The organism is Rhodococcus sp. DN22, from assembly GCF_036669995.1.
In the GTDB taxonomy this organism is placed as follows: domain Bacteria; phylum Actinomycetota; class Actinomycetes; order Mycobacteriales; family Mycobacteriaceae; genus Rhodococcus_F; species Rhodococcus_F erythropolis.
Genome location: NZ_CP133326.1, coordinates 1,411,849 through 1,469,519, shown reverse-complemented (window position 1 = coordinate 1,469,519; position 57,671 = coordinate 1,411,849). Strand labels below are relative to the sequence as shown.

Below are 57,671 nucleotides of genomic sequence, written 5' to 3'. Positions count from 1 at the left end.
GGTGATCCCCATCAGTTCTTCGAGCGGGAGGGGCACCCGGATGGGCGCCGCACCCGGATCGGCGAGAATCAATTCGGCGACCGCGGTCTCCGCGTACTGCACGACCGTCGCCACGGCAGTGGTCTCGTCGTCACCGACCGAACACACGTCGATGCCGAGCAGAGAATTGACGAACTGGCTCTTGCCCTGTTTGAGGGGACCGACCACCACGATACGAATACGTGGATCATTGACTCTGACCTGAGCATTCTCGAGTCGGCTCACCAGATCCGTGCGCCCGAAATCCTTCGCCACGACGGCTGTTCGTTCGAGCAACGACGCCGTCGACGACGCGACGCGCGCCTTCCGACTGCTTACCTGACTCGCTGAATCACTCATGAGCTACGTTGACCCGCAATTCTTCCCGACTCGAATATCCGGCCCTGCGAACGCATAGCGCACGCAGGGCCGGATTTGTTACATCAGGTCATTTTGACCGATTTCAGTTCCTGCGTCAGCAGATCAGGGATGCAGGTGATCGACAACCGCAACCGGGTCGATGTGATCGACCGGTGCTGCAACCGAATCCTCGGCGAAGAGCGAGTGTCCGGTATCGGCGCTCAGTCCCGAATCGGAGCCCGCACCGAAAGCGTCGGTCGCATCGATCGACGACCACGGGTTCAGCGCACCGGTCAAGGAACTCGTCAGGTCGGACACGCCGCTGACTGCTCCACCGAGGGATCCACCCAGGTCAGCGACTCCGCCGCCGCCAACGGTACCGCCACCGTCGACGGTGCCACCGGCAGCCGCGGCTGCGTCGGCACCGATCGAACCTGTCACGTCGGTGACTGCTCCGACAGCCCCGCCGAGCGATCCACCGAGATCGGTGACGCCGTTCAGTGCTCCGCCGAGCGACCCACCCAAACCGGCCGCAGCGTTCGTGGCGGCGTCGAGACCTGCTGTTGCGTCGAGACCTGCTGTTGCGTCCAGAGCACCGCCCACCGTTGCTCCGAGGTCGCCGGTCACACCGCCGAGGTTCAGGCCGTCTGCCGCGATGCTTCCGAGGTCGACGGAAGGCAGTTCAGCGGAGATCGGGCCAAGGTTCACTGCGCCGAGGTCGACGGAGGGCAGGTCGGCACCGATCGAACCGGTGTCGATTCCGCCGAGGTTCAGTGCCGTGTCCAGCGCTCCACCGAGTGCGCCTTCGGCACCGAGAACGCTGTCGAGAGAGCCCCCCAGCCCGAGGCCGGCGCCCAGCGCACCGTCCAGCGCGCCGGTGAGGTCCGTGCCCACGGAACCGACAGCACCCAAGCCGCCTGCACCTGCGAGAGCGGTGTCGAGAGCCGCAGCCACACCGGCTGCCAAGCCTGCTTCGCCGCCCAGGCCGAGTGCACCACCGAGGTCGATTCCGGTAAGTCCGCCTGCGCCCAGCGCTGCGTCGAGTGCGCCGCCGAGACCGCCCGCCAGCCCGGCATCGATGCCGAGTGCCGAACCGAGGACACCTTCGAGAGCCGTCGACAGATTCGCACCGCCGCCCAGAGCCGCTGCGAGGTCTGCGCCGAGACCGCCTTCGAGGTCGAGTGCTCCCCCGAGCAGTCCACCGAGTGCGCCGCCCAGGTCGGCTCCGACCGTTCCGCCGGCACCGAGGGCGCCGGAGAGTGCCGCGCTGAGCTGCGCGCCCAGGTCTGCACCCCCGCCGAGTACGGCGTCGAGGTCGAGTCCTCCGCCGAGGCCCAATGCTGCGTCGAGTGCGCCGCCGAGTGCAGTTTCCAAACCGCCGCCGACGCCGAGTGCGCCGCCGAGTGCGCCGCTCAGGGCTGCACCGAGATCGAGGCCGCCCGCGATATCGGTGAGAACGCTGACATCCGTGATCGCTCCGAGGACGCCGCCGAGTGATGCACCCAGATCGGCGCCGATCGTGCCGCCGGCTCCCAGGACACCGGAGAGCGCGCCGGACAACGCCGTGCTGAGGTCGCCCGTCAGAGCGCCGGCCAGATCGAGGCCGCCGCCCAGTGCAAGGGCGGATTCCAGTGCGCCGGTCAGGCTCGCGCCCAGTTCGCCGCCGATGTCGAGGAGTCCGCTGAGGTCTGCTGCGCCGCCGAGGAGTCCACCGAGAGCCAGTCCGAGGTCGGCTCCGAGGTCGCCACCGATGGCAAAGACCGGTGCGAGGGCTCCGCTGAGCCCCGCCGTCAGGTCGAGTCCGCCGACCACACCGATGGCGGCGTCGAGGGCTGCGCCCAGTTCCGCGGTCAGACCGCCGGTCACTCCGAGGGCCCCGCCCAGAGCCGCGCTGAGCTGTGCGCCCAGATCGAGAGCTCCTTCGAGATCGAGTGCACCGCCGAGGCCCAGGCCGGCTTCGATGACGGCGCCGAAGGCTGCGCCGAGGTCGGCACTGATCTCGCCGCCGATGGCAAGCGCAGCGCTGAGGGCTGCTGCGAAGTCGCCGACCAGGTCGAACTGGCCGCCGAGGGCGCCTCCGACTCCGAGACCTGCACCGGCGCCGAGACCCAGGCTGCCGCCGAGGCCGCCACCCAGTCCACCGGTGAGACCACCACCGATTCCGAGACCGCCGCCGATGGCACCCGCAGCGGACGCGCCGGCGTTGACGATCGCGGACAGGTCGGCGCCGCCACCGGCAAACAGTCCGGACTCGGCAACCAGCGGAGCGACGGCGACGATGTCGGCGGGGCTGACGTCGCACAGACCGGCAGCGTTGAGTGCCGCGGTCGGGTTGGCGCAGTAGTTGGCAGCTGCCTCGTCGTCACGAAGTAGCCCGAGGATGAATTCGAGTACGGCGTTCGTTGCCATGGCGGGTTCTCCTGAAGTTCGTTGACCGGGTTGTTGCCGGTGGGTTGTTGCCGGTGATCCGGAAACTGGTGCGCTGCCAGAGGTAGCGAGTGGAATCAACGCTAAGAACTTTTGCGACTGGGGCCAACGGGGAGCACCCCCCTCTTCTGCGTGGACAGACGGGGAAGCCCCCTACGGGGTACGCCCGCTCGGAATAGGGGGATTTGCTCCGATTAGGGGATCGGTCCCCTACTTCGCCGCGACGCCTCCGATCCGGTAACGATCCAGGTCCTGAAACCGACATCGCAGACAACCGCGACAGTCCTTCTGTCGCCCACGACCAGGGGAGTTCGTTCATGGCGGCAGGGCTCGGCATCAGCATCGGTTCGGCCACTCTCGTAGCTGTCACCGACGGCTCGACCGGTGAAACGCAACAGGTCCGCTTACCCAGTGCGCTGCAATTGGACGACGGATCCGTCATCACCGGATTTGTCGAGCGCGTCGGAGACCCGATCCCGATACTTGCCGCCGACGGTACCGAGTACCGCGGCGAGGCTCTCACAGCGACAGCGGTAGGCGCGCTCGTCGGCCAGGCTGGCGGCGAAGAAGGTCCAGCTGTTGTCCTGGCTCACCCGGTGGGGTGGAATCGTCACACAGCACGAACCATGGAGTCCGCGCTGGACGACGCCGGGGTTCACGGGGCTACTCTCGTCGCCGAACCCGCGGCCGTCATGGCGTGGCTCGCCGCTTCCGGAAACGCTGCCAACGACGGTCTGACCGTCGTCTACGACCTCGGCGCTCGCTCGCTCGACGTCACGATGATGTCCACGACCGGCGGACGAAGCGAGATCTTCGGAAAGCCACTGCGCAGCGAGGACATCGGCGGCGACGAATTCGATCACCTCGTCACCGTGCACCTGCTCGATGCGGTTTCCGACCACTTCGCAGCCCTTGATCCCTTTGCTCCCGAGACGATTGCAGCGCTGGAAACTCTGCGCGAGCAAGCCCGCGCAGCCAAGGAGGAACTTTCCACCGAGACGGAAACCGTTGCTCGCGTGACGCTTCCCGGCGCCGTCAGCGACATTCGACTGGTTCGTTCCGAGCTCGAGGATCTGATCAGGCCCGCCCTCACCGAATCGGTGGTCTTGGTGCGTGAAAGCCTGCGTTCTGCCGGCGTCGAGTCCAGTGATGTCAATCAGGTTGTTCTGGCCGGCGGAAGCTCGTCCATTCCCCTTGTCGCCGAACTACTGTCCGCGGAGCTTCGTGTTCCGGTGATCGCCGACGCCGATCCCGCGTCGTGCGCGGCGTCCGGCGCCGCGGCACTCGCCCTCGACGCCCGAGACTCGCACGTGCCGGCCGCCGCCACTGCAGTGATTCCCGCCGAGCCGTCGCGCAAGCCCGCACCGGTTCCTGCCTTCTCCACTCCGTTGCTTGCCGAGCCGACAGAGGAAGAGAACACGGCGACTCGACGCTCGTCGAGGGTGGGCGTCGTTGCTGCGGTGGTAGGAGCGTTCATCGTGCTCGCCGCAGGCGGACTCGGAATCGGAACGGCCATGGACAAGATCAACGTTCCGTCCAGTTCGGCGGACACCACCAGTGAGTCCACCTCGTCCACCGCTTCGACCACGCCGGGCTCTACCCCCGGCAGCACCACGGCAGCCGAAGCAGCAGGCAACGGATCCACGACTGCGAACAACGTTACTCAGAACAATCAGCCCGGCTCTCCTGCTGCCGCAGGCGGTTCGACGACGGTACCAGGGGCAGTTCCGGTTGCCGGCGCACCAGCTGGATCTGCTCCCGCACCAGGTGAGACCGCCCAGTCGGCGCCTGCACCTGCCGCACCCGGCGCCCCGGCGCCCGCACCGGCTCCCGCCCCGGCACCGGCACCAGCGCCCGGAGCAGGCGTCGGAACCGGTATCGGTGATGCTGCGACCGGCATCGGCAACGGTGTCGGCGGTTTGGTCAACGGCGTCGGGGACGGTGTCGGCGGCGTGGTCGGAGGTCTCGGTAACGTCGTCGGTGGTGTCGGAAACGTGGTCGGTGGTGTCGTCGGCGGCGTCACCGCGCCGATCCGCTGACCGGCGGGCTTTCGATGAACCGTGACAGCGGCACCGAATCGTCTTACATTGCAGGACTTTTGCGCGGCATCGACCTGACTGCATCGCCACTGCGCCTGTTCGTCACCGGGACCGACGCCAGCGCTCGGCCCCAAGTGACGAGGGCGGTGCGCAAGAGGATCGAATCTGGTGACAGACCCGTGGTCACCGTCGTCACGCATGACGCCCCAGCCGATGCGATTGTGGTGATCGCGGACGCGCAGGCTCTGACCCCCGACGAAATCCGTGCTCTGAACGAACTGGTTCAACGTGACGACCTCGGAGTAGTCATCGCCTCCGATCGGATCGATCCTCCACTCGCACCGATCTACTCGAACATCTCGAGTTTCGGCACCGTCCTACATCTGAACCCGTTGAACCGGTCAGATATTCGGAAGATCGCCGCGGAGCGAAGAGTTCCGCTCGACGATCGTGCCGTGCTGACGCTCGAGCATCTGGCCGGTGGTTCCTTCGGGGCCGTCGAAGCGTATTTCGCCGCCGCCTCGGCGGGCCGCCCGGAAATGGCGACAGCCGTACGCACACACATCCTCCATCAGGTCACCGCTCTGCATCCGATCGAGCGTGAGATCCTCGAGGTTTCATTCGCCGTCCCGGACATCGACGCTTTCGAGCTCGATCTGGGGCAGGAGAAGTTCAGTCTCACAGCGGCATTCGACCGAGCACTGGCTACCGGACTGTTCGGTTCGCGATCACCTCTCGTCGCGAGCGTTGTGGCAGAGTCGACCAGCACAGGACGTATCCGCAGCGAGCTGATCAGAATCGTCGAATCACGCGCGAACGCGAGAACCCTCGATATCGGTACAGCACGAAGACTTTTCGACTCCGGCATCCGCCACCGCGATCTCACGGCTGTACTACGAGACGCAGTCGACGCGAGCACGCCGGCGGTCGCGGCAGATCTTTTTCGTCGTGTGAATTCGATCGAGCCTCTCGGCGTGGCGGACACGCTGCTGTACGCCCAGGTTTCGGCTCGGAGTGGTGACCTCGACACTGCCTGCCGCCTGGCCGATTCCGTCATCGCCGAACCCGATCTCGACAACGCGAGACTGGCTGCGGCGGTGCGAATCCGCGCAGCTTCGTCCGCAGCATGCGGCCAACTCCGCGCCGCCGCAGATCTCTACACCTGGCTCGGGCCAGGGCGCACCGAAACCGAATCCCCCTTCGCCGCAATCACCTTCCTCGGCATCGGCAACGTCGACGACGCGAACGCGGCGCTCGCCGGGCATACTGGATCACCGTCGAGCTCCACGGTCGGCGCTGCCACACTGGCCAATGGACTGATGCAATCAGTCACGGGGAGTGCACCGAGTGCGCTCAACACGATGTCGCGCGCACTTTCGCTCCCCGGCGGCTCCGGCACATCTGAATTCCAGCCTGATTCCGCCCCGGCGCTGGTAGCTCTTGCACTCCTGCACAACGGCGCCCATGAACGGGCCGCCGCTGTCGTCGCGGCCGCGATCGCCGCCGACGACGCAAGCAGTCACACGTGGGCGCGGCTTCACCTTCTCGACGCGTGGATCGCGATGACCCGTGGGCACGACACTGCTGTCGAAGATCTACCGGAGGAGGTAGTCCGCGGCCCCCTCCGTGAGCGTGACGCACTGTTTCTGCATGCCATGATCGTGGGTCTCGCTCGACGCTCCGGCGATCTCGCCCAGCTGCGGCGCGCCTGGTCGGGCGCAGCCGGCACCCTCTCGTCCTGCAGCGTGGATCTCTTCAATTTGCTTCCCATCGGCGAACTGTGGCTTGCGGCAGTACGACTCGACGAGGCCGAGCAGGTCGAGCATCTGGTCGACGACGCACGCACGCTCCTCCGAGCACTCGGCGAGCCTCCGCTGTGGTCTTCGCCGCTGCATTGGTACGGCGTCCAGGCGTCGATCCTCTCGCAGTCACCGGCCGATCTCCTTCCACACGCCCATACACTCGCGGAATCAGCCAAAACCCACACTTACGCAGCCGGTTTGGCGACCGCCGGACGCCAATGGCTCCTACTCATGCAGGGCAGCGTCGACGCAGACGACGTGGAAGCTGCAGCGCGAACACTCAACCGCATCGGGCTGCCCTGGGACGCGGCCCGCTTGGCGGGCGAAGCAGCATTGCGCACACCGGACACCAAATCGGCCACCGCATTGCTCCACGTTGCGCGCTCGCTACGCACAACGTCGACGGCCGAGACGAATGCAACCGATTCGACCGACAGCGCGGCACCACCGTCGGTACTGACCGAGCGCGAACAAGAAGTTGCCGAACTCGTCGTCGTCGGCCTGACCTATCGGGAAATCGGCGAACGCCTCTACATCTCCGCAAAAACCGTCGAGCACCATGTCGCACGCATCAAGCGGCGCGTCGGGGCGCAGTCTCGTTCGGAACTGCTCACCATCCTTCGCAGCATGACACCGCCGAACAAATAGTTAGCTGCATATTGTCCGGAGGGTTGCATATATCCGTTTAAGTGATAGTTTTCACAGGAATCAGGACATGCATGCCGAGCAAAGTTCGGTAACTGTGAAACGGGGATCGCTATGAAGTGGGGAGTCGAACTCGCCGTCGGCAATAAACGAAGCATTGCTGCGATCGCGAAACCCGACTCGGAACCAGTGATCCTCGAACGCGAATCGGTGCTGCACCACGCTCCTGACGGCACCGTGCAGCTAGGTGAAACCGCGTTGGGGTCAACCGGCTTGCGCGGGTTCCTCGACAGGGTCGGAACTGACGATACCGACAACTTCTCCGAGCACATGACGCGAGGAGAGGAACTCGTAGCGACAGCAATGTATTGCCTGGTCAAGGAGGTCCGAACACTCACTGATCAGAACCTGAACATCTCTGCGGTGATCCCGGCAGGTTGGTCGAGCGATTCCGTCGACGCACTGCGCGGCGCACTCGACAGCATGGATCTCGACGGCGTCGAACTGATTCCGGAAGAGAAAGCCTCTGCGGCCTGGCTCGCGGATCCGGATGCCGACGACAGTGCAGCCCGCGGAGCCGCAGAGTTGGCCGCGCCTTACTCGATCACCTCTACCTGTTCCGAACCCGAACCAACCGATCTTGCCGAGCCAGAGGACACCCTCGAGGAGTTTCCGCCGTTCGTCCTGATCGAACCGGAGCCGGAATCCGGCGTGGAAGTACCGGGCACGAAAGCACCGAGCGTCGACGGTTGGCTGAATCGTCAGTGGCGATCGGAGCGCCGACCGATCATCGCCGCAGCAGCCGCCGCAGTCTTTCTGACGGTGTCGGGTTGCGCGGCCGCGGTCATCATCGGACACACTCCGACCATTTCAGCGCCCGGGATTCTCGACGCACAATCTCCCCTGCCCACCGGCACCACGCCCGCCACTGCGGCGAGTCAGCCCGGCACGGTTTCGCACTCAGCGACCTCGCTCCCGTCGGAAGTACCCGCTCTCGGCGCGCAGCCGACGGCGCAGTCGTGGTCATCCGACGCGGAATCGACCTCATCCGAATCCCAGCCCATCCCGGCGAGTCCGGGCACCGGTACCGAGAAATCCACTACGGCGAACGTCCCCGCGCAACAGGGACCGCCGATCACCATCCAGCTCGACCCCCTTCGGATCGAGAACCTGCCGCCGGTCGTCGGACCGCTGAATCCGGTCGATCCGGCTACCCCGGACACTCCCGCCGTGACCGACCCCACTGATACACAGACAACGCCGACGCAGCCCTCCAACCCGACCGACACAACCGATCCGGTGGTGCCGAATCCCGACATGCCCGTCATGCCATTGGCCCCGAGACCCGGAATGCCAAGTTAGACAGAAAGATTGAACAGCCAGAGAGGAGGCGCATATTCCTCGTCGAAACTTTTCCCCTATGGTGGGTGCGGTACCTACCGGCTCGGTGCCGGGGACTTGAAGGGATTTCATGCGTAACTCGTTGGCGATCCGCACCGCTGTGGTCGGCGCCTCGGCACTACTGCTCGCAGCTCCATTCACCACGACGGCATCGGCAGAGCCCGCCTCCGACACGCATGTCGAACAGCTCGAAGCCGACCAGCTTCCGGCTGAGCTGGTCGAGGCGATCACACGCGATCTGAAGATCTCCCCACAGGAGTATCTCGACCGCGCTGCCAAAGCTCAGGAACTCGGCGCGTACGCCCAGGAATTCAAGTCCGAGCGCCCCGGCGACTACGCCGGATCGTGGATGGGACTCGACGGTCAACCCGTCGTAGCCGTCACCACCACCGAAGCTGCTCGAATCGCGGCCGACGACGGATACCGCACCCACGTCGCCCCCGTCTCCGCCGACACCCTCGAGAAGACGCTGGCCGACGTCAACGGATGGATCGCCGGGCTGCCCAAGGAAATATCACGCGCAGTCAATTCGGCGACTATCGACGTCTTGAACAATCAGGTCGTCATCGACGTTGCGAACAGCCCCGTCGGGCAGGCACTCAATCTTCCGACCCTGCTCGAGAACACCAAGATCGTTCTCAGCCCGGACGGTGGCGGATCGGTTGATCCCGGAGCGCTCGGCGGCGACACCTACATCACGTCGACGGGACCCATTCGCGAGACGCCGACCGAGAACATCTCGGTCTGCTCGTTCGGGTTCAACGCCGTCGACGATCAGAACAATGCACTCAATGTCAGTGCCGGACACTGCAATCCGGCCGAGGGCTCGAAGTCGCCGGTCTACCTGCCGAATCACGCGAACGTCGACGACAGTCAGTTGATCGGCGCCTTCTCACAGTCTTCCGTCGGCAACAACGCCGGTGATCTCGATTACTCGGTCATCAAGTTCGACCAGTCGGGCATCGACGCGGGCCTCGACCGCGCTGCCGTCCGCGGTGCCAACGGGACCACCCTCGCGATCACCGGAACAGCACGTCCCGTGATCGGCGCTCCCATCTGCAAGTCGGGTCAGACGTCGTCCTTCACCTGTGGCGTCGTGGCAGCCGATCGCGTCGAAACACAACTGGTCATGGCTGACGGCGATTCACGAACCGTTCGCGGATTCGCCGGTACCGCGTGCACCCTCGCCGGGGACAGTGGCGGCGCCATCGTCTCCGGAACCCTGGCGCTGGGCATCACCAGCGGTTCCAACAGCAGCGGCGCACCCAGTTGCAACGAAGCGAACCTGGTACTCGCGACCTCCGGTGGAACCTCGAATCTGGGTATCCCGGTCGGAGACATCCTCGACGCCGCAGATCGCGCATCCGGCGGCGGTGTCGGTTCCGGAATCCGCGTTCGCACTGCGGGTTGACCAACCACTGATTCACGCACTGTGCCCGCCGATCTGTTCTGATCGGCGGGCACAGTGCTGTTGTCGGTCGGGGTCAGCGCTGTTTGCTCATGTAACGGGTGGGAATAGCGCGTTCGAACCCATATAGTCATGGTCGACTGTGATCGGCTCACCACAAGTCCGTGAGCCGTATCCGTGTGCTCCCAGGGGGGTGGTACGCGGTCAACGAAGTGGAAAGGCCCACATGCGAAGCTCCATCGCACGTCGCGCCGCAGTGTTCGGTTCGGCCGCGCTGCTGCTCCTCGGACCGATTACCGCGGTCGCGAACGCAGAACCGAATGAATCCGGGGTATCCGATCAGGCAGCCCATCTGCCGGTCGAACTCGCCGAAGCCCTACAGCACGACTTGGCGCTGACGCCCGACCAGTTCGTCTCGCGTTCCGAACTCGCGCAGAAGCTCGCAGAGTTCGCCGCCATCGCGCGCGTCCAGTTTCCCGACTCTTTTGCCGGCGTGTGGCTCGACGACCTCGGCAAGGGCATCGTCGCTCTCGCTGACGGTCGCGACAAGGATGCTGCCCGCGAGGCCGCCGAGAAGGCCGGCTTCGAGGTCAAGGACGTCGCGCAGAGCGAGCAGGCTCTGCAAGGTCAACTCTCGGCACTCAACACCTGGCTCGATTCGCAGCCTGCCGAGGTCGCAGACCTCGTGCGTGGCATCGCCGTCGACGTGGTCGGCAACGGAGTCGCCCTCACCGCCGATCCTGCCGCCGGCATCGAATTGCCTGAGTTCCTGAAGCGGACCGTCGTCCACACCGCTGCTCCGCTACTGGTTCCCCCGATCGTCGCGGACCTCATTCCCGCAACCGGATCCGCAACCGGCGACGCTGCACTGGGCGGAGACGCCTTCGGCGCAACCTCCGGTAACACCGGACTGCGTTGTTCATTCGGCTTCAACGGCACCGACGGTTCAGGACGCACGGTCAACATCAGCGCCGGCCACTGCGATCCCAACCGTGCCGCTGCCGGCACCTCGAACTCGAGCCAGGTCTTCCCGATGGTGAACAACCAGACCGGGCCCCGCGTCGGATACTTCGCCAAGAGCAGCTTCGACGGGCGTGACTACTCGATCATCAACATCGACGACAACGCGAAGTACCGCTTCGAGAACAACAGCGTGCGGGTCCCGTTCAACCGTTCGGTCAACATCACCGGTACCGCCGATCCCATTGTGGGCGCCCCGGTCTGCAAGGCGGGATCGACCACCGGCTTCAGCTGCGGCGTCGTCACCGGCGTCAACCGCGTCGCCAAGGTCTTGGATCACACCCTCGACAACGGCTTCACCACCAACATCTGCGTCCTGCAGGGTGACAGCGGTGGCCCCATCGTCTCCGGAACGTTGGCAGTGGGCATCACGAGTGCGTCCAACGTCGCCACCTCTCCCCTGTGCGAGATCGCTCAGGCCGAGACGTTGTTCGGACAAGAAGCACCGACGCAGTACGCGACGCCGATCAACGACATCCTCGCCGCCAATCCAGGCCTGAAGGTTCGCGACTACTGATCGCACGCATTCCCCGAGACAGCAAAACGGGCGCTACACCTTTCGAAGGTGTGGCGCCCGTTTCGGCGTTCGTGACGTCTAACCGGTAGAGCTGCTTACTGGAAGAGAGTTGTTCCGGCCGGAGCGTTCAGGACCTTGATCAGGTCCATGCCCGCGACGATTGCGGTTCCGCCGCCGGCGAGGATGGTACCGGCGACTCCACCGATACCGGCACCGGTGACCATGCCGGGGAGGCAGCCGATAACCAGGCCGGGCAGACCCACGATGCAACCGATGACTGCACCGACGATCGTGCCGGTGAGGCTACCGATCTGCGTGGCAAGCCCGAGTTGTGACTGGAACTTCTCGATTGCCTTCTGATCCTCGTCAGGCGAAGCAACCGGGGTGAACTCGGCAGCGACCGGCTTCGGCTTGGAGCTGGCCGGGTCCAAGTTCGGCTTGAGGGTGAGGGTCTTGCCGTCCTCACTGACGGTCTCGTCGAACGGGAACTGAACGTCCCCGAGGTTGAACGCGAGCGGCAGGCTCACGAGAGTTGCGCCCTGGCTGTTCTGCAAGTCGACGTGTGTGCCGTCACCCGATACCCGGAATGCCCCGGCATCGATGGTGGTGACAACAGCCTGGTCGACGACCTCGGCGGTGTACGAAACGTCGGGTGACGTCTCCGGAGCTGCGTAAGAAGTACCTGCAGCGATGCCCGTAGCGGCAATGGTCATCGCTGCGATGGCCGCAGCTTTACGAATGAACATTTTTGATCCTCCCCGGGAGCGAGCGGGCGCAAGTCGATGACTCACACCACCCGTTTCCCCTGTGCGTGACGGGCGTAACGATAACAGCCGGTCGGTTGTCCTCACCTGCCCGGAAACCGAGTTAGGGCTGCCTGACAGAAAGGAGCTCGACGGCCACCGCCTAACGTGACGACCAGACATGTCTGCGTTTGACCAAGCCCGTCCGACGCAGAAGATTGATCTCTCCAGGCCACGAGCGGTTACCAGTCGGTATCTACAGGCTGGTAATGCTAGTTACTGGCGGGTAACATAACGCAGGTTAGTATCAGTGGGCTGTCCCGAGGTGGCCGACGCGTCGCCCTGAAACGAAAGGCCGCGACATGAATGCCCTGACGATTACGTTGGGCACGATTGGTGCTCTGCTGAGCTTGGTGTGTTGGTACATCTTCCTCTCAGGCGCGCTGAGGATGTTCAACACCGTGCGCATCGGCCAGTCGGCACCCGATCGATGGCGCCCGTTCTTCCCTCGCTTCAAGCAGATGATCATCGAGTTCATCGCGCACACGCGCATGAACAAGTTCCGCAGCGTCGGCTGGGCCCACTGGCTCGTCATGGTCGGCTTCCTCGGCGGATTCCTGCTCTGGTTCGAGGCTTACGGCCAGACGTTCAACCCCGAGTTCCACTGGCCCATCTTCGGTAACACGTGGGCGTGGCACCTGTGGGACGAGATCCTGGGCCTCGGCACCGTCATCGGTATCACCACGCTGATCGTGATCCGTCAGCTCAACCACCCGCGTCTGCCTGCACGCCTGTCCCGGTTCGGCGGCTCCAACTTCAAGGCCGCCTACGTCATCGAGGGCATCGTCCTGCTCGAGGGCCTGGGCATGATCATGGTCAAGGCCGGCAAGATCGCGACCTACGGTCACGCCAACCCGTGGACCGACTTCTTCACCATGCAGGTCGCCAAACTGCTTCCCGCCAGCCCCGTCATGATCTCGGTGTTCGCGTTCGTCAAGCTGATGACCGGCATGATCTGGCTCGCGATCGTGGGCCGCAACATCACCTGGGGCGTCGCCTGGCACCGCTTCTCCGCGTTCTTCAACATCTACTTCAAGCGTGAAGACGACGGCACCGTCGCGCTCGGCGCGGCAAAACCCATGATGTCCAAGGGCAAAGTCCTGACGATGGAGAACGTCGACCCCGACACAGACACTCTCGGCGCCGGAAACATCGAAGACTTCTCCTGGAAGGGCTGGCTCGACTTCACCACCTGCACCGAGTGCGGGCGTTGCCAGTCCCAGTGCCCTGCTTGGAACACCGGAAAGCCGCTCTCCCCCAAGCTGCTCATCATGTCGCTGCGTGACCACGGCTACGCCAAGGCCCCGTACCTGCTCGCTGGTGGACGCAAGGACATGGGCGGCGACGAGATCGGACTCGTCGACAGCGAAGGCAACGTCAAGGAAGCCGCACTCGCAGCCATCCCCGAGGCCGCACGCCTCGAGGCCGACCGCAAGCTCGTCGGTGAAACCGTCGAAGGTGAGATGGCCCCGGTCATCGACGCCGAAACCTTGTGGAGCTGCACCAACTGCGGTGCCTGCGTCGAACAGTGCCCCGTCGACATCGAACACGTCGACCACATCATCGACATGCGTCGCTACCAGGTCCTGATCGAATCGGAGTTCCCCTCCGAGCTCGCCGGCCTGTTCAAGAACCTCGAGAACAAGGGCAACCCCTGGGGCCAGAACTCCAAGGACCGTCTCAACTGGATCAACGAGATGGACTTCGAGATCCCCGTCTTCGGCAAGGACGCCGACAGCTTCGAGGACTACGAGTACCTCTTCTGGGTCGGCTGCGCCGGCGCCTACGAAGACCGTGCCAAGAAGACCACCAAGGCCGTCGCCGAACTCCTTGCCACCGCGGGAGTGAAGTTCATGGTCCTCGGCGCCGACGAAACCTGCACCGGCGACTCCGCACGTCGTGCCGGCAACGAGTTCTTGTTCCAGCAGCTCGCAATGCAGAACATCGAGATGCTCAACTCGGTCTTCGACGGTATCGAGCAGAAGAAGCGCAAGATCGTCGTCACCTGTGCGCACTGCTTCAACGCCCTCGGCAACGAGTACCCGGAGGTGGGCGGCGACTACGAGGTCGTGCACCACACCCAGCTGCTCAACCGTCTGGTGCGCCAGAAGAAGCTGATCCCGGTTGCGTCCGTGAGCGAAGACGTCACCTACCACGACCCGTGCTTCCTCGGACGCCACAACAAGGTTTACGACGCTCCCCGTGAACTCATGGAAGCCTCAGGCTCCAAGCTGGTCGAAATGCCGCGTCACGGCGAACGCTCCATGTGCTGTGGTGCCGGTGGTGCTCGCATGTGGATGGAAGAGAACATCGGTAAGCGCATCAACGTCGACCGCGTCGACGAAGCGCTCTCCACCAACCCCAAGAAGATCGCCACGGGTTGCCCGTTCTGCCGCGTCATGCTCACCGACGGCGTCACTGCCCGCCAGGAGCAAGGCCAGGGCGAAGGCGTCGAGGTCGTCGACGTCGCGCAGTTGATGCTGAACTCCGTCACCCGCCTCGATCCCGCCCAGCTCGGCGAGAACATCAAGGTGATCCCGCGCGAGAAGGCCCCGGTCGCTGCTGAGGCAAAGGCTGAGACCGTCGAGCAGGATCGGGTCGCCGAAGTCGAGGAAGCCGCCGCGACTCCGGAAGCCAAGGCTGCACCGGCAGGCAAGGGTCTGGCCATGAAGGGCCTCGCCAAAGCACCAGGTGCAAAAGCTCCCGGCGCCAAGGCACCAGGCAAGGGCCTCGGAATGGCCGGCGGGGCAAAGGCTCCCGGCGCCAAGAAGGCAGCTCCCGCCGCAAGCGCGGAAGCTCCCGCCGCCAAAGCTGCTGCACCGGCCACACCTGTGGCAAAGCCCAAGGGGCTCGGTCTTGCGGGCGGAGCCAAGGCTCCCGGCGGCAAGGGACTGCAGATGAAGGGCGCCGCCAAGGCACCCGGAGCAAAGGCCGCTGCCGCACCGGTAGCGGAAGCACCGGCAGCTGAGGCTGCTGCACCCGAAGCTGCTGCACCCGTCGCCAAGCCGAAGGGTCTGGGCCTGGCGTCCGGCGCCAAGGCTCCCGGCGGCAAGGGACTGCAGATGAAGGGCGGGGCCAAGGCTCCTGGTGCGAAGGCTGCACCTGCTGCTGAAGCACCTGCCGCTGCTCCGGCTGCACCCGCCGCTGCACCGGCATCTGCACCGTCAGAGGCTCCGGCCGCCGAGGCGGAAGCCCCGAAGGCTCCACCGGTCGCCAAGGCCGGCGGACTCGGATTCAAGTCGGGCGCAAAGGCTCCCGGCGCTCGGAAGGCAGCTCCTGCTGCAGCCCCGGCGCCAGCTGCGGCACCGGCTCCCGAGGCCGAACCCGTGAAGGCAGAACCCGCCGCCGAACCCGTGAAGGCAGAACCCGCCGCCGAACCTGTGAAGGCAGAACCCGCCGCCGAAGCACCTGCTGAAGCGTCCGCACCCGCGGAAGCTCCGGCTCCTGCTGCCGCGCCGCCCGCCCCCAAGGCAGGTGGGCTCGGATTCAAGGCCGGCGCAAAGGCTCCCGGCCGCAAGAAGTAACCGCTCCACACGCGAATGCCCTCACCGTCACGGTGAGGGCATTCGCGTTTGTGTGGGGAGCCACTCCCGACCGAGCACCCGTTCCCTCGACCAAACACACCTTGCTCTACGCGGAAAGCGGTGCTCGCCGTGGACAAGTGGTGCTCACTCCCCCGCTGCCAAATCGAGGTCGCCCTGTCAATCTGCGACAAGCATCACCGCACCGCGCGCACGCCCGACGCCCCTTTCCTGCTGCCGTCCGATGACGTATCGCCCCGGAGCGATTCCGGTCGCGCCGTGCTCCGGATGGATCAGGTACGCGGTCACTCGGGTGTCGAGCATGCCGAGCGCAAGGCCCCGAGCATCTTTCACCGGCGTCGACCACGTGCACTCCCCTTCGTCTGCAACCAGACTGTGGGGGTTACCGCCCGCCGCGCTTCGCAGCAGCTCCACTCCCGAGAGCGGCACTCTCACAGAGCGTGTCCACGGCAGAGGCGCCACGATATTTGCGAGCAGCGAAAACGGGATCACGATGAGATCGCCCTGCGCCTGAAGTCCGTCGATCACAGGAATGGACACTTCCTGGTCCAGGTAGTCGAAGACATCGAGGCCGGTGAGGGTGGTGAGAGCGGACAAGGTCATGTTCGAGTTCATAAGTATCACCGAGGGTTTGAGGATTGAGGGTTTGAGGATTGGGGCTTGAGGGGTCGAGATTCAGGTTCGACGAACGAGACGGGAGTAATCGGCGCCGGTGATGCCGTAAGTCCAACCGGCGGCATCCAACGCGGAGGTAAACCATCCGGGTACGTGAAGGCCGTATCGACGCCGATGCCCGTCGCGTTCGAAAGAACCGTTGACCGCGAGGAGAATGCGTCCACTTCGGCCCCAGCCCTCCGGTGACGCGTAGAGCTGCAGCAGGCAACCGACATTACCGGGATCGTCGGCTTGGTCGACCAGTGTCAGGCCGGCCAGCTCGATGTAGGAATCCCACCCGATCCGCTCGATTGCACATCGACGGATCTCTACATTGCGCTCGTGTGCGATGCGTTCGGCGGTCGGGTCGAGCACTACCCAGTCGGGAACGATCGCTCCGTGCAGAACGAACGCCTTTGTTCCGTCTGCGAATTCGAGTGCCGGGGAATCAGAGTGGTGGAGTCGGCGTTCTCCCCGCGCACTGCCCGGTATCCGCTCCGAGTGCAAGACCCTGGGTCGTTCCGCCATGATGCACACGTCGTCGAACGCCTACCACCACCCGGTCGAGTCAGCCAGTGCGGTCTGCACATCGAGAAGTTCACGGTCTTCCGAGCGGAAGGTCGCAAGACCGTATCGATGGCATGTGTCGTAGTACGCGATTCGATGGGCGTCCTGCTGCCCGTACCAGGTCACTCCACCCGCCACCGGGGTCGACATCGTTCGTATCGCAGCTGCGACGCCGTCGAACAGTGTGGTGTGCAACGATTCCCAGATTGCGGATCTGATGATCCGCGCTGGATTGACGCGGCGCTGAGTCGACCCCCGCTGAGTCGACCCCCGCTGATCCGACCCCTCGGACACGCTGGCACCAACGCCCCCGAACGCGCGACGTTCCATCTTCCAGCGTTCTATCTGCCAGTCAATGCTCCGACGTTCGATACGCGCGTTCATACGTCGGCGCGACGCCGAAAACATGCTCGCGATGTGCCCGCAAGCGCAGTCGAGTCCAGTGCCGTCGAAGGACATCTTGTTCGACAGACCTTCGGCGGCGATCAGATCCGATCCAGCAGAGGGCGACTGAACCCAGACGAACTCCGGTTTCGGGAGCCCGGATCGTCGGTATAGTTGCGCGACAGCAGATTCTGCCGTGGATCGATCGGCCGGACGTGTACACAGACCGCGTTCGAGCCATACGTCGCGGACTGTTTCCAATGCCTGATTGTCTTCATCGAAGATATCGATGTTCTCGGTCGATGTCGCTCGACGTGACGTCGACGAGCGAAACGGTGCGGCGCTCACGCGACGGTGGCGGTGTCCGCCTTTCCTGTAGTCATAGTTCAACAGCCTGGCACGCAAACGCTCCGGACGCAAGGGTTGCCTAGAGTGCGACACCGAGAACCTGCCACCGTTTCCCCACACCCAACACCCTCTCCAGCGACGCGAAACCGGTTCGAACTGTGGACAAGTGGTGTTCACTCACGGCTGTCCACAGCCCCGGGTTCACGGCTTCCTTTCCAGCGCCGGGCGCAGCAAGATCGATCGGTATGGGGGATCAAATACACATCATCCGTCGGCCAGAGCAACTGTCGAAAGGTCGTACCGATTCCGAGATCCGGCAGGCCTGCGCGAGTGGAAACTGGTCCAGAATCCATCGCGGTGCCTACGTACCCAGCGACCACCTGTCTCGCCTCGACGCCTACGGGCTACATCGATTGCGCGTCGAGGCTGTGGCCGGTACCGCTTCGGCACATGCAGCGGTCAGCCACATCTCGGCAGCGGTGGTGCACGGCTTCGAACTCTGGAACACTCCGCTCGAAGTTGTGCGCCTCTCTCGGGACCGACGAGGCGGCGGCCGTAAATCCGCTCGACGACACGTGCACTCGGTATCGTTCACCGACGACGAGGTCACCCACGTCGACGGCCTGCGCGTCACGACTCCGGCACGAACTGTTGCGGATCTCGCGAGGACCCTCCCTTTCGAACCGGCTCTCGTGGTGGGCAATTCAGCGTTGCACCGTTCAGCGTTGACCAAAGATGCAGTTGCGGCCTCGCTTGCACTCAGCCCGAACCATCCGCGCCATCGACATGCGCTCCACGCGCTCACCGCGATGGACTCGCGCATCGAAAGCGTCGGTGAATCACGGAGCCTCGCATTGTTCCTGCAGGAGCACTTACCACTCCCCGAACCCCAGGTCGAAATCCACGACGCCCGAGGGTTGGCCGGCCGCGTCGACTTCCTGTGGCGTGAGCAGCGCACCATCGGAGAGTTCGACGGCCGCATCAAATACGGCCGACTGGTGCCCGCCGGGCGCAGCGCCGAGGACGTGCTCTGGAACGAGAAGCTCCGCGAAGACCGACTCCGTGACGCGGGGTGGGAAGTCGCGAGGTGGACGTGGGCCGACCTGTCGACCCCGTCACTGGTGGCAGGTCGGATCCTCGCGGCCTTCGCGCGCAACCGCGGGGCCGTCAGCTACTGATCGCAGGCTTCCACAGCTCGAGCGTCGGAATGCCGGGTGGAGTGAATCCGAGCACCTGCCCGTAGAAGGACAGCTCGGCGTTGCGTGAGCTGATGATGGTCGACTGCTTGCGGAATCCGTGAGATTCACCCTCGTAGGCCAGGTAGGCATGCGGAATACCCTTGGTCACCAGAGCATCCCGGAATCGCTCCGCCTGCGAAGGTGGCACGATCGGATCGTCGAGACCCTGGAGCAGCAACACCGGGCAGTTCAACCCGTCGACGTTGTTGAGCGGAGCACGTTCCGCGTACAGGTCGGCAGATTCCGGCAGCGGGCCGATCAAACCGTCGACATAGCGCGATTCGAAATCGTGAGTTTCCTGCACGAACAGGTCCAGTTCGGCCACGCCGAAATAGGAAGCACCACAAGCGAACACGTCGGACGTCGTCAGTGCGGCCAGAACGGTCCATCCACCGGCAGATCCGCCTTCGACGGCAAGGCGGGCCGGATCGGCAAGCCCTTGCTCAGCCAACCCGGTGACGGCGGTGACGACGTCCTGCACGTCGACGACACCCCACTGTCCGCGCAGCCGGTTGCGGTACTCACGTCCGTAACCGGTCGACCCGCCGTAATTCACATCGACGACGCCGATTCCGCGACTGGTGAAGAAGGCGTAGACGAGGTTGAGGGCCGGGGCGACGTGCGCCGTCGGCCCACCGTGAACAAACGCAACGTATGGCGGCAGTTCGCCGTCGAGTCCTTTGTATCGCGGACTGCGCGGCGGATACGCAACGGCGTGAACTTCTCGCCCGTGTCCGTGAGCCACGACAGCTCGCGCTTCCGGAAGGTATGCAGACTCGGGCAATTCTTCGACCGACGAACGGATTTCGGTGAGTTCGCCGGTACCGAGGTCGAACTCGCGTAGTGCGCCCGCCAGTTTCGCGCCTCCCGAGGTGAGCAGCAACCGATCGCCGCGAACCTGCATGAGGCCGATGCTGGTGACACCCGGGATCGCGATGTCGCGCAGTTCCCCCGACGCCGGATCGAGTACCGCCAGCGTGTCGGTTCCCACCGTGCGTGCGGTGAGAAGGTGCCCGTTGTCGAGTTCGACGAACCAGCGCGCACCGAAGCGCCACTGTGGGCCACCGAAATCCGCATCCACCGGGCAGATCGGGGTGATCTTGCCGCCGACTCGATAGATGTTCCACCAGCCGCTGCGATCACTGATTGCGTAGAGTTCGTCGTCGGTGATCCACTCCGGCTGCAGGACGGACTCTTCAAGTCCGCCGATCAGCACGGAGTACTTCTGAGCGACGCCGTCGACGAGTGGAGCTACCCGCAGTTCGGTACCGTCCCAGGGCATTTGCGGATGGTTCCACGCGATCCAGGCTATTTTGGTTCCACTCGGCGAAAGCCTCGGTGACGAGAGGAAGTCCGATCCGCCGACGATCGAGCGAATCTTGCCGGAACCGTCCAGCGGAATCGCGCAGATATCGCGAGTGATCGCCCCGTCCTCCGCGTGCGCTTCCCGAACCGCCCACACCTCACCGTTCACGATCTGCAGGTCTGCGTATCGCAACGCGGCCGGCGACGCGGGTTCAGGCGTCAGAGCCCGCGGAGTGACTCCTTCGAGGATGTACACCCGTTGATCGGAGAATTCACTGAAGACCAGTTTTCCGGACTCGGTGACGGTCCAGGCGCCACCGCCGTACTCGTGAACCCTGGTCCGCGCGTTCCACGGCGCAGGGAGGATGTCGACGGGTTGGTTGTCGAGACCGGATCGACGGATCGATGTCCGACCACCCTCGGTCGGACGAAGTTCAGCCCACCAGATCTCGTCACCGACGTATCGTCCACCCTCGACAGGGTGGCCACCTGCAGCCAGATCCGCTGCTCCGATCGGAGAAGTCCACGATCCGTACGGGGCTGCAATCTGCTCGCTGGGGGTCATCGCTCGACAATAGCCAACTGGTCGCGCGACACGGTCCCCGACAATGCACTTGCACAGTGGTGGAATCATGTAACTCGTGAGCACACCAGAACCCGTCCGCCATCGTCAGCCGCAGCGCGAGCTGGAGCAGTCGTCGAAGCTCCAGAACGTCCTGTACGAAATCCGTGGGCCGGTGCACGCGCATGCCGCCCGGTTGGAGGCGGAAGGACACCGGATCCTCAAGCTCAACATCGGCAACCCGGCACCGTTCGGATTCGATGCTCCCGACGTGATCATGCGGGACATGATCGCTGCCCTGCCCTATGCGCAGGGCTATTCGGAGTCGAAGGGCATTCTGTCGGCGCGGCGCGCAATCGTGACGCGTTACGAGCTGGTTCCCGGCTTCCCCGAGCTCGACGTCGACAACATCTACCTCGGTAACGGTGTTTCCGAGCTGATCACGATGACCATGCAGGCCCTCCTCAACAACGGCGACGAGGTTCTGATCCCAGCGCCGGACTACCCGCTGTGGACTGCGATGACGAGCCTGTCCGGAGGCACGCCCGTCCACTATCTCTGCGACGAGGCCAACGACTGGAATCCCGATATCGCCGATATCGAATCCAAGATCACCGACAAGACCAAGGCTCTCCTCGTCATCAACCCGAACAACCCCACGGGTGCGGTGTACTCCATGGAGGTTCTGCAGCAGTTGGTCGATCTGGCACGTAAGCATCAGCTTCTGCTGCTCGCCGACGAGATCTACGACAAGATCCTCTACGACGACGCAAAGCACATCTCGCTGGCAACACTTGCCCCTGATCTGCTCTGCCTGACCTTCAACGGCCTCTCGAAGGCCTACCGCGTCGCCGGCTACCGCTCCGGCTGGGTGGCGATCACGGGCCCGAAGGATCACGCCGCCGGCTTCCTCGAGGGACTCGACCTCTTGGCGTCGACCCGCCTGTGCCCCAACGTCCCCGGACAGCACGCCATTCAGGTCGCCCTCGGCGGACACCAGAGCATCGAAGACCTGATCCTGCCCGGCGGTCGCCTGCTCGAGCAGCGCGACGTCGCGTGGGAGCGATTGAACATGATTCCGGGTGTTTCGTGTGTGAAACCCCGCGGTGCGCTCTACGCGTTCCCTCGTCTGGATCCGAACGTCTACGAGATCCACGACGACGAGAAGTTGGTTCAGGACCTGCTTCTCCAGGAGAAGATCCTGATGGTTCAAGGCACCGGATTCAATTGGCCGAACCACGATCACCTTCGGATCGTCACCCTTCCGTGGGCCCGGGATCTCGCCGTGGCCATCGAGCGATTCGGCAACTTCCTCACCAGTTACAAGCAGTGATTTCGGCCCGTCGAATCGGGCAAAATCAGGTAAACAATTCGTTGTACAAATACCCCGTAAACGTAAAAGTGCGGGGTATTTGTGAGACCTTGGTCACAACATTCGCATACCAGGCGGTTTGATTGACACTTTAACTATTTAGTGACCTGCCCTGATGCGAAAACGGTCCAACCGGTACGTGATTCGTCGTGAAATTGGTAGTTGGACAACGCGCCAAACCCGATTGAAATTGGGTACATTGGTTATCAGCACTTCGGTGCCGCGAGCACCTGGTATCCCTCCCCCCCCTGTGGATACCAGGTTGGTGGCGGGGACAACCCCCCCTGTTCCCCGCCACCCAGCTCGACCAATCCCAGTTTCGCCTCTTTCCCGGAAATCACCTGTGCCGACGCTGTCGTCGATCGACACTATCCGCAGAAGCTGACCATTCGCATCTGAGCCGATAACATTGCACCGGTGCAAATCCCCAGTCCGACACTCAGTTTCCGATGAGTCACGGCCACGGCCACGGTGGCCCCATTCAGATCGGCCCCACCGCATCACGCGTCGTCATCGGCTTGCTCGTCGTCATCGGCATGGTTGTCGTCGCGGCAGCTGTCGCGCTGTGGCCGGACAAGAACACCATTCCCGTCCCGCTCCCCTTTCAGAATGCCGACGGCAGTTCGGTGGAGACCGAGGCGGGCACCGTCACGATGCAGGATCTCGGCGACTGCGGAAGTTCCTCCGCCGGAAGGGTATTCGTCGGTGCACCGCAACCGCCACCCACCTCCGCCTATCAGTGCCAGCGCAGTATCGTCGATATCGAGTCCGGGCCGAATGCCGGAACGAAGACACTCCTCGAGATCATCCCGGGTGCCGGACAACCGGATCTACGGGTCGGTGACCACATTCGCCTGGTGCGTCAGACCGACCCGAACGGAAACACGCAGTACTCCTTCGAAGACTATTCGCGTGGACTCCCACTGGCGCTGATCGTCATCGCGTTTGCCGTCGTCATCATCGCCGTTGCGCGGTGGCGCGGACTGCGCGCACTCGTCGGTCTGGTGATCGCCTTCGGCGTCGTCGTCGGGTTTCTCCTGCCCGCATTGCTCGACGGTAAGCCTGCGATACCGGTTGCACTGGTCGCCGGCGCGGTGATCTTGTACGCGGTTCTCTATCTGGCGCACGGTGTCTCACTCAAGACCAGTTCGGCTTTGCTCGGCACCCTTGCCGCGATGGTGCTCGCTGCCGTTCTCTCCTACCTCTGTATCGAACTGACGCACCTCACCGGACTGTCCGAAGAGCAGAACACCAATGTGCAGACCTACATCGAGCACATCGACATCACGGGCCTGCTGCTGGCGGGCTTCATCATCGGATCGCTCGGTGTTCTCAACGACGTCACCATCACCCAGGCATCTTCGGCGTTCGAGTTGGCCGAACTCGACAAGCACGCACCCCGCCGAAAGGTGTTCAGCGGGGCGATGCGGGTCGGACGCGATCACATCGCCAGCACGGTCTACACCTTGGTTCTCGCGTACGCCGGCGGGGCGTTGCCACTGCTTCTGCTTTTCAGCGTCAGCGGTCGCCCTCTTCAGGACGTCCTGGTCGGTGACGCTGTAGCGATCGAAATCGTACGGTCCGCGGTCGGCGGGATTGCTCTGGCGCTATCTGTTCCGCTCACTACTGCTATCGCCGTGATTCTGGCTCGCCCACCCGGTAGTGCGGTCAAGGCCGGCCCCACGTCAGGCGGCCGACACTCCAAACGCTGAAAGCGAGCCTCAGAGTCCGGGAATCGGTGGGAGAACCGGTAACAGAATCGGCGGAAGCCCCGGAATGTAGATCGCGGGCGGTGGCGGCGCGGGAGCGGGCGCGGGCGGCACGTAAGTGTCCTGCACGACTGGCGGAGCCTCGACGACCGGAGGGGCTTCCTCCGTCGTCGTCGGGGGCGGGGTCGTTGTGGTCGTAGGCGGCGGGGTAGTCGTGGTCGTCGGCGGCGGCGTAGTCACCTCGGTTGCCACAGGTCCGGCATCCTCGGAATCGAAGACCTTTCCTCCGTAGCCCAATCCCAACCCCACGATCACGATCGCCGCGATCACACCGGCGCCGAGGCCCGCGAACCGTAGCGGGTTTCTCGGCTCTTTGGATGTCGATTCGACGGGTTGTGTCCCGGCGAGCCAGGACGGGTGTGCGGTTCCTGCCCCGGGTGCCTCGCCTTCGTACATCGCCGAGTACGCCTGGGCGTCAACCATCACAGCCTCGGTGTCGGCGTCATGTTCTGTGCCGAATCCGTCCGTGGCCTGATCACTGTCGGCGACCGCGAGATCTGCGGCCGGATCGAATCGTTGCTCGTGTCGGTTCGGTCGCGGCTGAGGCAGTTCCGCCGCGTAAGGGCTCGGCACCTGTTCCTGCGGAACGGACTTCGTGCCGGAAGCGGCTTCGGACAAGGCATTCGGCCGCTCCGATTCCGCGAGCGTTGCGACCCCTCCGTGGCTGAACGCCTGAACCGGAACGGGTACCTCAGCCGGGGTGTGGATCGGATACGGCGCAAAGATCGGCGCTACAGCCGGAACCTGAACCGGGGCAGATACCGCGCGCGCCGATGGCGTCATCGACGACTCCGCGATCAGCGCAGCGCCTTGCGCAGTCACGAGTTCCGGCTGCTCGGGCGCGATGAGGGGGCACTCCAGCCAAGCGGCGAGGGTCGCCCGCACGATCGGAATGCGTGCACCGCCACCGATCAGGAGAATCGCGTCGGGGTTACGGCCGGACGTTGCGATGACCTCTCGTATCTCGCGTGCGAAGGCCTCCACCGACGTGACGACCAACGAATCGAAAACTTCCCGCGACAGCAGGAGAAGCCCGCCGGGCCCGGGCAGGCACACCGCACTTCGTGAGGACAGCTGTTCCTTCGCGAGTCGGCATCGCGCCTGCAGTTCGGCATCGCCACCCGGGTCGGCCGGCGTAGCTATACGGCGACGCACGGTCTGATCCGAGTAGACGAGCTCGTCGAAGTGATCTCCGCTGACCCGCGTCGACCGGGCGGTGACGACGGTAGACCGCATCTGCCTGTCCACAATGCTGATCGTCGATCCAGAACTACCGATGTCGACGACGACGAGTGTGCTCTGGTCGGTCAGCGCACCGGACTCCTCGAGCATTCGAAGCGTCGCGACTACTTCGGGAACCAGCTCGAAGTTGTCGATGCCTTTCTGTTCGAACGCTGTTTGGAGTGCTCCGGCCTGCGCTTGATCCCGGTAGGCGACGACCGTATTGCTGCCGAGATCGGCATTCTCGGTCAAAGCCACGCCGGTTGCCTCCGCTGCGACTTCCTCCGGAATCTCACGACCGCGATCGACCGCTCTGGATCGGAACACCGGACCACTGTGGTCGGGCGTCCCCGGGCGCGCCAAACGCACAGCGCTGGCTCCCACCGTCACACCCAAAACCAAGTTCATGATCCACCTTCGTCGACCGGCGACGGGTTCCGTCAGCAGACCCCGTCATTCCCCGGCCGGAAGTCTACCCACTGGGCATGGTCTGCGAGGTTCGCGCATCTCACCTAAGGCCTTCTCGCAGCTATTTTTTCGCAACCTGGACGGTCGACCTACCGCCCCAATCCGCGGTAGTTCCAACCGGCGCCGCGCCACAGGTCCGGATCGAGGCAATTTCTGGCGTCAACGATCACCCGCCGCCGAACGAGTGGTTCCAAATCGCCGGGCACGAGTGAGGCGAACTCGTCCCATTCCGTGGCGATCAAGACCACATCAGCATTTCTGCAAGCTTCTGACGTGGAGGTTGCATAGTGAAGGGTGGGAAACAGTCGGCGAGAATTGTCCATGGCCTTCGGATCGAAAACGGTGACCGCTGCCCCGTGCAACTGCATCATTCCGGCAACGTTGAGCGCAGGCGAATCGCGCACATCGTCGGATTCGGGCTTGAACGCGGCCCCCAGAACCGAGACGTTAGCTCCCAGCAAACTGCCATCGCAGGCTGCCGTCACCAGTTCCACAGCTTTTGTGCGTCGTCGCATGTTGATGCTGTCTACCTCGCGGAGGAAGTACAGGGCCTGGTCGACACCCAATTCCCCGGCGCGTGCCATGAACGCCCGAATGTCCTTCGGCAGGCACCCACCGCCGAACCCCAAGCCCGCATTGAGGAACCGTCTACCGATCCGAGCGTCGTACCCGAGAGCGTCGGCCAACATCGTGACGTCGGCGCCGGTCGCCTCGCACACCTCCGCAATCGCATTGATGAAGGACACCTTGGTCGCGAGAAACGCGTTCGCAGATCCCTTGACCAACTCGGACGTCGCCAGATCGGTCACGAGGAACGGCACCCCCGCGCCCAGTATCTCGGCATACACCTCGCGAAGAACGCCTTCGGCGTTTCCCGGCCGGTCACGATCGATCCCCAGAACCAACCGGTCAGGGCTCAAGGTATCCGCGATCGCGTGTCCTTCACGCAGGAACTCCGGATTCCAGGCCACCTCTACCGAGCCACCCGCCGGCGCAGTCGCTCGGAGTCGCTCGCCGAGAGCCGCTGCCGTGCCTACCGGCACCGTCGACTTCCCGACTATCAGCGAAGGCTTTCGCAACAACGGCGCCAACATGTCGATCACCGAATGAACATGACTGAGATCTGCGGCGTACTCCCCCTTCTTCTGGGGCGTCCCCACACCGACAAAATGGATGTCGGCAAAATCCGCGGCATCGGCGTAGGAAGTCGTGAACTGCAGCCGACCCGACGCCAGATTCTTCTCGAGCATGTCGGTCAGACCCGGCTCGAAGAACGGGACCTCCCCACGAGACAACTTGTCGACCTTGGACTGGTCGATGTCGACTCCCAGCACGTCGTGACCAAGTTCGGCCATACACACTGCGTGGGTCGCCCCCAGGTATCCCGTTCCGAACACGGTCATCTTCATGTGTTGTTGGTATGCGTCCGAACTTTCCGAAACGCGTACGCCAGGTGGGCGCGAAACCAACATCGGGCGTACGACGAGTGCGTCGCGCGTGCAACCTATGCTTCTGGCATGCACGTTCTCTTCGTTTGTACGGGAAACATCTGCCGATCACCCACTGGCGAACGCCTTGCACGTGCTTATGCCGCCGAAGCCGGAGTTTCCGGATTCACCGCGTCGAGTGCCGGAACCCGGGCGATGGTCGGACACCCGATCGAGCCGACTGCTGCGAGGGTTCTCGCGGGGCTCGGCGGCGACCCCACGGAGTTTCAAGCCCGACGCATGACAACAGCGCTGGCCTCGGACGCCGACCTCATTCTCACGATGACCGAAAGTCAGCGAGACAAAGTCCTGGCGATGGCTCCGGCGCGGCTCAAGCGCACGTTCACACTTCGAGAAGCCGCACGGTTGGGCTCGCTCGCAGATGCAGCAACTGTCGAGGACCTCGCCGCCGCCAGACCCCGATTTCGTGCCGCCGAACCCGAGGACGTCATCGATCCGATGGGTAAGGAAGAGAACGTGTTTCACGAAATCGGACTTGAGATCGCCGATCTCCTCGGCCCGCTGCTCAGCCGACTTCGCTTCGGTGAGCGCTGAGAGCGGGCACCGCGGTCAACTGCGGTAGCGACTTGTCCGACTCGTAGTAGTAGCTGTACTCGTACGCATTGCGTCCGCGAGACGGCGTCATCGTGATGACAGTGCCCAGGACGTGTGCACCCACACTCTGTAGGTTTCCGACCGCGCGCGCCAGTTGATCGCGCTTCGTGGAGCCGTGTCGGGCGATCACCAGGGCACCGTCAGACATCGCGGCCAGGACCGCGGCATCCGTGACGGGTAGCAACGGCGAGGCGTCGATGATGACGTAGTCGTATCGCGCCCGCAGTTCATCGAGAACATGTTTGGCCGTGTCCGTGCCGAGTAGTTCGCTCGGGTTCGGCGGGATCGGTCCGGACGCGAGCACTGTCAGCCCGTCGAATTCGGTCGGCTGAAGCACATCGTCCAGCGTCGCTTGACCGGAGAGCACCGAACTGACGCCGACGCTTCCGATCAACCCCAGATACTTCGACACTCGCGGCTTCCGGAGGTCGCCTTCCATCAGGCACACTGACTTACCGGCCTCCGCCAAGACAAGAGCGATGTTCACGGCGGTCGTCGTCTTACCCTCGGAGGGAAGCGAACTCGTGACGACAATGACACGCGGTGGATGATCCACCTCGAGGAACTGAAGGTTGGTGCGCAATTCACGGAAGGCTTCGGCACTCACGGAATTTCCGTCACTGAAAGTAATCGCATGGTTGACTTCGACGACTTTGTCGAACGGGATCGTGCCCACCATCGCCGAACCCGCAATCTCTTCGACCGTTCGACGATCCTTCACCGTGTTGTCGAGTCGATCGCGAATCAACGCAAGCGCGATTCCCGACACCAGTCCCGCCACTGCTCCGAGAGCGAGATTGCGCGAAGTCTTGGGCGAAACGGGAACAGACGGCTCTTGGGCCTGTTGCTCGACGACCACACGTGCAGGCGGCGTTCCGCCGTTCTCGGGTGTCTCCAGTTCCTTTGCCAGTGCGACGAATTCGGACGACAGAGTATTTGCGATCTCTCGCGCGAGCTCCGGTGAAGGATCCTTGACTCCGAGGTCGATCAACACAGTGTCGGGCGCCGACGTCGCAGTGACCTTGGAGGCCAACTCTTCAGCCGACATCCCGCCGACCACCCTCGGTCCCAGTTCGTCGATCGTCCGCTGCGCAAGTGTCCGGCCGGTCAGGAGTTTTGTATAGGACAGAACTCGCTGCTGTGAAAGTTGACTGCCCTGCAGTGCCTCGTTGACCGAGGTACCCGCCGACGTCGAAACGAACAGCCTCGTCGAGGCCTGGTAAACGGGCGTCGAAAGAAGAGAAGCGCAAAGGGCTCCCAGGATTCCGAGCACGGTTACAGCAGCGACTATTCGCCATCTGGCTTGCAATATCTTCAGGTAGTCGACAATTTCCATCTTGATGTCTCCTTCGGCTCACGCATGTCCACTGCGGGTCTGAGCGGTCTTTGCCGGTCAGACCGCGAGGGCGAACCGGGCTTTCTCAATTTCGATATCGATCAGCTGCGACGGACGAAACGTCCTGTGCTCACGGGCGTCCCAGTCCGCGGTAGTTCCAACCTGCGCCTCGCCACTCGTCGGGGGAAAGGCAATTGCGCCCGTCGACGATCACCTTCTTGCGAACGACTGCATCGAGATCGGACGGCTGCAACTTCAAAAATTCGGGCCACTCGGTCAACACCAGGACGACATCGGCGCCTTCGCACGCCTCCAACGCATTTGCCGAATAGGTCAACGTCGGGAACAGCGCACGCGAATTGTCCATGGCCTTCGGGTCGTACACGTTCACTGCTGCGCCTTGAAGCTGAATCTGACCCGCGACGTTGAGCGCCGGCGAATCACGAACGTCGTCCGAGTCCGGTTTGAACGCGGCACCCAGAACTGCGACTCTCGCACCGAGAAGCGATCCGCATGCCTCCCGCGCCAGTTCGACCATGCGTGTCCGTCTGCGCATGTTGATGTTGTCGACTTCGCGTAGGAACGTCAGTGCTTGGTCGGCGCCGAGTTCACCGGCGCGAGCCATGAAGGCACGGATGTCCTTGGGTAGGCAACCGCCGCCGAAACCAATTCCCGCGTTGAGGAATCGACGTCCGATCCGAACGTCGTACCCGATCGCGTCGGCGAGCACTGTGACGTCGGCGCCAGCAGCCTCGCACACTTCGGAAATCGCGTTGATGAACGAGATTTTCGTGGCCAGGAATGCATTCGCTGACGCTTTGACCAACTCGGACGTAGCGAGGTCCGTGACGAGAAAGGGAATTCCCTCATCGAGGAGGTCTGCATAAACCTCGCGCGCAGCAGATTCCGCGCGACCGTGTCGACCGCGGTCGACCCCGAGCACCAGACGATCTGGATGCAATGTGTCCTGGACGGCAAACCCCTCGCGCAGAAACTCGGGATTCCATGCGACTTCGACGCCGTCACCAACCGGTGCCAGTTCCCGCGCGCGCTTACCGAGCCGTTCCGCGGTTCCCACCGGCACCGTGGACTTCCCGAAGATGACCGCGGGTTTGGTGAGCAGCGGTGCCAGAGTTTCGATCACGGCATCCACGTAGACCATGTCAGCGGCGAACTCACCCTTCTTCTGCGGCGTACCGACCCCGAGGAAGAACACGTCCGCAAATTCAGCGGCTTCCTCGTAAGACGACGTGAACTTCAGCCTTCCTCGATCGATGTTTCGTCGTAGGACCTCGCCCAAACCTGGCTCGTAGAAAGGAACTTCCCCTGCTGCCAGTTTCTCCAGCTTTGCCGCGTCGACATCCACTCCGAGGACCTCGTGACCGAGTTCGGCCATACACGCCGCGTGTGTCGCGCCCAGGTATCCCGTGCCGAAAACTGCTATGCGAGTGCTCATGTTGCTCGATCTGCTTTCTCGACAGTGTGTGAAGTGTTGATGGGATGGGTAATTCAGGTGCGCACGGCACCGATGTTGTCTCGGTACCACGAGACCGTCGACGCGATTCCTTCGCGCAATCCGATTGTCGGCCGCCATCCGAGTTCACGAATCATGCTCACGTCCAGAAGTTTCTGCATTGTTCCGTCAGGCTTCGAGGTGTCCCACCGCGTCTCGCCGGTGTATCCGACCTCGTCGGCGACCATCGAAGCGATCTCACGAATTGTGTGGTCCTCGCCGGTTCCCACGTTGACGTGCGATGCACCGTCGTAGTTGTCGAGCAGATGCAGACACGCCGACGCCAGATCGTCGACATGCAGAAATTCACGTCGAGGATTGCCACTCCCCCAGTTGACAACCAACGGCACTGCGGATGACTGCGCCTCGTCGTAGCGCCGAACGAGGGCGGGAAGTACATGCGATCCACGCGGCGAGAAATTGTCTCCCGGGCCGTACAGGTTGGTGGGCATCGCCGAGATCCACGATCGACCATGCTGCCGCCTGGCAGCTTGAACATGGAGTATTCCCGCAATCTTTGCTATTGCATAGGCGTCGTTGGTCGGCTCGAGATGCCCGGTGAGCAGGTATTCCTCCTTGATCGGCTGCGGCGCCAATTTCGGGTAGATGCACGATGATCCGAGGAACAGGAGACGCTCGACGCCGTGTGCAAGGGCAGCGTCGAGCACGTTCACCTGGATACGAAGATTCTCCGACAGGAAGTCGACGAGGAACGTGCTGTTCGCCGCAATCCCACCAACTTTTGCTGCTGCAAGGATCACGTTGGTCGGCTTTTCGCGGGCGAAAAAATCGAAAACAGCTTCCCGCTCACGCAGATCGAGTTCGGCGGAGGTCTGTCCGAGCAACCGTGAGAAGCCGGCAGATTCCAGTTTTCGCCACACCGAAGAGCCGACCAAACCTCGGTGTCCAGCCACGTAGAACGGTGCGCCTCGATCGAGTGGTCGCGCTGCGAATGAATCACTCATCGCGTCGCCAACCAGTCGGGAAGTGCCGGAGTGTCGATCCACGGGCGCCCTTCATGTTCGAGCGCTTCGATGTCTGCCTCGACCATGATCCGAGCCAGTTCGGGTGTGTGCACGCCGGCCTTCCAACCGAGTTTGCGCTCGGCATGGCTCGGATCCCCGATCAGTGCGTCCACCTCGGTCGGCCGAAGATACCGTTCGTCGAATCGAACGTGGTTCTCCCAGTTCAGACCTGCGTGTTCGAAAGCGACTGTGAGGAAGTCGCGCACCGAGTAGTTGCCACCGGTGGCCAGCACAAAATCCTCAGGCTCGTCGACCTGCAGCATGCGCCACATTCCCTCGACATACTCCGGCGCGTACCCCCAATCGCGTATCGCATCGAGATTACCCATGTACAGATGATCCTCGATCCCGGCCTTGATACGTGCGACTGCCCGCGTGATCTTGCGCGTCACGAACGTCTCGCCGCGCCTGGGGGACTCGTGATTGAACAGAATTCCGTTCACCGCGAAGATTCCGTACGCCTCACGGTAGTTCTTGGTGATCCAGTACGAGTACACCTTCGCCGCACCGTAGGGCGAGCGTGGATAGAACGGTGTCTCCTCGTTCTGCGGTGGTGGTGTGGCACCGAACATCTCAGAGCTCGACGCCTGGTAGAACCGGCAGTCGAGTCCGGCCATCCGAACCGCCTCCAGTAGTCGGATCGACCCCACACCTGTCGTGTTCCCCGTGTGTTCGGGTTCGTCGAAGCTGACTCTGACGTGAGACTGCGCAGCGAGGTTGTATACCTCGTCCGGTTTGATCTGCGCGAGCAGCGTCACCAGGCGCGCTCCGTCACTGAGGTCACCGTAGTGAAGGAAAAGCCGTGCATCCGCATGGTGGGGGTCCACATAAATGTGGTTGATCCTCGAAGTATTGAACGTCGACGATCGACGGATCAGTCCGTGAACCTCGTAGCCTTTGGAGAGCAGCAACTCGGCGAGGTAAGAGCCGTCCTGTCCCGTGATTCCGGTAATCAGTGCGCGTTTCATCCTGCGTTCCTTCCGTTGCGGGACAGCCCGCCTGATAGTTGCGAAACCACGGTTGTGGTCCGTATTCCTCCGAATCGCCCGGCAGTCTTGATCTCGCTCATGTGCGTCCCCCCGAACGGCCGAGGAACTTTCGAATGTCACGCGATGCCAACCGAACGAATGTCGAGTTACCGAACAGGTAGCGCCGCCACAGACGTTTGGGTTCCGATGCAAGTCGATACAGCCACTCGAAACCCGAGTTCTGGACGAAAGATGGTGCCTCCGAGACAGTTCCGGCCAAGAAGTCGAAGGCCGCGCCGACACCGACGGCCACGTAGTCGGTTCGATCCGCTATCGCCTTCGTGACAAAATCCTGCTTCGGAGCTCCCAAGCCGACCCACACGATGTCCGGGGCCGACGGACCGACCTTCGTGATGATGTCATCGACGAACTCCTTGCTGAACGCGGCAAACGGCGGGGCATAAGTGCCAGCCACCTCGATGCCCGGGTATAACTCCTCGACTCGATCCGTCAAGAGGCTCAACGTCTCTTCTGTCGTGCCGACAAAGTGGTGACGGAGGCCGTAGCGGCGCCCCTTGTCCAGGGTGGCCTCGAAGAACGACGGACCCCGGACTGGTCGAACACCGACGTGATCGGAAGCGGTGCCGCCGATCAGGCGCATCACCCAGTTGACCGGGGTTCCGTCTGCGAAGTTCACACCGGGACCCTTCAAAACCGCGGAGTAGTCGCGATCGCTGTGCGCCGCCGACACGCAGTAGGAATTCGACAACCTCACGGAGACTCCGGTTCCCGCTCCCTCTCGTCTGTCGTTGACTACCCAATCGGTAGCTCCCTCGAGATTGGTCGCGGCAAACGGAATGCCACCCACCTCGATGACCTCGAACGGACTGCTCATCTGTCTCACCACTTCTTCGAGTTCGTTTGTTGACGTTCATTGCACTGGCCGTAACTGCGCGACAAGACCGATGTCAACCGAGATCGAGTCCAATCACGCTGTGGTTCAAAGAAAGAAAGTTCTGTCTCGACAACCGATCGAGCGATACGAGAGGCGAGAGTCGAGGCCGGAGCAACCGGGATCGCCACGGCGTTACTACCGGCCAGTGTCGGCACACCGCCGAGATCCAAACAGACCACCGGGAGGCCCACCGCAGCCGCTTCGGCCGCCACCCAGCCGCCCGAATCGTGCATGCTCGGGAAGAGCAGAACGGAGGAGGCCCCCATCTCGCCCACCACTTCCGATCTGTCGAGCCACCCGCGAAGCGTGACCTGACCGCGCCGATACGGAAGCGACTTCTCGATCCGCCCGCGGGCGGGTCCCTCCCCGACAAAGGTCATGGACCACTCGGCGCCCAAATGCTCGAGCGCGTCCAGAATCAGGTCGATTCCTTTGTACTGCAACAGTCTTCCTACGAACAAGAGCCTTCGTTTCGGCCTGGGTACCGCTTGCTTCTCGATTCCGTCGTAGTCCAGAACACAATTGGGTTGGATGACGACGTTGCGTGCCCGCGGTGCGCCACGCCCGCTGTCGGAGTTCATCGCGATGAAAGTGTCGACTCGTCCGGCCATGAAGACATGTGTCAGTGACCGAACGGCTTTCGTCGAGCAGGTTCGAACTGCCGTGGTTGCCAGATACCGCATACCGATGCGCTTGGCGAGCGGCATCGGCGGGTAGGTGTTGCCCCCGGCAGGCCCCCATACGAGTCGTGCGCCGCCGGCTCCACCGAACAGCACCGGTGGTGGCAGCCAGTCGGAGGCGAAAGTTGCATGGTGCAGGACGTCGAAGTTTGCCGCTTCACGCCGAACGAACAGTGAAGTGTGCCAGAGCCATCGGAGGTATCGACCGTACGATCCGGCTTCTTCCGCGGTCAAAGTCGCTATTCGCACGACACGAACTTCGCAACCGAGCTTTTCACACTCCGATTCCAAAGCAGGAGCCTCACCGGAGCGAGTCACCACCGTGATCGACTCACACAGTTCGGAAGCCGCCGAGAGAAGCGCCCAACCCGCACCGGATTCACTCCCCTGATTCGGATCGCAGGCGTATGCCGTCATCAACAACCGTGTCATCGCGCTACCACCAGCCTCTGTGCGCGCGGCTTCCGAGAATCGCGGCGGCTGAATCGCTCTGAGAACCAACCGATGTTGCGTGCACCGTGGTCGAGAACCACGCGTTTGATCCGTGGACTGATCAGGGCAACGGGGATCAACGTCGCCGACGCGAGTACGAGCAGAGCGCGTTTGGCACTCTGAGCCGTCAACAGTGGCAGGTCGAGCTGTCCTTGACAGACCGCGAGGATTCGTCCGTTGTTGACATACCGGGCGAAGAGCCAGGAGTCCCGACGCCGATCCTCGTCGACGGGTTCGTACGCAAGCGCCTCGTCGCACCACAACAACCGGACACCGCCGGCGCTCATCCTGAGCGTGAACTCGGTGTCCTCGCCGCCAGGTAGATCCCAGTCGTCACTGAAGTTCAAGCCGTTCAAAGTCTTCAGGTCCAACAACAGATTTCCGGCGCCTGCAGACGCAACCGGGGTGCCGGTCGAATGGCGAACGCGAGTGTGCAATGGAAGTTCTGAGGCAGGCAGACCCACCGGAATCACAGGACCGGCCACAGCACCTGCGTCGAAATCTGCGGCGCAGGTGAGGAGATTCGACAGCCAGTCGACATCGACGTACTCGTCGTCGTCGACGAAGACGATGTAACGACGATCTCGTGCACGGGCGAGATCGACCAGCGCACGTCGCGCCGGAGATACCCCGCCAAATCCGAGATGCAGTCGTTCGATCCCGTCGGCAACATACGTCGGTGTGGTGGATTCCGGATCATTGTCGCCTACTACGACCTGGGCGGAGACACCGGAAGCCCGGATCGATGCCCGGACGCTGTCGATGCATACAGCCAGTTCCGATTCGCGACGGAAGGTCAGAATCGCCACTATGACGCCGCTGGGATTCTTCATGAGAGGTCAACTTTCGGTCGGGCGCCACGGTTCATCGAGACCAGGAGTGCGACGCTCGCGCTGACGCACGCCGACGCGACCAATGCTCCTGCGACGTGTACGGCGCTGTCGGTCAGTCCTGCCCCGAGAACGATCAGAAACTGCAGAGGCAACAGCAAGGCGCGAAATCTGTTGAGGTTTCCCGTCTTGTCCACGACGCGGATCGACGTGCCGACTCCCAGCAGAATCCCGTTGAACGCCACCGCCAACCCGCAGAGCAGAATGACCGGTATCAAGTTCGGAAAGTGCGGTCCGACCAGATGATCCATCAATCGCACTCCCGAGAGTCGAATCTCGAGTGTGAGACAGATCAGCGAAACGCAGATGATCGAAATCCAGAAGATCTGCAAGCCCACTCGGCGGCCGAGTGCCATGCACTCGCTCGCGCTCATCGCTTCGACACCACTGCCGAACTTACGCATCAGAATTGGCGAGATGCCCGCGAACATCAAGGACAGTGGACCGAGCAGTGTCTGGGCAGTTCTGATCTCACCGATCATCGAGATCGACGCCACCACGGTGAGTATCAAGAACATCGCCTGCTGCGCAGCTGATCCCATCAATATCTCGATCGCAAACGGCACGGATCTATATCGGTGAGTGCGCGAGTACCTGACCGACGGCACCGGCGGTACCAGACGCATGGATGCGTGACCGAGCGCGAGCGCGACGAAGACACCGACCGTATAGGTCACGAGTGCAAGTGTCAGATTCTCGACCAGGAAAGCTGCAATTAGGACGAACGAGAGTGTCACGATCTGTATCGACGCAGAGATCCAACTCGCTCCGTCGTGCATCAGCATCGTGCGTATCACGTCCAACACCACGAAACCAGCTGCAGCCAAGGCGTATACCGTGAGATTCATCGAGTCCGAGCCGGCGATCAGGAACAGTGCCCACACCGATGTCACCGATACCGCCGCCAGCACGATCGTGGGTGCCAACGCCGGTCCACGCTCGTCGGACACCGCCCCTCGCGACAGCCAGACGTCGACGCCGATCGCTCTCCCCAGTGCCAGTGCCAACAGACCCGCCGATTGAATCACGGCAACCTGGCCGACTTCGATCGGACCACCGAGTCGTGCCACCGAGGTGAGAACGACAAAAGTGAGGACGCTCGAAAGCCCTTGATCGGCCATGAATGTCACATACCGAGTGCGATCGTTCACGATCTCACCTCGTTGATGAGCTCACGCATCGACGTCGCCGCCTTGCGCGATGTGAAGCGATTCGAGTAGTGACGATAAGCGGATCTGCGTATCGCCGATCGGTCGTCCGCTCCGAAGATTCGGTCGAGGGCCTCGCGTATCGACGACTCTTCCAAGTTATGGAGAGGCGTTCCGCCCGGTCCGACGATGTCCGCGAGTGCACCGCTGGTTGCGTAGATGACCGGGGTGCCAACCGACATCGACTCGATCGCAACGCGTCCGAACGGTTCTGCCCACTGAGACGGCACCACGGACGCCGCACTGTCGCGGAGTATCTCGATCACATCTTCGTGTGAAGTGAATCCGGCCAGCGTGACGTTGTCGAGAGCTGCGCTTATGCTGGAGATCTCGCCGTACTGCGGTCCGTCACCGAGAACTGTGAGCGAGGGACTTCCAGCGCCCTGCGGCCAGTTGCGCACCAAGTCCAGGACGCCCTTCTCCGGTGTCAGTCGGCTGACGCACACGACCGAATCAGTGCTCCGGAACTCGGGTTCATTTTCTTCGAATCCGAAGTTCGGACGAACCACGACGCGGCCAGAATCGATCAGTCGTCCCTCGACCAGACGTGCTGTCATCGCGCTCGTTGCGACAAACCTGTGCTGCTTCCACCCCAAGACGCTGATCTTGACCGCCGCAGCGCTCAGGTAGCAGACAAGGCTCTGCAGTCGGCTGTTTCCGTAGCATCCGTTGCGGACACAACTCGTGAAGTAGTTGGTGGAACCGCATTCGGTGCACGTGCCATCTGCGCGCAACTTTGCTGACGGTGTGGCGAGGCGATAGTTCCGAACCGCCTGCAACGTAGGAATTGCGGCGGCTCGTGCGGCCACGAGCAACGAAGCCGAGAACGCCGGCCAGAGATTGTTCACGTAGACGATGTCCGGTCGCTCCGAACGAATGATGCGCAATGCATCGACGAGTACTCGAGGACTGAACACTGCGGTGACTGCCGCCCACGGTCCCCGGGAGATCTTGGAATTCTCGGTAGTGCACTGAACCGTCTCGTATCCGATCGATTCGAGGAGCTTGGATTCGTTCGCGAAGCTCTGCTCCTCACCACCCGGATTCCGATAGATCGCATGGAACATCAAGGCTTTCGGCGGCGTGGATCCACCGGCGGACGTCGGGTTCACTTCAGGCTTCGAACGCGCTACATCGAACGACTTGTACATCTCACTGACCTCCTCTTCGCTCCGGAGCGAACCCGTACGCACGACCCCTACGGATCGACAATTCGGCGTTGCCTGCACTGTGAGAGCGGTGCGTCGAGGGTCCGTACGGCGCCAGGAAGACCCATGCGATCAGCCACATGGCGCCGAAGAAGAGCGTCGACTCCGTCAAGTCCATCGAGAAGACGAGAACCATGATCGCGACGACGGCGATGTACTCCGTTCTGCTGCGAGCTCGCCCGAGCGCCGTGTTCAGAAGCAGGTAATAGCCGGCCAACAGCAGCAGGAATCCGATCCAACCGATCTGGAGACGAATGTCGAGCATTCCGTTGTGCGCGCTGGTCGCCGGAAAGGACAGCTTGGACCGGATCATCTGTCCGACAACGCTGTCAGGTGCCCAGACCGAGCCGAAGCCCCAACCGAGCAGGGGCCGCTGTTCGGCGTAGTACTCGGATACCGTCCAGAGATGTAGCCGGCCGGTCAACGTGACATCTCGCGAGAGTAGCGCTGCGACATCGGGTCCGAGCACCTTCATCGCGCCGGACACCCCGATGTACAGCCCGATGATCACCGTCGAGGCAAGGCGAGCGTTAGGTGTCCGTCGAAGGCACTTCAGAGCAAGCACTGTCGCCAGCGCAATCCCTGCAGCGACGAGACTGGTCTGGCTCCGGGCTTCGAACAACACGATGCCGGCGACAGCCAGTGCCGCCACCCACGGAATACGCTTGACGTCGGGAAGCATGAGCATGACAGCAACAAGGACAACTTCGATCGCAGCCATTCGGCCCAAAGTATTCTTGTGCGTGAAGATTCCGCGGTAGGCAACAGCGCGGGTATCCACATCGATGCCGGTCGAAGGATCGAGGACCACGACCATCAGCGACAGCACCAGTAGTACCAGCAAGGTGACGGCCACAGTCCGCACTCGCACCGGGAAGGTCAACTCGCGGGCGACCATGATTCCCGTGATCGCCAGGCACACGATGACGATGCCGGCGACGGCGGAGTTCCGGGGCAACGTCGACCAGTACCAGCTGGTTGCCGGAACGCCGGCCGCGATCAGAAGCGTGAAGACAGGCCAGGACGCGTTGCGTGAGTATCGCCGGTCGAGGAAGTAGACCAACGCGAGTGTCGCCGAGAGAACGGCCGAACCGTGTACGAGCAACGATCCGAGCGCTGTCTTCTGCGTGTAGGCCTGAAAGGCTCCGCTCGCGCCGATGACCGCGATCACCAATGCCGTTCGCAAGATCAGCGGATTGTTCGGTGCCTCATTTTCGCAAGGCGCCGGTGCCGCATTCTTGTCAGTAGGCGCCATCACTTCCCACCACCGCCTTGAGCGTCTTCGCGACGATCATGACGTCACCCATCATCGACCAGTTGTCGACGTAGGAAAGATCAAGGCGGACAGTGTCTTCCCACGAAAGATCAGAACGTCCGCTGACTTGCCACAGGCCGGTGACACCGGGCTTGACCAGTAGCCGGCGACTGACCGCACCGTCGTACATCTCGACCTCGCGCCGAAGCGGTGGCCGCGGTCCGACGACGCTCATCTCGCGCCGAAGAACATTGACGAACTGGGGCAGCTCGTCGATCGAGTACCGACGCATGAAGCGACCGACCGTCGTCACACGCGGATCATCTCGCATCTTGAAAAGCACTCCGGCGCCTTCGTTCTCCTTCATCAGCGCCGTGACTTGAGAATCCGCATCCTGGACCATCGAGCGGAACTTGAGCATGGGGAACGGCTGCCCGTCCAGCCCCATCCGCTCGGACTTGTACAGAACCGGCCCCTTGCTCGTGAGCTTGACTGCGATCGCAGCCGCCAGAAGCACCGGACTGATCACGGCGAGTACCACGGTCGAGAAGACGATGTCGAAGGTCGTCTTCGTGAACTTCTGCGCGCCGTGATAGCGCGGACGCTCGACATGGATCAGCGGAAATCCAGCGACCGGGCGCATCGACAGCCTCGGTCCGGACACATCCAGAATCCCTGGTGCAACAACAAGGTCCACATGATCGCGCTCGAGATCCCAGGCCAACGTCCGCAGCCTTTCCGGTCCCAATCGCTCCGACGCCGTCACTGCCACCGTGTCGGCACCGACCTGTTCGATTGCGTCCGTGACACTGTGCTCATCTCCGAGCACCGGAATGTCCCGACCGTTCACTGTGACAACTTCGCCCACGTCTCCTCCGTAGCCAGGTACGCAGACTCCGACGACTCGGTATCCATGGGCATCGTCTCGCTCGAGGTTGCGTGCAAGATCGACAACCGCCCCTCGCACACCGACCACAAGTACGGCAGTTCGAAATTCACCTCGGGCTCGCTCACGAGCAATCACCCGTCGCCAGATCCAACGACTCGCGATCAAGGCGGTCAATCCCATCGGAAACGCCACGGCGAGGTACAGGCGCGCGATCTCCAGGTGAAGGAGAAGGCTGGCGATCGCAATCAGTCCGAACAGGCGGAGCGTTCCGACGGCGATCAATCGGTACTCTTCAGGGCCGCTTCCGATCACGCGAGGAGATCTGGTGCGAAATACTCTCAATACGGCGAACCAGCCGATAATCAGGGCGAAAGACAGTGCGGTGTAGCTGAAATGGCCGAATGCTTCACCGTCTACGACATCCGCGTCGCTACCGAATCGCCACCATTGAGCCAGAAACACAACTGCCGCAACAATGATCGTGTCGGTGATCGCCAGACGACGAAGATACGCAGATTGCCATTTCCTGCGTGCGGAAACTCCACCAGCCCTCTCCGGCGCTACTCGTCGGTGTTGTTGTGGCCGTTCTTTCGTGGGCGCGGCCATCTCGAGAACCGTCATGTGTTCAGAAACCTTTCCCCATGCACAAAATTCGGCCTGAAGCTGTTCGCCGGCCGAGGTCCATCGGACCGCCTTGCCGAATCCCGAAACTTCGACAGCGAAGCAACTGCTCCGCATTGCTGCGTTCAGTGCGAATGGTCGCATTACGTGCGCCTTGCAGTTAACCCGGCGACTGTTGTCAGGCCTCGGCCCAACTGTCGATTATTGCGGCATTGCCGCAGCTCACACCCCATGATTGAAGCAGAGTCCACTAACGACCCAAACACAGGACGATCGGCGATTTCTCATCGCCCGCTGACGTCGCCAGCCTCGATATTGTCAGGACTCACGTCTTGGCAATTTTTCGGCTAGCTGGTCAGTACCAGTGAGGAGTTTGCCACATTCCGGACAGTGTGGCAATAGCGTTTTCCGAACTTCTTCCGGTCGCCAGCATTGAGGTCAGTTATTAACCCTCCAATCAGGAAGGTGAGATCATTCATCGTCATTACTATTGCGTACCTATAGTTTTCATTGACTTGGCCAATTGGACTCCGCGTTTGGACGGAAACCAGCACGCAGTTGGTGAACGCTCTGCAAATAGAACCAACACCATTCCGGCCGATTGGCAATTCTGGACAATCGTCCGATGCTTCGCCGATGAGAGCGTCATACGATAGTTGAAGACGAACTATTCAGCGAATTGGGCCAGACCCACCATAGGTTGATCTGCAAGTTGAAAATGATTGCAGTACCGGATTATTCGTAAATTGAGCCGAGCGCCGGCCCGAAGCTGTAGTGCGCGGAGACTGCTGCCGCATGTCACTGGCCCGATGATCATCGGCACTTATGGGAAGGAGAGCACGTCGACTGAGTTCGTAAACTGCTGAATCCCAATCGATCCAGCTCACCCAGACCGAATCAGACGTTGACAGGCCGGGCACTCACCGCATCCATGGGCAGGTTCCGAAACATCGAATCGGTTGGATGTAACTCGGCTCGGCTCAATTCCGCCGAGACCAGCGGATGCGCTGTAACGAGAACGGGCCCCCGAGCATTGCTCGGGGGCCCGTCAGCGCGGACGCTGGTGTAACAAAGGTCAGTACTTGACCCGTTCAGTTGACTGTCGACGGCGCCCGCACTTCGCTGAGTGCCCTGGCACCGACTGAACTTTCCGCAGCTACATCAGCCACAACAGGATCGGAGTCGTAGTAGTACTTGTACTCGTAAACGCCGCGACCGTTCAGCGGAGTCATCGTGATGACAGTGCCGAGAATCGTTGCACCTACGCTGTGGAGGTTGCCCACCGCCCTGCTCAACTGTTCCCTCTTCGTCGAACCATGACGAGCAATAACGAGAGCGCCGTCAGCCAGAGCAGACAGAACTGCAGCATCCGTAACCGGAAGCAGCGGCGAGGCGTCGATGATGACGTAGTCGAACCTTCGGCGCAGATCGGCAAAGACCGCATGAGCCGTGTCGGTCCCCAGCAATTCGCTCGGGTTCGGAGGAATCGGGCCCGAGGCAAGAACCGTCAGGTCCGCATTGCTCGTCACTTGAAGCACATCGTCCAGGTCTGCTTGCCCGGCCAGGACCGAACTCAGGCCGACACTTCCGATTAGTCCGAGGTACTTCGAAACACGCGGCTTGCGAAGGTCGCCTTCAACGAGACATACCTTCTTGCCCGCCTCGGCCAGCACGAGTGCAATGTTGACAGCGGTCGTAGTCTTGCCCTCCGAGGGAAGAGAACTCGTGACGACGATGACGCTCGGGGGGCGATCCACGGCCAAGAACTGCAGATTGGTTCGTAGTTCACGGTATGCCTCGGCACTGGCGGAGTTGCCCTCGTGGAAGTTGATCGCTTGATGAACTTCACGTTCCTTGTCGAACGGAATGGTTCCCACCATCGCAGCACCAACGATGTCTTCGACTGTCTTGCGTTCTTTGACAGTGTTGTCCAAGCGGTCACGCAACACGGCCAGACCGATCCCCAGCAGTAGACCGATCACTGCTCCGAGAGCGACGTTCCTCGTGGTTTTCGGAGATACCGGTTCTACCGGGGTTTGGGCTCGCTGCTCGACAACTACGCGCGCAGGCGCAGTGCCGCCGTTAACGGGCGTGCTCAGATCCTTGACCATGAAGACGAATTCGTCCGAGAGCGCATTGGCGATATCGCGGGCCAACTCTGGCGACGTATCTTGCACGCTCAGGTCGAGAAGTACCGTATCCGGTGCCGATGTGGCCGTCACCTTCGATGAAAGCTCCGCGGCAGAAAGGCCTCCGAGGCGATCTGGTCCCACTGAATCGATTGTTCGCTGGGCGAGCGTCTCCCCGGTGAGGAGTCTCGCGTACGAAGTGACCAACTGTTGCGAGAGCTGATTGCCTTGGAATGCCTCGTTCACAGTCGTTCCGGTCGAAGTAGACACGAACAGGCGAGTAGACGCCTTGTACACCGGCGTGGCAATCAACGAGGCACCTAATGCACCCAAGATCACGACCACAGTAACGACAGCGACTATCTTCCACCGTGCCTGCAAAGTCTTCAGGTAGTCCCGTACATCCATCGTCGAATCTCCTTCGGCTCGAATACGTATCGCGCATCCGAGCAGTAATCACCGGCCGTCGGTCGAGCCACTACCCCCGCTCTTGTCTGAACAGGACAGCCATCCGTATTGACGTTCTTCCACGTATCGCGGCAACAAGCTGGCGGAGTAAAGACACGACGATCCCATTGAACGGAAGACAATGCAGGGTGAGAACAACTCACTCCTCGCCCTCACCGGCCCGGTCTGTCAGGTCTTGAACTGCGGCTGATCCCGTGAATCCAAGGGAGCGAACACCACGAAGGGCCGAACTGAACCTTACTGTCTCATCACACTTTTCACCACTCCAACCACCGTATACACCCCGCGGCTTCGCATCTCGTCGCACCGATGATCAACGTAGGCCACTCATCACGCGCTGCGCTCGGGACCTAAGTCCGACAACGAATGTCAACGATGAATCCACAACACCCGAAGGGAACGTCCGAGACATGACGCTTATCTCATCCGATCAGTGCGTCGAATCGACAATCGGCGAGGGAATCGTCGACCACCGCGGTGCGGTGGGTTGCAAACGGTGCACTCGCCGGCAGTTGCCGTTCGACACCACACGAATGCCGATGCGTTACTGGATATCCGATCGGAATCTCCGGTGACGACTGGACAATCAACCAACAGACCTTGGTCCCGACTTTCCAAACAGAGTTGAGGTTCGAGCCGATTGAACTGAGCCCTAGGGTCGTCCGAGCCCTCGGTAGGTCCACCCGGCATCTCGCCAGATTGCCGGTTCGAGACAATTCCGCCCGTCGATGACAACCTTCTTTCGAACAATGTCGTCGAGATCCGAAGGCAGCAACTTCCGAAACTCCGCCCATTCCGTCAAGATCAGGACGACATCTGCACCCGCGCAGGCTTCCTCCGTGTTCGCCGAATAGGTCAACGTCGGAAATAACGATCGAGAATTTCCCATCGCCTTCGGGTCGTACACGCTGACAGCCGCACCTTGAAGTTGAATCTGGCCGGCGACATTCAAGGCCGGTGAGTCTCGAACATCGTCGGAGTCCGGCTTGAACGCAGCTCCCAGCACAGCTACTCGGGCTCCCAACAACGATCCACAAGCCTCGCGCGCCAACTCGACCATCCGTGTCCGACGACGCATGTTGATGTTGTCTACCTCGCGCAAGAATGTGAGAGCTTGATCTGCACCCAATTCGCCTGCACGCGCCATGAATGCGCGAATGTCCTTGGGTAGGCATCCGCCGCCGAAACCGATTCCGGCGTTGAGGAATTTTCGACCGATTCTCTCGTCGTGCCCGATTGCGTCCGCCAGTACCGTCACGTCGGCACCCGATGCTTCGCATACTTCCGAAATCGCATTGATGAACGAGATCTTGGTTGCCAGAAATGCATTGGCTGACGCTTTCACCAACTCCGACGTTGCAAGATCCGTGACGACAAAGGGCGTACCCTCGTCCAGGATCTTCCCGTAGACCTCGCGAGCGACGGATTCGGCACGCCCCGGGCGGTTGCGGTCCACGCCCAGTACCAATCGGTCCGGGTGCAGGGTGTCCTTGACTGCAAATCCTTCTCGGAGAAATTCCGGGTTCCAAGCCACCTCGACGTCCTGACCAGCCGGTGACAATTCTCGTGCTCGGACACCAAGCCTCTCCGCGGTGCCGACCGGTACGGTGGATTTTCCGAAAATCACGGCAGGCCGCGTCAGTAGCGGTGCGAGACTGTCGACGACAGAATCGACGAACCGCATGTCCGCCGCGAATTCCCCCTTCTTCTGAGGAGTACCCACACCGAGAAAGTGAATGTCGGCAAATTCTGCGGCCTCTTCGTACGACGATGTGAATCGGAGACGACCTGCCGCGATATTGCGCCGCAGCACCTCCTCGAGGCCTGGTTCGTAGAAGGGAACTTCTCCGGCTTCGAGCATGGCAAGCTTGCTCAGGTCGACGTCGACGCCAAGGACTTCGTGGCCCAACTCGGCCATGCACGCCGCATGGGTCGCCCCGAGATAACCGGTACCGAATACAGTCATCCGGCGCGAAATCGATTCAGTCGGGCGGAGCTCAGTCATTGAAAACCTTTCGGTCGAAGTTCATGTGGACGAGGTCGTCGGGGCATCCACTCCCGTGTGGCCGAGTACTCCGTTTTCGGAGGTCGTTGAACGGCACTGTCAACCGACCACCTTTCTGCACGTGTCCACCAGTGCATTCAAGTCCGAACGCACCGACTTGGAAGTCAGGGCAACAACTCCCACGAAGACGACACAGACCATTCCCGCAAGTGCGAGCGCTACGAAACTCGGAACCTGTTGAAAAAGGGTGAGAGAAAGTGAGGCGACGCCGAACATCGCACCGAAGAGCATCATCGGCCGCACAGCGCTTCGGACCAAGGGCCCTGTCCCGATTCCGATCCGTGGAATGGCGACAAACGAGTAGATCAGCCAGACTGCAACAAAGCCGACGCTGCTCCCGATCGCCGTGCCCAAGCTTCCGAAGATCGCACCGACACAGACTGCAACGATCATCAATCCGCGCCCCACAAGGCTGTACCGAAGGTGCACATCGACTCGGCCAGTGGAAAGGAACACCCAGTAATAGATGTATGACAAAGCTTGAAATGCACCACCTACAGCGAGGATCCGGAAGATCGGTGCCGCAGCATCCCAACCACTTCCGAGCACGAGATCCATCAACGGGTACGCCACGGCTGCCGCGTAGGCAAACGCACCGAGCATGACGTAACACAGTACGGTCTGAGCTCGGACCAGATATGCCATATAGACAGCAGGATCGGTAATTCGCGAAAGCACCGGCAACGCAACACGTGTCATCGGCGTGGCCAATTGCGCAATCGGTATCTTGAAGAGCTGATATGCCCGATCGTAAACACCGACTTCGGTGCTGCCGTGCAGTTTTCCGAGTGCAACGGAATCCGCGTTCGCACTCGAGTATGTGACCAGTTGCGTCAGCATGGTGTTGGTCCCGAACGACAGCAAGGACCGCATGTCTGCATTGCGTGTCGGGCGATTCGGAATCCAGCGCAGCAGCAACGCGGAACTGCCCAGGAGTACCGTCGAAACGATGATTTGCTGAGCAACGAGTGACCAAACTCCGTAGTGCAACAGGGCAAGCGGAATCGTTACGGCCAACGCGATCCCCTGCGCGGCAATTTCGGTCACCGTCAGTTTCACGAACTTCAAATTCCGGGTCAGATCCGCTCGCAACTGTACGGTGAGACCGTTCAGCACGAAGATCACCGATACCGCCCTGACAATGTCGGAAAGCCCGTCGACGTCGTAGAACCGGTCGAACAATGGCGCTGCGGCGAAGACCAGGAGCGTCAGCAGCAATCCTATTGCCGTGTTGATCCAGAAGAGATTCGAACGCTGATTCTCCGATATCTCCGACGCTTGTACGGAGGCAAGGGAAAGCCCGAAATCGCCGATCACCGTTGCAGCTCCGACCACCGCCATGACCATCGCCATCTTGCCGAAGTCGTCCGGGCTCAGGACCCTCGCAAGTACGGCGATCGAGGTGAACTGAATGAGAAACTTGACCCATTGTCCCCCCAACGTGATTGCGGAGCCGCGCGCAGCGGTTGTACCCAATCCCACCGCGTGCGCCTACTTTCCGAAGAGATCGTGGGGAAACGCTTCGCGAAGCGGTCCGTCATTCCACGCCAGGCCCGGCGCGCCACCCATTGAAATAGCAGCTTTCACAGTTGGTGCGGTGGACAATTCGCGGCCGGTGCCGAGGTAGTAGTCCGCATACTTGAATTCCGCTTCCGAACCTGAGGGAATCAATCGCGCTGGAACGCCCAGCGCGTCGGCAACGATCACGGCGTGAAGCGAACTGCCGACGACGAGTCGACTGCTCGCAATAGTTCGGAGGCAAGTCTGCAAATCCTCGGTTGGGTCGAGAACCGACGGTGTGTCGAACCACCGCGGCAGGTCGTTCAGATTCGGAACGACTACGACGTCGCGCGAAGGGTTCTTCGTGAGTTCGACAAGATCAGGAAAGACGGAAGGAATGAGCAATCCCGGGTCGCCGTACGTAGGCGGAGTGTGAATTCCGCGCATTTCCAGGAACTCACGCGAAAGCGGTCCACGAACTGCCCGGACGTCGAGCGCATCGAAGCGATACTCGTCCGGAGTTATCTTGCCGTTGACCCCCGTTCCCCAGATGCAGTCTCCAGTTCTCGCCATGTGCATGATGGACCCGACCGCCAGCAGCCGCTGGTCGCGTTTGCTGCGCGCCCGTCTGGCACTCTGCTTCGACATCCATGCGACCACGACCGGACCTAGAAGGTCGCCGAAGTTGTTGATTCGTCGCCCGATTCGCAGCTTTCGCGAAATACCTGGGATCACGACTTGGTTCCTGGGATTCCAGTTGACAACCTCGACCTCAGACATTCGCGACCCTAGTCGAGGGAACATGAGGAATCGTCTCGTCGAGCACCGTGCGGACAGCAAGCGCCCACTCCCTCGTCGCGCGGATGTCATGATTGCGAGCGCTTTCTGCAACAACAGCGCGGTCCGCCTCGCTTGCGCGGACAGCACAATCAGCGAGCATCTTCGTGTCTCCGGTATCTGCGAGGCTGTCGGTGGAAAGAGTTTCCAGGAGAACGTCCGATGTGAAGGCGGCCACGGGCAATCCCACTGTGAGTGCCATCAAGATGGTTCCGGATGCAGTGACATCCCGGTATGGCGCCACCAACACGGATGAGGACTCCATGTATCGGCGTACGTCCACATCCGACATATGTGTAGACGGTTCGGCCAGAACATCGATGTTCTCGGATCGACGGAGAAGGTCGTTCTCCCCAGATGTCAGCCTTCCGATTGCACACTGCAGCCTGATGTTCAGATGCGCCAGATCCTCCGCCAGCTTCGGCAACACGTCGAATCCCTTGTCTGCGCGAGCACTTCCGAGATAGAGGGCTGCCGACGAACTATCTCGAGGAAGGCGCATCGCTCCTTCCGTGGACTCCGACCACGCAAGGTAGGCGGGGTGCGCGGCGACCAGGACGTTCGCATACTCTCCGACTCCCGCACGGAGCGAAGAGTCGTGAACCAACAAGCCGCTCGCGCCCGAACGAATGGAACGGATGATCGGGTGATCGTCCGCATCGTCCCGACTCTTGACGGGATTGTGCACTACTACGAGCGTCCGGCATCCCGAAAACTGAAGTCCACGAATGATTCGTCGTTCCAATTCGGAATTCATCCAACAGACCACAACGAGTGGCCGTCGAACGATTCCGTAGACGACAAATGCCGCAAGCCCCGCCAGGTACTGCACCAGCACCCAGATGTTGCGAGAGCCTGCTGCAGGCGGAGGGAGCAGACCGACGGATCTGACCAGATCGTGAGTGATCCCCTGACCGCGCCGGCCGAAGCGAAGCACCGACTCATGCGTATCCGCAATCACTCGGGCGACTTCCACCCCGTAGGGATTGAAGGGATTGGGATCCCACACCACGATTTGCCGACTCACGACGCCACCCGCTGACGAAGTCGCTTCCCGAACTCGACCGCACCGTAGAGCGAGACGATCAGTGCCGCCGGATGAACACGGGCCTTCGAAAGCCCGGATGCTGCGTACACGATTCCCTGTCCGTCGCCGGCAGCCAGTGCAGATCTCAGTATTTGCGTGGCGATGAAGTCGCCCCTCGCCGTCTTCCCCAACGACGATGCGTGCTTGTCGTAGAACGGGACGCTTCGCCTCCAATTCCGCACAGTCGAAATTGAACTCTTGCTGGCCTGCTGGACGTGAACGAGAGGCTCGTCCACATACGACACCTTCTCGCCTACTTCTTCCTCGAGCCGAACCACCAGGTCCCAATCCTGATGCTTGGAAAGTGATTCGTCCCAGGCGACGTGCTGGGCGAGTCGACGAGTCAGCATGATCGAACTCGACTGCACGTATCCGTGCCCGTGCCGCAACCCAGGCCGCAAGACCAGGTAGTCGCCCATCGACGAGCCCGCACCGTACCGAGTGATCGGAAGAGTACGCACTGTGTTTCCTGAGTGGAAGTAGGTTGCGGTGTAGGAGAACTCGGTTGATTGTCGAGTCATACTGGCGATCTGCTTCTCGATCTTGGTTGCTTCCCACCAGTCGTCGTCGTCGAGAAACGCGACGAAGCGTCCGGAAGCCGCTGCGACTCCCATGTTTCTTCCCACTGCTGCACCTCGACCGCCCCCGGTGGTCAGCACGATGTCCGCACCGGTTGCAGTGCCACCCTCGTCCATGGCGGTATCCAGCACGACGATGATTTCGATATCGCGGTGCGTCTGGTTCCGAACACTCTCGATCGTGCGAACCAGTTCACTCCGCCCCAGCGACGGAATTACGACGGTGACCAGTTGGTCGTTTACTCCATCGGTCACAGAATTCCTCGTCTCTCGAACTGAAACTCGACAGTCACACGCATCAGCTTGAAAGGCTCCACCAGATACCTCGACGCAAGCCTCTTCGGGTCCGAAGCCAGCCTCCACAGCCATTCGATACCCAACTTGCCTGTCCACCGAGGAGCCAGGCGCTGCTGTCCGGACAGTTGATCTATGGCCCCGCCTACAGTTGCAAAAACGGCGGTGGGCAATGCATCCCAGTGATCGAGCAAGAACTCTTCTTGGATCGGCATACCCAATCCGATCAATACGAGATCTGGTCGAAATGTGCGCAGGGACTCGAAGCCTTCGGAAATCAGCGCTTCCTTGCCCGCGTATCCGCTCCACCCTCGAACTTCGCCATGCTCCGCCATTCTTGAAATCGCATCCACAGCAGATGAATTGGAACTCGGGCTGGCACCGATGACCGCGATACGAATCCCATCGTCGATGTCACCGACCAGCGGAATCCAGTCCGTCGAACCACAGCGTTGCGACACGCTCAGCGACGGTTGTTGTCTCCGAAATCTGCGAATTGCCAAGGCCGCCAGTATCGGCATCCCGTCGATCAGAGTCAGATCCGAACTGGAATAGAGACTGCGAAACTTTTCATTCGTGAGGTGGAGATACGTGCTGTGCAGATTATGGTTCAGCAAGACCTTCTTTTCACCCTGATTGTTCCTGATCCATTCGATGACATCATCGGGCGCACAGGGTTTCACGCGTATTCCCCACAGATCGATGGTATCCATTCAACTGACCCGCCCATAGTTGTTCTTGCCCGACATAGTCAAAGAATCCTGCGTACTCAGAACAACGGCGACGACCATCCAGAACATCATCGCCACCGACCCGCTACTGAAATGCGAATGAAAGGAAGAAATGACGAGAATCCCGACGAGTGCGATTCCGATTGTGCGAAAACTGGTGACGCCCAGTAGGTCCGAGGCCGTCCATACCTTACGGACGGCGTAGACGAGAAGTGCCACCTCCAGCACAGCCAACACAACACCACTGGCAACAGCCGTTCTCATCCACTCGGATTCAGGAGACGGCCATCGCAACGTCGAAGGTGCCGTCCCTGTGGAAATGCGGTTGTAGACATTCGCCCCGTGCCCGAACAGCGGACTGTCCAGGATGGCCGGGACGGTCTCGTTATTCCAGATCCCGACGCGGTATCTGATGGTCTCTGGAATCCAGGGAGGGAGACCATCTTTGGACGGGCTGCTCAGTTGCGAGGTCAGTCGATCGCCAACTTGCTCGTCGAACAGCAAATATGCCGCGCCCCCGATACTGACCAGAGAGAGAAGGCCGATGAATCGAATCTTGACCTGCACTGCCGTGTAGAGCATCGTCACGATCGCGACCAAGATCGGCGCAAACGTGAATGTCGACACTTGAGCGACGAAGAGGATGCCAACGCCGAGAACCAAAGGCTTGGGGATCAGCTGCGAACCCGATTTCTCTACAATCAGATAACAGCCGATGGCGATTGCGATGGCCAGGTATCCACCCAGCGCCGTCCAGTGGCCAAGGGTGCTCGTGGCGCGCAATGGCCATCCGAGATCAAGCCTGCCCTGCAATCCCGGTGCAATGGTGAATCTCACCAGAAGTTCGCTGACCTGACGGCCGCCGAGCATCTGGGAGATTCCCAGCACTGCAACCGGAATCGCTGCAATGAACACGCCCTGGAGCACACGGAGACCGTCGTTTGCGCTCGTCACGACCAGTCGGCACGCGAAGTACACAGCAAGCACACCGACCAGGTTCAGGATCGTCGACAGCGAAAAGGCGGCGTCCGAATAGGTTACGTCGAAATACTCGACCAACGCGATGGCCGTCACGTACAGCAGGAGGAATGCATCCAACGCCCGCAAGCGAAACCGAACCATGCTTCCCCGCGGCGATGCCAGGCATGCAATGACCAGAGCCAGCGCTGCGACTGGCAGTGATGCATTGACCGTCGAGGGCAGGCCAGGCAGAGAAACTCCGGTAAGAGCCGCGGCAGCACCGGCAACGATGCCTACCCAGGAGGCGCTCGACATCTTCCGGCTGTGATCGTTCGTCGATTCGCTCGGAGCGCGAAGCGCCGACGCGCCAGTCATTTCGTTGCGGGCATCGGTAAGCGGGAAACTAGTAGGCGCCGTCACTGGCCAATACCGCTTTCAACGTTTTGCCGACGATCAAGACATCACCCATGAGCGACCAGTTGTCGACGTACGAAAGATCCAGTCGTACAGTCTCTTCCCAAGAAAGGTCCGAGCGCCCACTGACCTGCCACAGCCCTGTGATCCCCGGCTTGACAAGAAGTCGGCGACTGACAGTTCCGTCGTAGGCCTCGACCTCGCGACGCAGCGGCGGCCTGGGGCCGACAACGCTCATCTCGCGCCGAAGAACATTGACGAACTGGGGCAGCTCGTCAATCGAGTAACGGCGCAAGAAGCGCCCGACCGGTGTAACGCGCGGGTCGTCGCGCATCTTGAAGAGCACACCCGCGCCGTCGTTCTGGGCCATCAACGATGCCACCTGCGAGTCTGCGTTCTGGACCATCGAACGGAACTTGAGCATCGGGAACGGTTTCCCGTCCAGCCCCATTCGTTCCGCTCGATACAACACCGGGCCCGGGCTCGAGAGCTTGACCGCCAGAGCAGCGGCCAGGAGAACAGGTGCAATTGCCGCCAGTATCAGTGACGCGAAGATCACGTCGAACGAGGATTTCGCAAAGCGCTGCGCACCATGATATTTCGGACGCTCGACGCGTATCAAAGGCTGACCGGCCACCGGCCGCATCGACAGGCGTGGCCCCGACACATCGACGATGCTGGGCGCAACGACGAGATCGACGTCCCGCGATTCCAGATCCCAGGCAAGCGCACGTATGCCATCCGAGCCGAGATGCTCCGTTGCCGTTACCGCAACGGTGTCTGCGCCGACCAGTTCCAACGCTTCGACTACCGATGTCTCACCGCCGAGGAGCGGTATGTCACGCCCGTCGACCGCGATGGACTCGTCCGCGTGCCGAAGGAACCCCGGCACACATACTCCGACCACGCGGAAACCGTCTGCGCTACCTCGCTCGAAATTTCGTGCGAGTTCAGCGCCGGCATCCTTGCTGCCCACCACCAGTACAGATGTGAGGCACTCACCGCGAGTACGCCGTCGCACGATCACCCCACGCCAGAGCCAACGGCTCAACAGCAGCGCGAGAAGGCCGACAGGAAACGCGAATGCGAGGTAGAGCCGGGCGATATCGAGACGGAGCAAAAGGCTTACGATCGCAATGACGCCGAACAATCTCATCGCGGACACCAGGATTCGTCGATACTCCTCGGGACCGCTTCCGATCACACTCGCAGATCTCGTCCTGAATATCTGCAACGTCGCCAGCCACGCGACCACCACACCGATGGACAAACCGGTGTAGCTGAACTGCCCGAGCTCACGAGCGTCGACGGCGGTCGGCGCGGCGCCGAATCGAAGCCACTGAGCGGCCGAAACCGCACCAACGACAATCAGCGAATCCGTCACTGTCAGAGCACGTATGTATCGATGCTGCCACGCAGCACGCGAGGAAAACTCCGCACGGGAGTCCGGCACGATGCGCGGACGCCGATACCCGAGCGACGGCGCCATGGACATGTCCAATGCCGACATCTGACCAACCTTCCCGTTTGCGAGCCGCCAGGCCCCGACCGTTCTTCGGAATTTCCGGTTTGCGCCCGAAAGCTTCAGGCACAACTAAAAGATGGAGAAGAGCAAATGTTCCGCTTAGGTGTCGGCAACGTGGCAACTCGATAATCTGGAGGCATTGCACGTGCCGCGTGAGTACTATGAGAACATCTCGAAGGCCGGAGTTCAATTCGAATAATGTTGCAGGTCAAGACTCTAACCGGCAATTCTTCTTCCCAGCAGACACCCGAAGAATGTTGGACGATCGTTCACGTTCGATCGCCGTAAAGCCACGGTGCCATTTGCGATGCAGTTACCAGTTGGTAGCTATAATTCAGCTATTCAGCAAATGCACGGAAACCTCCAGGGCTTAGGTCCCGACGACCGCAATAGCTCACAAAGCGGACATTGCCTCTCACTGCTGACCACAGTTCTTTCGCATGGGTAACTGGACCCGCATCCACGCAACCGAGAACCGTCCCTGCACGTTGGGGACCTATGTCCCCGTAGGTCGAATCCGCGGAACTTGATTGAACTTTCTGCAATCCGAAAGTGAATTACCCTTCGATACGGAGTAATTCGGCAGACCGAAAATCTCGTCATGCCATCCGGCCGGCCAAGGCCCGCACTGGGAAGCGAAAAAAAGATTTCAAACTTCCCACTATGTGAGATTCGAGCGCGTGAGACCTCCGGCCGGACTGCTCAGAGACCGGCGCCTCGACGTGGCGAGGGCGATATGTCTTGATCAAGTAATGTCTGCATGTGGCGCCGGACCGACGGCGATGGTCGGCAGTCCCTAGCGGTGCGCAGCCTCGAATCGCACGCAGATGTCGGGTAGCAAGCGAATGGAACTGGAAATGTTGAAGATTCGTGAGATCCGCTCCGAGTCCGGGATCATTCCTCGACTCGCAGTGCGGTGGTTGATGATCGCGCTCGCCACGATCTTTGCATTCTGGCCCACCTGGACCAAGCTTTGGCAGAGCACGGCCAGCGGAACTGCCATCGGCTACGTCTTCGCTCTACCGCTCTTGTGTTTGGTTGCCGCCGTCGGAACAGACTTGAGGCGCGGCCCGGAGCTTCCTATTCACGATCGCGAGACCGACAAGATAGTCGGCTGCATCGGTCTCTTCGTCGCATTGGGACTCCAGGCGCTCCTGCTGCCGCGTTTTGCCGAGACCTACGAATTGATGCATATCGACGTGATCGCAGCGTGGGTATTCGTCTGGAGCGCAGCGGTTCTGATGTTCGGTCTCCGTCCGGTCAATCGGTATTGGGCAATCTGGGTGGTTCCGATCATCTTGGCGCCGCTGCACTATCGAGCAATCGCGACCGAAATGGGCGGGACCCGTTTCGACTACAGCGTCCTCATGGTGCTGGTCGCGTCTGCCGCGACCACGATCGCCGTCAGTAGAACGTGGAGGCGAGGGGCGATCGCCTTTGTCGCCGCAACGGTGCTCGGTGTGGTGGTTCTCTACGTCACGATTCAGAAGTATCCCACTGCTCCGCTTTTCGCCGTGCAGTTGTTTCCGGCGCTCGGAACCGCAATCGTCGTCGGTGGCGCCTTCTATCTGTACGAACGCCGGGGAAAGTCGCTCAAGCCGTTCGATCGACCACTCCGAAAGCCTTCGACAGCCACGAGCAACTGGACCATCCTTGCGGTGTTTGCCGCCGCAGTGCTGATGTTCTTCACACCGCTGCCACCGACAAGTTTGACCGTCAACGTCGGTCCGCCTCCGGCTACGGCCGATCCTCGACTTGTCGTTCCACTGGGCTGGCATCAGATTGCAGCATCCGAATACGACTGGCCCCGTCGGTACTTCGGCAGCACCTCCGAACTGAGCCGTCAGACAATTCGGGCCGACACTCCGAATCCCGCTTGGGACGCGCAGATGCGGCCTCGCACGGTACAGCTTGACGTCGTCCAGGTCCGGCGGCCCTCCACGCTCGCCGTGTACCCCAGCAAGACCACCTACGACCTGGAGAACGCGAGAGTCAGCCCGACGGTCACGGTGGAGTTGCCGCACGGGATCGTCGCCGAGATGTACACGATCGTCGACGACGCTCTCCTTCTCACATGGAGCAATCTCAATTTCGTTTGGACGCGGGGCGACGGAGCCGCGCAGCGAGTCAGCCTGATCAGCGTCGACAATCACGATCCCGACGCCTACTTCCCCGAACCGAAGCCGTCGATGGCGTCCAACGGTAGCAATACCCTCGCCGTTCTACTGCGTGGTGAAACCTCGACCGAAGACACCGAATCCGAGTACAAGGACCTGGACATGCTCGAAGCACTCGCTCGACTACTCGTGGAGGCTCAGACGTGGTGAACGAAAACCGAAGCCAGTCCAACAGTGTTGTGGTCAGCGGCGACCCGGATACAGCGGAGTACCGCGAGGCCGCCCTGCACGATGCAGTGAACGGTCTACGCGAGCGCCATCCGATCTCGTCCGCCTCCGTGGCCTTCTATCCGTGGCAACGAAATACGTTGTTGGCAGGCTTCGCACTAGTCGTCATCAGCCTCGTGCTCTTCCTCGTCCCAACTCTCATCGCGCTGACACTGATCTGCACCATTGGATACATCTGGGCGATGGTCGACCGTCTGATCTTGTTCACGAGGGGTCTCGATGCGTCCTCGATCATGACGATCAGTGACGAAGAGGCACTGGCTCTTTCATACGACGACCTTCCCACGTACACCATTCTGGTCCCCGCATACAACGAGCCTGAAGTCGTCGGCGACCTCATCGCAGCCATGCGAGCGATCGATTATCCGGAAGACAAGATGCAAGTCCTTCTCCTATTGGAGGAAGATGACGCCGTCACTATCGAAGCCGCTCTTGCCGCCGGCGTGGACGAGGTCGTCAGCATTCTGAAGGTGCCCGCGGCCGATCCACGAACCAAACCGAAAGCATGCAACTACGGTCTGCATTTCTCGACGGGCGAGATCGTCACGATCTACGACGCCGAGGATTCCCCCGACCCACTCCAATTACGGCGAGTAGTTGCAACTTTCGCGAAACTTCCCGAGAACACTGCTTGTGTTCAGGCCAAACTTGCATTCCACAACGGAACTCAGAACCTGTTGACCGCGTGGTTCACCGCCGATTACGCGCTGTGGTTCAACTTCATCCTCCCTGGATTGATGCGGAGCAATTCACCGATTCCTCTCGGCGGTACCTCGAATCACCTACGACGTAGCGTCCTCGACGAGATCGGTGCGTGGGATCCCTTCAATGTCACGGAGGATGCGGACCTCGGGGTACGGATTGCCGAGAGCGGATACCGCACCGCGGTGTTGAATTCCACCACGCTCGAAGAAGCCAACAGTGACACGATCAACTGGATCAGACAGCGCTCGCGTTGGTACAAGGGCTATTTGCAGACGTGGCTCGTCCATATGCGCCAACCCGTGAAATTATGGCGAGGATTGGGCCCGATCGGCTTTCTCCGCTTCACGATTCTCATGGCCGGCACACCTTTGGTCGCCACTTTGAACATGGTGTTCTGGCTCATCAGTCTGGACTGGATTCTCGGACAACCTGAAGTGATCCACCAGGTCTTCCCCAACTACGTCTATTTCCCCGCGTTGATCTCTCTGGCATTCGGTAACGCCGCTGTTCTCTACATGAACCTCGTGGCGTGCCGAGAAACGCGAAACGCGATGCTCCTCCTCGCCTGCCTGACTGCTCCGTTGTACTGGGTGCTGATGAGCATCGCGGCGATCAAGGGGACCTACCAATTGATTCGCAACCCGTCCTACTGGGAAAAAACCTTCCACGGTCTGAACACGTGACAACGCAATCCTTCACGTTCTACACAGGTGTGAGTTATGTCTACTGGTCCGCCTCACCCACAATTTCACCCGATTTCGGGTTTCAACGGAAAACACACAGCTAGATGGTCGCGGTAAACACACAATCCAGTCACAAAACTTAACTACCGGTACGCGAGAACCGCGGTGATTGGTTGCCGAATGATCACAGATCGGCCGTCGAGCGCCTTAAGTGCCGAGACGGCACTGGCTTACCGCGCAGCACTCAGGCACTATGACCGGTATGAGCGGTTTTTCGG

Annotated in this window: 40 protein-coding genes and 1 pseudogene (2 of these 41 only partly in view); 13 read left to right on the top strand and 28 right to left on the bottom strand. The window is 61.6% G+C overall.

Translation table 11 applies throughout. The features are described from left to right. On the bottom strand, positions 1-378 hold the 5' end (the start) of the coding sequence (locus RA302_RS06720; RefSeq protein WP_338479858.1) for a dynamin family protein. Its footprint begins 1,491 nt before the window's first position; the window shows 378 of its 1,869 coding nt (coding positions 1-378); its start codon is at positions 376-378; the stop codon falls past the left edge of the window. Positions 379-501: 123 nt separating this feature from the next. After that, positions 502-2,787, bottom strand: a complete 2,286-nt coding sequence (locus RA302_RS06715) for an IniB N-terminal domain-containing protein (protein ID WP_338479856.1) — start codon at positions 2,785-2,787, stop codon at positions 502-504. Positions 2,788-3,122: 335 nt separating this feature from the next. On the opposite strand from RA302_RS06715, the gene RA302_RS06710 reads away from it, so the two are divergent. The 5 genes from RA302_RS06710 to RA302_RS06690 all read left to right on the top strand — a co-directional run bounded on the left by RA302_RS06710 (position 3,123) and on the right by RA302_RS06690 (position 11,637). After that, positions 3,123-4,844 (top strand): Hsp70 family protein, encoded by a 1,722-nt coding sequence (locus RA302_RS06710; protein WP_338479854.1) that lies wholly within the window; start codon positions 3,123-3,125, stop codon positions 4,842-4,844. 14 nt (positions 4,845-4,858) lie between these two features. Then, entirely contained in the window at positions 4,859-7,294 is a 2,436-nt protein-coding gene (locus RA302_RS06705; protein WP_338479852.1) for a LuxR C-terminal-related transcriptional regulator, read from the top strand. 111 nt (positions 7,295-7,405) lie between these two features. Next, entirely contained in the window at positions 7,406-8,653 is a 1,248-nt protein-coding gene (locus RA302_RS06700; protein WP_338479850.1) for a hypothetical protein, read from the top strand. A 109-nt stretch (positions 8,654-8,762) separates the two neighbouring features. Further along, positions 8,763-10,103 carry a S1 family peptidase gene (locus RA302_RS06695; RefSeq protein WP_338479848.1) on the top strand — a complete coding sequence of 447 codons (1,341 nt, stop codon included), beginning with the start codon at positions 8,763-8,765 and terminating at the stop codon, positions 10,101-10,103. Positions 10,104-10,326: 223 nt separating this feature from the next. Continuing rightward, the gene (locus RA302_RS06690; RefSeq protein ID WP_029254718.1) at positions 10,327-11,637 is read left to right on the top strand and encodes a S1 family peptidase; all 1,311 of its coding nucleotides are present in this window, start codon (positions 10,327-10,329) and stop codon (positions 11,635-11,637) included. A 95-nt stretch (positions 11,638-11,732) separates the two neighbouring features. Here RA302_RS06690 and RA302_RS06685 read toward each other — a convergent pair whose 3' ends face one another. Further along, positions 11,733-12,383, bottom strand: a complete 651-nt coding sequence (locus tag RA302_RS06685) for a glycine zipper family protein (protein WP_020968768.1) — start codon at positions 12,381-12,383, stop codon at positions 11,733-11,735. Between the two features lie 359 nt (positions 12,384-12,742). On the opposite strand from RA302_RS06685, the gene RA302_RS06680 reads away from it, so the two are divergent. Further along, positions 12,743-15,964 (top strand): (Fe-S)-binding protein, encoded by a 3,222-nt coding sequence (locus RA302_RS06680; RefSeq protein WP_338479844.1) that lies wholly within the window; start codon positions 12,743-12,745, stop codon positions 15,962-15,964. 177 nt (positions 15,965-16,141) lie between these two features. On the opposite strand, the gene RA302_RS06675 is transcribed toward RA302_RS06680, so the two are convergent. Further along, complete coding sequence (locus tag RA302_RS06675; RefSeq protein WP_029254716.1) at positions 16,142-16,597, bottom strand: hypothetical protein; 456 nt, start codon at positions 16,595-16,597, stop codon at positions 16,142-16,144. Positions 16,598-16,657: 60 nt separating this feature from the next. Then, positions 16,658-17,935, bottom strand: a pseudogene (locus tag RA302_RS06670) (DUF6745 domain-containing protein). Positions 17,936-18,180: 245 nt separating this feature from the next. Here RA302_RS06670 and RA302_RS06665 point away from each other — a divergent pair. After that, positions 18,181-19,113, top strand: coding sequence for a hypothetical protein (locus tag RA302_RS06665; RefSeq protein ID WP_338479843.1), 933 nt, complete (start codon positions 18,181-18,183; stop codon positions 19,111-19,113). Here the strand turns inward: RA302_RS06665 and RA302_RS06660 are convergent. Continuing rightward, positions 19,103-21,043, bottom strand: coding sequence for a prolyl oligopeptidase family serine peptidase (locus RA302_RS06660; protein WP_338479842.1), 1,941 nt, complete (start codon positions 21,041-21,043; stop codon positions 19,103-19,105). The two genes, RA302_RS06665 and RA302_RS06660, sit on opposite strands and share 11 nt — an antisense overlap. Positions 21,044-21,119: 76 nt before the next feature. Here RA302_RS06660 and RA302_RS06655 point away from each other — a divergent pair, with 76 nt between their 5' ends. Further along, complete coding sequence (locus RA302_RS06655) at positions 21,120-22,373, top strand: pyridoxal phosphate-dependent aminotransferase (protein WP_019747413.1); 1,254 nt, start codon at positions 21,120-21,122, stop codon at positions 22,371-22,373. Positions 22,374-22,861: 488 nt separating this feature from the next. Next, positions 22,862-24,124 (top strand): YibE/F family protein, encoded by a 1,263-nt coding sequence (locus RA302_RS06650; RefSeq protein WP_030535944.1) that lies wholly within the window; start codon positions 22,862-22,864, stop codon positions 24,122-24,124. Positions 24,125-24,133: 9 nt separating this feature from the next. Here RA302_RS06650 and RA302_RS06645 read toward each other — a convergent pair whose 3' ends face one another. Together RA302_RS06645 and RA302_RS06640 are read right to left on the bottom strand one after the other, a co-directional pair. Next, positions 24,134-25,810, bottom strand: coding sequence for an Hsp70 family protein (locus tag RA302_RS06645; RefSeq protein WP_230091103.1), 1,677 nt, complete (start codon positions 25,808-25,810; stop codon positions 24,134-24,136). 149 nt (positions 25,811-25,959) lie between these two features. Beyond that, a complete protein-coding gene (locus tag RA302_RS06640) occupies positions 25,960-27,279 on the bottom strand; it encodes a UDP-glucose/GDP-mannose dehydrogenase family protein (RefSeq protein WP_019747416.1) in 1,320 nt (439 codons plus the stop codon). Positions 27,280-27,387: 108 nt separating this feature from the next. Here RA302_RS06640 and RA302_RS06635 point away from each other — a divergent pair, with 108 nt between their 5' ends. Beyond that, a complete protein-coding gene (locus RA302_RS06635) occupies positions 27,388-27,912 on the top strand; it encodes a low molecular weight phosphatase family protein (protein WP_182261658.1) in 525 nt (174 codons plus the stop codon). Here the strand turns inward: RA302_RS06635 and RA302_RS06630 are convergent. From RA302_RS06630 to RA302_RS06535, 20 genes are all read right to left on the bottom strand, one after another. Then, positions 27,884-29,308, bottom strand: coding sequence for a polysaccharide biosynthesis tyrosine autokinase (locus tag RA302_RS06630; RefSeq protein WP_019747418.1), 1,425 nt, complete (start codon positions 29,306-29,308; stop codon positions 27,884-27,886). The two genes, RA302_RS06635 and RA302_RS06630, sit on opposite strands and share 29 nt — an antisense overlap. 130 nt (positions 29,309-29,438) lie before the next feature. Beyond that, positions 29,439-30,764 carry a UDP-glucose/GDP-mannose dehydrogenase family protein gene (locus RA302_RS06625; RefSeq protein ID WP_020906581.1) on the bottom strand — a complete coding sequence of 442 codons (1,326 nt, stop codon included), beginning with the start codon at positions 30,762-30,764 and terminating at the stop codon, positions 29,439-29,441. Positions 30,765-30,817: 53 nt separating this feature from the next. Further along, positions 30,818-31,786 (bottom strand): GDP-L-fucose synthase, encoded by a 969-nt coding sequence (locus RA302_RS06620; protein WP_029254711.1) that lies wholly within the window; start codon positions 31,784-31,786, stop codon positions 30,818-30,820. Next, the gene (gmd, locus tag RA302_RS06615; protein ID WP_019747421.1) at positions 31,783-32,814 is read right to left on the bottom strand and encodes a GDP-mannose 4,6-dehydratase; all 1,032 of its coding nucleotides are present in this window, start codon (positions 32,812-32,814) and stop codon (positions 31,783-31,785) included. The genes RA302_RS06620 and gmd overlap by 4 nt, the downstream gene beginning before the upstream one ends. A gap of 97 nt (positions 32,815-32,911) precedes the next feature. Further along, positions 32,912-33,709, bottom strand: a complete 798-nt coding sequence (locus RA302_RS06610; protein ID WP_019747422.1) for a WecB/TagA/CpsF family glycosyltransferase — start codon at positions 33,707-33,709, stop codon at positions 32,912-32,914. Positions 33,710-33,714: 5 nt separating this feature from the next. Further along, a complete protein-coding gene (locus RA302_RS06605) occupies positions 33,715-34,881 on the bottom strand; it encodes a glycosyltransferase family 4 protein (RefSeq protein ID WP_021343206.1) in 1,167 nt (388 codons plus the stop codon). Further along, a complete protein-coding gene (locus RA302_RS06600; RefSeq protein ID WP_338479832.1) occupies positions 34,878-35,774 on the bottom strand; it encodes a glycosyltransferase in 897 nt (298 codons plus the stop codon). Before RA302_RS06600 ends, RA302_RS06605 begins: the two co-directional genes overlap by 4 nt. After that, on the bottom strand, positions 35,771-36,982 hold the full coding sequence (locus tag RA302_RS06595) for a hypothetical protein (protein WP_338479831.1): 1,212 nt from the start codon (positions 36,980-36,982) through the stop codon (positions 35,771-35,773). The genes RA302_RS06600 and RA302_RS06595 overlap by 4 nt, the downstream gene beginning before the upstream one ends. Further along, complete coding sequence (locus RA302_RS06590) at positions 36,979-38,190, bottom strand: glycosyltransferase family 4 protein (RefSeq protein WP_338479829.1); 1,212 nt, start codon at positions 38,188-38,190, stop codon at positions 36,979-36,981. Before RA302_RS06590 ends, RA302_RS06595 begins: the two co-directional genes overlap by 4 nt. A gap of 1 nt (position 38,191) precedes the next feature. Continuing rightward, positions 38,192-39,502 carry an O-antigen ligase family protein gene (locus RA302_RS06585; RefSeq protein WP_021343202.1) on the bottom strand — a complete coding sequence of 437 codons (1,311 nt, stop codon included), beginning with the start codon at positions 39,500-39,502 and terminating at the stop codon, positions 38,192-38,194. Further along, positions 39,489-41,012, bottom strand: coding sequence for a sugar transferase (locus RA302_RS06580; RefSeq protein ID WP_338479827.1), 1,524 nt, complete (start codon positions 41,010-41,012; stop codon positions 39,489-39,491). Before RA302_RS06580 ends, RA302_RS06585 begins: the two co-directional genes overlap by 14 nt. A 1,091-nt stretch (positions 41,013-42,103) precedes the next feature. Continuing rightward, positions 42,104-43,549, bottom strand: a complete 1,446-nt coding sequence (locus RA302_RS06575; protein WP_020906572.1) for a polysaccharide biosynthesis tyrosine autokinase — start codon at positions 43,547-43,549, stop codon at positions 42,104-42,106. 712 nt (positions 43,550-44,261) lie between these two features. Further along, on the bottom strand, positions 44,262-45,587 hold the full coding sequence (locus tag RA302_RS06570; protein WP_338481162.1) for a UDP-glucose/GDP-mannose dehydrogenase family protein: 1,326 nt from the start codon (positions 45,585-45,587) through the stop codon (positions 44,262-44,264). Positions 45,588-45,713: 126 nt separating this feature from the next. Then, positions 45,714-47,156 (bottom strand): lipopolysaccharide biosynthesis protein, encoded by a 1,443-nt coding sequence (locus tag RA302_RS06565; protein WP_020906570.1) that lies wholly within the window; start codon positions 47,154-47,156, stop codon positions 45,714-45,716. 9 nt (positions 47,157-47,165) lie between these two features. Next, positions 47,166-47,909, bottom strand: coding sequence for a polysaccharide pyruvyl transferase family protein (locus RA302_RS06560; protein WP_047890205.1), 744 nt, complete (start codon positions 47,907-47,909; stop codon positions 47,166-47,168). 37 nt (positions 47,910-47,946) lie between these two features. Further along, positions 47,947-49,038, bottom strand: coding sequence for a glycosyltransferase (locus RA302_RS06555; protein WP_020906568.1), 1,092 nt, complete (start codon positions 49,036-49,038; stop codon positions 47,947-47,949). Then, the gene (locus tag RA302_RS06550; protein ID WP_020906567.1) at positions 49,035-49,931 is read right to left on the bottom strand and encodes a glycosyltransferase family 2 protein; all 897 of its coding nucleotides are present in this window, start codon (positions 49,929-49,931) and stop codon (positions 49,035-49,037) included. The genes RA302_RS06555 and RA302_RS06550 overlap by 4 nt, the downstream gene beginning before the upstream one ends. Beyond that, positions 49,928-50,683: a WecB/TagA/CpsF family glycosyltransferase gene (locus RA302_RS06545; protein ID WP_020906566.1), complete on the bottom strand. Its 756-nt coding sequence runs from the start codon at positions 50,681-50,683 to the stop codon at positions 49,928-49,930. The genes RA302_RS06550 and RA302_RS06545 overlap by 4 nt, the downstream gene beginning before the upstream one ends. Next, positions 50,684-51,976, bottom strand: coding sequence for a hypothetical protein (locus RA302_RS06540; protein WP_020906565.1), 1,293 nt, complete (start codon positions 51,974-51,976; stop codon positions 50,684-50,686). Between the two features lie 88 nt (positions 51,977-52,064). After that, complete coding sequence (locus tag RA302_RS06535; protein ID WP_069146123.1) at positions 52,065-53,585, bottom strand: sugar transferase; 1,521 nt, start codon at positions 53,583-53,585, stop codon at positions 52,065-52,067. An 872-nt stretch (positions 53,586-54,457) separates the two neighbouring features. Here RA302_RS06535 and RA302_RS06530 point away from each other — a divergent pair. The 3 genes from RA302_RS06530 to RA302_RS06520 all read left to right on the top strand — a co-directional run. Next, the gene (locus RA302_RS06530) at positions 54,458-55,927 is read left to right on the top strand and encodes a hypothetical protein (RefSeq protein WP_252858607.1); all 1,470 of its coding nucleotides are present in this window, start codon (positions 54,458-54,460) and stop codon (positions 55,925-55,927) included. 29 nt (positions 55,928-55,956) lie between these two features. Beyond that, positions 55,957-57,393, top strand: a complete 1,437-nt coding sequence (locus tag RA302_RS06525; protein WP_041815673.1) for a glycosyltransferase — start codon at positions 55,957-55,959, stop codon at positions 57,391-57,393. Between the two features lie 262 nt (positions 57,394-57,655). Next, positions 57,656-57,671: the 5' end (the start) of a helix-turn-helix transcriptional regulator gene (locus RA302_RS06520; protein WP_223258030.1), read on the top strand. It continues 311 nt past the right edge of the window; only the first 16 of its 327 coding nucleotides appear in the window; the start codon lies at positions 57,656-57,658; its stop codon lies beyond the right edge, outside the window.

Coding starts and splice junctions, on each gene's coding strand:
- RA302_RS06715 (WP_338479856.1), bottom strand. CDS start 2,787: ATGGCAACGAACGCCGTACTCGAATTCATCCTCGGGCTACTTCGTGAC.
- RA302_RS06710 (WP_338479854.1), top strand. CDS start 3,123: ATGGCGGCAGGGCTCGGCATCAGCATCGGTTCGGCCACTCTCGTAGCT.
- RA302_RS06705 (WP_338479852.1), top strand. CDS start 4,859: ATGAACCGTGACAGCGGCACCGAATCGTCTTACATTGCAGGACTTTTG.
- RA302_RS06700 (WP_338479850.1), top strand. CDS start 7,406: ATGAAGTGGGGAGTCGAACTCGCCGTCGGCAATAAACGAAGCATTGCT.
- RA302_RS06695 (WP_338479848.1), top strand. CDS start 8,763: ATGCGTAACTCGTTGGCGATCCGCACCGCTGTGGTCGGCGCCTCGGCA.
- RA302_RS06690 (WP_029254718.1), top strand. CDS start 10,327: ATGCGAAGCTCCATCGCACGTCGCGCCGCAGTGTTCGGTTCGGCCGCG.
- RA302_RS06685 (WP_020968768.1), bottom strand. CDS start 12,383: ATGTTCATTCGTAAAGCTGCGGCCATCGCAGCGATGACCATTGCCGCT.
- RA302_RS06680 (WP_338479844.1), top strand. CDS start 12,743: ATGAATGCCCTGACGATTACGTTGGGCACGATTGGTGCTCTGCTGAGC.
- RA302_RS06675 (WP_029254716.1), bottom strand. CDS start 16,597: ATGAACTCGAACATGACCTTGTCCGCTCTCACCACCCTCACCGGCCTC.
- RA302_RS06665 (WP_338479843.1), top strand. CDS start 18,181: ATGGGGGATCAAATACACATCATCCGTCGGCCAGAGCAACTGTCGAAA.
- RA302_RS06660 (WP_338479842.1), bottom strand. CDS start 21,043: ATGACCCCCAGCGAGCAGATTGCAGCCCCGTACGGATCGTGGACTTCT.
- RA302_RS06650 (WP_030535944.1), top strand. CDS start 22,862: ATGAGTCACGGCCACGGCCACGGTGGCCCCATTCAGATCGGCCCCACC.
- RA302_RS06645 (WP_230091103.1), bottom strand. CDS start 25,810: ATGAACTTGGTTTTGGGTGTGACGGTGGGAGCCAGCGCTGTGCGTTTG.
- RA302_RS06640 (WP_019747416.1), bottom strand. CDS start 27,279: ATGAAGATGACCGTGTTCGGAACGGGATACCTGGGGGCGACCCACGCA.
- RA302_RS06635 (WP_182261658.1), top strand. CDS start 27,388: ATGCACGTTCTCTTCGTTTGTACGGGAAACATCTGCCGATCACCCACT.
- RA302_RS06630 (WP_019747418.1), bottom strand. CDS start 29,308: ATGGAAATTGTCGACTACCTGAAGATATTGCAAGCCAGATGGCGAATA.
- RA302_RS06625 (WP_020906581.1), bottom strand. CDS start 30,764: ATGAGCACTCGCATAGCAGTTTTCGGCACGGGATACCTGGGCGCGACA.
- RA302_RS06620 (WP_029254711.1), bottom strand. CDS start 31,786: ATGAGTGATTCATTCGCAGCGCGACCACTCGATCGAGGCGCACCGTTC.
- gmd (WP_019747421.1), bottom strand. CDS start 32,814: ATGAAACGCGCACTGATTACCGGAATCACGGGACAGGACGGCTCTTAC.
- RA302_RS06610 (WP_019747422.1), bottom strand. CDS start 33,709: ATGAGCAGTCCGTTCGAGGTCATCGAGGTGGGTGGCATTCCGTTTGCC.
- RA302_RS06605 (WP_021343206.1), bottom strand. CDS start 34,881: ATGACACGGTTGTTGATGACGGCATACGCCTGCGATCCGAATCAGGGG.
- RA302_RS06600 (WP_338479832.1), bottom strand. CDS start 35,774: ATGAAGAATCCCAGCGGCGTCATAGTGGCGATTCTGACCTTCCGTCGC.
- RA302_RS06590 (WP_338479829.1), bottom strand. CDS start 38,190: ATGTACAAGTCGTTCGATGTAGCGCGTTCGAAGCCTGAAGTGAACCCG.
- RA302_RS06585 (WP_021343202.1), bottom strand. CDS start 39,502: ATGGCGCCTACTGACAAGAATGCGGCACCGGCGCCTTGCGAAAATGAG.
- RA302_RS06580 (WP_338479827.1), bottom strand. CDS start 41,012: ATGACGGTTCTCGAGATGGCCGCGCCCACGAAAGAACGGCCACAACAA.
- RA302_RS06575 (WP_020906572.1), bottom strand. CDS start 43,549: ATGGATGTACGGGACTACCTGAAGACTTTGCAGGCACGGTGGAAGATA.
- RA302_RS06545 (WP_020906566.1), bottom strand. CDS start 50,683: ATGGATACCATCGATCTGTGGGGAATACGCGTGAAACCCTGTGCGCCC.
- RA302_RS06540 (WP_020906565.1), bottom strand. CDS start 51,976: ATGTCGAGCGCCTCCTGGGTAGGCATCGTTGCCGGTGCTGCCGCGGCT.
- RA302_RS06535 (WP_069146123.1), bottom strand. CDS start 53,585: ATGTCGGCATTGGACATGTCCATGGCGCCGTCGCTCGGGTATCGGCGT.
- RA302_RS06530 (WP_252858607.1), top strand. CDS start 54,458: ATGTTGAAGATTCGTGAGATCCGCTCCGAGTCCGGGATCATTCCTCGA.